This window comes from Anaerococcus rubeinfantis (genome assembly GCF_001487145.1).
GTDB lineage: Bacteria > Bacillota > Clostridia > Tissierellales > Peptoniphilaceae > Anaerococcus > Anaerococcus rubeinfantis.
The window spans coordinates 1395722-1453392 of record NZ_LN913016.1 but is presented as its reverse complement, the minus strand read 5'-3'; the positions used below and the strand labels follow the sequence as shown (position 1 = coordinate 1453392).

40 protein-coding genes, 1 tRNA gene, 2 riboswitches and 1 other annotated feature (1 of these 44 cut by a window edge) are annotated in these 57671 nt (G+C 31.3%); of the genes, 39 read left to right on the top strand and 2 right to left on the bottom strand.

Annotation, left to right across the window (positions count from 1 at the left end; translation table 11 throughout):
• The 3 genes from BN3265_RS07895 to BN3265_RS07885 form a co-directional block, all read left to right on the top strand.
• Nucleotides 1-1010 carry the 3' portion of a MalY/PatB family protein gene (locus BN3265_RS07895; RefSeq protein ID WP_058991033.1) on the top strand. Its footprint begins 199 nt before the window's first position, so the window shows 1010 of its 1209 coding nt (coding positions 200-1209); the start codon falls outside the window, past its left edge; it ends in the stop codon at nucleotides 1008-1010.
• A gap of 135 nt (nucleotides 1011-1145) precedes the next feature.
• Nucleotides 1146-1367, top strand: a complete 222-nt coding sequence (locus BN3265_RS07890; protein ID WP_058991032.1) for a hypothetical protein — start codon at nucleotides 1146-1148, stop codon at nucleotides 1365-1367.
• Nucleotides 1368-1420: 53 nt separating this feature from the next.
• The gene (locus BN3265_RS07885; RefSeq protein WP_058991031.1) at nucleotides 1421-2722 is read left to right on the top strand and encodes a pyrimidine-nucleoside phosphorylase; all 1302 of its coding nucleotides are present in this window, start codon (nucleotides 1421-1423) and stop codon (nucleotides 2720-2722) included.
• A 320-nt stretch (nucleotides 2723-3042) separates the two neighbouring features.
• Here BN3265_RS07885 and BN3265_RS07880 read toward each other — a convergent pair whose 3' ends face one another.
• Entirely contained in the window at nucleotides 3043-3831 is a 789-nt protein-coding gene (locus BN3265_RS07880; RefSeq protein WP_058991030.1) for a hypothetical protein, read from the bottom strand.
• A gap of 193 nt (nucleotides 3832-4024) precedes the next feature.
• A riboswitch (purine riboswitch) is annotated at nucleotides 4025-4122 on the top strand.
• Between the two features lie 59 nt (nucleotides 4123-4181).
• Between BN3265_RS07880 and BN3265_RS07875 the strand changes: the two genes are divergently transcribed.
• The 31 genes from BN3265_RS07875 (at nucleotide 4182) to thiE (ending at nucleotide 52647) form a co-directional block, all read left to right on the top strand.
• On the top strand, nucleotides 4182-5603 hold the full coding sequence (locus tag BN3265_RS07875) for an NCS2 family permease (protein WP_058991029.1): 1422 nt from the start codon (nucleotides 4182-4184) through the stop codon (nucleotides 5601-5603).
• An 8-nt stretch (nucleotides 5604-5611) separates the two neighbouring features.
• Nucleotides 5612-6886, top strand: a complete 1275-nt coding sequence (locus tag BN3265_RS07870) for an amidohydrolase family protein (RefSeq protein ID WP_058991028.1) — start codon at nucleotides 5612-5614, stop codon at nucleotides 6884-6886.
• 465 nt (nucleotides 6887-7351) lie between these two features.
• Nucleotides 7352-8995, top strand: a complete 1644-nt coding sequence (locus BN3265_RS07865) for a tryptophanase (RefSeq protein ID WP_058991027.1) — start codon at nucleotides 7352-7354, stop codon at nucleotides 8993-8995.
• Between the two features lie 59 nt (nucleotides 8996-9054).
• Entirely contained in the window at nucleotides 9055-10395 is a 1341-nt protein-coding gene (locus BN3265_RS07860; protein WP_058991026.1) for a sodium-dependent transporter, read from the top strand.
• Between the two features lie 494 nt (nucleotides 10396-10889).
• The gene (locus tag BN3265_RS07855) at nucleotides 10890-11594 is read left to right on the top strand and encodes an N-acetylmannosamine-6-phosphate 2-epimerase (RefSeq protein WP_058991025.1); all 705 of its coding nucleotides are present in this window, start codon (nucleotides 10890-10892) and stop codon (nucleotides 11592-11594) included.
• A 29-nt stretch (nucleotides 11595-11623) separates the two neighbouring features.
• Nucleotides 11624-12544, top strand: coding sequence for a dihydrodipicolinate synthase family protein (locus BN3265_RS07850; protein ID WP_058991024.1), 921 nt, complete (start codon nucleotides 11624-11626; stop codon nucleotides 12542-12544).
• A 10-nt stretch (nucleotides 12545-12554) separates the two neighbouring features.
• Nucleotides 12555-14066 (top strand): sodium:solute symporter family protein, encoded by a 1512-nt coding sequence (locus BN3265_RS07845; protein WP_058991023.1) that lies wholly within the window; start codon nucleotides 12555-12557, stop codon nucleotides 14064-14066.
• Nucleotides 14067-14074: 8 nt separating this feature from the next.
• A complete protein-coding gene (locus tag BN3265_RS07840; RefSeq protein ID WP_058991022.1) occupies nucleotides 14075-14524 on the top strand; it encodes a NanQ anomerase/TabA/YiaL family protein in 450 nt (149 codons plus the stop codon).
• 56 nt (nucleotides 14525-14580) lie between these two features.
• Complete coding sequence (locus tag BN3265_RS07835) at nucleotides 14581-15477, top strand: ROK family protein (RefSeq protein ID WP_058991021.1); 897 nt, start codon at nucleotides 14581-14583, stop codon at nucleotides 15475-15477.
• Between the two features lie 9 nt (nucleotides 15478-15486).
• Nucleotides 15487-16302 carry a MurR/RpiR family transcriptional regulator gene (locus BN3265_RS07830; RefSeq protein WP_058991020.1) on the top strand — a complete coding sequence of 272 codons (816 nt, stop codon included), beginning with the start codon at nucleotides 15487-15489 and terminating at the stop codon, nucleotides 16300-16302.
• A gap of 73 nt (nucleotides 16303-16375) precedes the next feature.
• The gene (locus BN3265_RS07825) at nucleotides 16376-17434 is read left to right on the top strand and encodes an enoyl-CoA hydratase/isomerase family protein (RefSeq protein WP_058991019.1); all 1059 of its coding nucleotides are present in this window, start codon (nucleotides 16376-16378) and stop codon (nucleotides 17432-17434) included.
• Nucleotides 17435-17679: 245 nt separating this feature from the next.
• Complete coding sequence (locus tag BN3265_RS07820; protein ID WP_058991018.1) at nucleotides 17680-18207, top strand: cysteine hydrolase family protein; 528 nt, start codon at nucleotides 17680-17682, stop codon at nucleotides 18205-18207.
• Between the two features lie 60 nt (nucleotides 18208-18267).
• Nucleotides 18268-19710: an ATP-binding protein gene (locus BN3265_RS07815; RefSeq protein WP_058991017.1), complete on the top strand. Its 1443-nt coding sequence runs from the start codon at nucleotides 18268-18270 to the stop codon at nucleotides 19708-19710.
• Nucleotides 19711-19993: 283 nt separating this feature from the next.
• Nucleotides 19994-20069, top strand: a tRNA-Ala gene (locus BN3265_RS07810).
• A gap of 758 nt (nucleotides 20070-20827) precedes the next feature.
• On the top strand, nucleotides 20828-21787 hold the full coding sequence (locus tag BN3265_RS07805; RefSeq protein ID WP_058991016.1) for an alpha/beta hydrolase: 960 nt from the start codon (nucleotides 20828-20830) through the stop codon (nucleotides 21785-21787).
• Nucleotides 21788-22099: 312 nt separating this feature from the next.
• Nucleotides 22100-35410, top strand: coding sequence for a SpaA isopeptide-forming pilin-related protein (locus BN3265_RS07800; protein WP_058991015.1), 13311 nt, complete (start codon nucleotides 22100-22102; stop codon nucleotides 35408-35410).
• 135 nt (nucleotides 35411-35545) lie between these two features.
• On the top strand, nucleotides 35546-36721 hold the full coding sequence (locus BN3265_RS07795; protein ID WP_058991014.1) for an iron-containing alcohol dehydrogenase: 1176 nt from the start codon (nucleotides 35546-35548) through the stop codon (nucleotides 36719-36721).
• Between the two features lie 55 nt (nucleotides 36722-36776).
• Nucleotides 36777-36999, top strand: a binding site (T-box leader).
• Nucleotides 37000-37108: 109 nt separating this feature from the next.
• A complete protein-coding gene (locus BN3265_RS07790; protein ID WP_058991013.1) occupies nucleotides 37109-38215 on the top strand; it encodes a 5-methyltetrahydropteroyltriglutamate--homocysteine S-methyltransferase in 1107 nt (368 codons plus the stop codon).
• 909 nt (nucleotides 38216-39124) lie between these two features.
• Nucleotides 39125-39919, top strand: a complete 795-nt coding sequence (proB, locus tag BN3265_RS07785; protein WP_058991012.1) for a glutamate 5-kinase — start codon at nucleotides 39125-39127, stop codon at nucleotides 39917-39919.
• On the top strand, nucleotides 39888-41150 hold the full coding sequence (locus BN3265_RS07780; protein ID WP_058991011.1) for a glutamate-5-semialdehyde dehydrogenase: 1263 nt from the start codon (nucleotides 39888-39890) through the stop codon (nucleotides 41148-41150). The genes proB and BN3265_RS07780 overlap by 32 nt, the downstream gene beginning before the upstream one ends.
• Before the next feature lie 567 nt (nucleotides 41151-41717).
• The gene (gene proC / locus BN3265_RS07775) at nucleotides 41718-42485 is read left to right on the top strand and encodes a pyrroline-5-carboxylate reductase (RefSeq protein WP_058991010.1); all 768 of its coding nucleotides are present in this window, start codon (nucleotides 41718-41720) and stop codon (nucleotides 42483-42485) included.
• 745 nt (nucleotides 42486-43230) lie between these two features.
• Complete coding sequence (locus BN3265_RS07770) at nucleotides 43231-45162, top strand: aconitate hydratase (RefSeq protein WP_058991009.1); 1932 nt, start codon at nucleotides 43231-43233, stop codon at nucleotides 45160-45162.
• Nucleotides 45163-45164: 2 nt separating this feature from the next.
• On the top strand, nucleotides 45165-46163 hold the full coding sequence (locus BN3265_RS07765) for an isocitrate/isopropylmalate dehydrogenase family protein (RefSeq protein ID WP_058991008.1): 999 nt from the start codon (nucleotides 45165-45167) through the stop codon (nucleotides 46161-46163).
• Between the two features lies 1 nt (nucleotide 46164).
• Complete coding sequence (locus tag BN3265_RS07760) at nucleotides 46165-47505, top strand: citrate synthase (protein ID WP_058991007.1); 1341 nt, start codon at nucleotides 46165-46167, stop codon at nucleotides 47503-47505.
• 41 nt (nucleotides 47506-47546) lie between these two features.
• Nucleotides 47547-47647, top strand: a riboswitch (TPP riboswitch).
• Nucleotides 47648-47971: 324 nt separating this feature from the next.
• Nucleotides 47972-48169 (top strand): sulfur carrier protein ThiS, encoded by a 198-nt coding sequence (gene thiS / locus BN3265_RS07755; RefSeq protein WP_058991006.1) that lies wholly within the window; start codon nucleotides 47972-47974, stop codon nucleotides 48167-48169.
• Between the two features lies 1 nt (nucleotide 48170).
• On the top strand, nucleotides 48171-48785 hold the full coding sequence (thiF, locus tag BN3265_RS07750; RefSeq protein ID WP_058991005.1) for a sulfur carrier protein ThiS adenylyltransferase ThiF: 615 nt from the start codon (nucleotides 48171-48173) through the stop codon (nucleotides 48783-48785).
• The gene (locus BN3265_RS07745; RefSeq protein ID WP_058991004.1) at nucleotides 48775-49539 is read left to right on the top strand and encodes a thiazole synthase; all 765 of its coding nucleotides are present in this window, start codon (nucleotides 48775-48777) and stop codon (nucleotides 49537-49539) included. The genes thiF and BN3265_RS07745 overlap by 11 nt, the downstream gene beginning before the upstream one ends.
• A 1-nt stretch (nucleotide 49540) precedes the next feature.
• Nucleotides 49541-50695: a 2-iminoacetate synthase ThiH gene (thiH, locus tag BN3265_RS07740; protein ID WP_058991003.1), complete on the top strand. Its 1155-nt coding sequence runs from the start codon at nucleotides 49541-49543 to the stop codon at nucleotides 50693-50695.
• Nucleotides 50696-50703: 8 nt separating this feature from the next.
• Nucleotides 50704-51243 (top strand): energy coupling factor transporter S component ThiW, encoded by a 540-nt coding sequence (thiW, locus tag BN3265_RS07735; protein WP_058991002.1) that lies wholly within the window; start codon nucleotides 50704-50706, stop codon nucleotides 51241-51243.
• Nucleotides 51218-52039, top strand: coding sequence for a hydroxyethylthiazole kinase (thiM, locus tag BN3265_RS07730; protein ID WP_058991001.1), 822 nt, complete (start codon nucleotides 51218-51220; stop codon nucleotides 52037-52039). The genes thiW and thiM overlap by 26 nt, the downstream gene beginning before the upstream one ends.
• Nucleotides 52036-52647 (top strand): thiamine phosphate synthase, encoded by a 612-nt coding sequence (thiE, locus tag BN3265_RS07725; RefSeq protein WP_058991000.1) that lies wholly within the window; start codon nucleotides 52036-52038, stop codon nucleotides 52645-52647. Before thiM ends, thiE begins: the two co-directional genes overlap by 4 nt.
• A gap of 586 nt (nucleotides 52648-53233) precedes the next feature.
• On the opposite strand, the gene BN3265_RS07720 is transcribed toward thiE, so the two are convergent.
• Nucleotides 53234-53740 carry a hypothetical protein gene (locus BN3265_RS07720; protein ID WP_058990999.1) on the bottom strand — a complete coding sequence of 169 codons (507 nt, stop codon included), beginning with the start codon at nucleotides 53738-53740 and terminating at the stop codon, nucleotides 53234-53236.
• Nucleotides 53741-53930: 190 nt separating this feature from the next.
• Here BN3265_RS07720 and BN3265_RS07715 point away from each other — a divergent pair, with 190 nt between their 5' ends.
• The 5 genes from BN3265_RS07715 to BN3265_RS09410 all read left to right on the top strand — a co-directional run bounded on the left by BN3265_RS07715 (nucleotide 53931) and on the right by BN3265_RS09410 (nucleotide 57340).
• A complete protein-coding gene (locus BN3265_RS07715) occupies nucleotides 53931-54677 on the top strand; it encodes an acyl-CoA dehydratase activase (protein ID WP_058990998.1) in 747 nt (248 codons plus the stop codon).
• The gene (locus BN3265_RS07710) at nucleotides 54674-55411 is read left to right on the top strand and encodes a hypothetical protein (RefSeq protein WP_058990997.1); all 738 of its coding nucleotides are present in this window, start codon (nucleotides 54674-54676) and stop codon (nucleotides 55409-55411) included. Before BN3265_RS07715 ends, BN3265_RS07710 begins: the two co-directional genes overlap by 4 nt.
• A gap of 1 nt (nucleotide 55412) precedes the next feature.
• Nucleotides 55413-56687, top strand: a complete 1275-nt coding sequence (locus BN3265_RS07705) for a double-cubane-cluster-containing anaerobic reductase (RefSeq protein WP_058990996.1) — start codon at nucleotides 55413-55415, stop codon at nucleotides 56685-56687.
• Nucleotides 56687-56941, top strand: a complete 255-nt coding sequence (locus tag BN3265_RS07700; RefSeq protein ID WP_058990995.1) for a putative Se/S carrier protein — start codon at nucleotides 56687-56689, stop codon at nucleotides 56939-56941. The genes BN3265_RS07705 and BN3265_RS07700 overlap by 1 nt, the downstream gene beginning before the upstream one ends.
• 75 nt (nucleotides 56942-57016) lie before the next feature.
• Nucleotides 57017-57340 (top strand): helix-turn-helix domain-containing protein, encoded by a 324-nt coding sequence (locus BN3265_RS09410; RefSeq protein ID WP_094777024.1) that lies wholly within the window; start codon nucleotides 57017-57019, stop codon nucleotides 57338-57340.
• The last annotated feature ends 331 nt before the right edge of the window (nucleotides 57341-57671 follow it).

The following is a 57671-nucleotide window of genomic DNA, read 5'->3' as shown; positions in this document are numbered from 1 at the left end:
CTTTTGGATATTTTGCTCCGACTGATGAATATTTTAATGCTATAATTAACTGGCACAAAGATAGAAAAAATGTAAATGATATTAAACCTTGCCATATTGGTTACGAAAATGGTGTTCTTGGTGGGGTGATTTCTGCTCTTAATGTATTTTGTTCAAAAGGGGACAAGGTATTAGTTCATTCTCCAACTTATATTGGTTTTACTATGTCACTTGTAAATAATGGTTATAATATTATTCACTCTGAATTAATCAAAGATAAAAACGGAAATTGGGTTATGGATTATGAAGATATGGAAAGAAAAATTGTCGATGAGAAAATTTCTGCAACAATTATGTGCAACCCTCACAATCCAACTGGAAGAGTTTGGACTAAAGAAGAGCTTAAAAAAGCTGTAGATATTTTTGAAAAACACAATGTAAAAATAGTTTCTGATGAAATTTGGTCAGATATTTTGCTAAACGGAAGCGTGCAAACTCCTACTCAACAAGTAAGTGAATATGCTCACGAAAATACAGTAGCCTTATATGCTCCAAGTAAAACTTTTAACCTTGCAGGTCTTGTTGGAAGCTATCATATAATCTACAACGAATATTTAAGAAATAGAATTATAAAAGAATCATCTCTTCCACACTACAATGATATGAATGTTTTATCAATGCACGCTTTAATAGGTGCTTACAGTAAAACTGGAAATGAGTGGACAGATGAATTAAAAGAAGTTATTTCTAAAAATGTAAATTATGCTTATGATTTTATAAAGGATAATTTTAAAGGAGTAAGTTTATCAAAACCAGAGGGAACTTATATGCTCTTTCTAGATTTCGAAGAATATTGTAAGGAAAAGAATGTTGATGTTGGAGAAATACTAAAAAAAGGCTGGGACGTTGGAGTAGCTTATCAAGATGGAAGACCTTTTAATGGAAAATATTCTATAAGAATGAATTTGGCACTTCCTTTTGAAAAAGTGAAAGAAGCCCTAGATAGGTTAAAAAAATATGTAATATTATAAAAAATTAATGATTACGATATAAAATTTCACCCAAACGGTTTTCTTGGAAAATTTTTATGATTTTTCAAGAAGACCGTTTTTATTTTATTTTAAAAATAAAATTGGGTAAAATCATTATATAGATTGGAGGAAAATATGGCGATTTTTGATAGGAAAAATGAAAAAGGATTTGAACAAATTGTTGATTATTATGAATTAAAAGATTTAAAAAAAGAGGATTTAGACCTTATTTTTAATAATTCATCTATGTTTGCTAGTGGTGGAATTAATGGATTATTTGCACAAAATTGGCTTATGATTAAACAGCTTGACAGGCTTAATAAAAATATAGAAAAATTATTGGAAAAAGATTTGTAAATATTTTCTAAAATCTCCTAGGTGGGTATTTATTTACTAAGTGGAGGAGAAAAATGAGATTTGTAGATATAATTGAAAAAAAGAAAAATAAAAAAGAATTAAGTGATGAGGAGATAAAATTTTGGATTGATGGGGTGACGGATGAATCAATTCCAGATTACCAAATATCAGCCCTTCTTATGGCTATAGTTTTAAATGGAATGAATGATCACGAAACTGCAAAACTTGCTGAGTGTATGATGAAAAGCGGCGATGTCTTGGATTTATCTGATATTGATGGAATAAAGGCTGACAAACATTCCACAGGTGGAGTTGGTGATAAAACCTCTCTTGCTCTTGGTCCGATTATTTCAGCTTGTGGCTTAAAACTTGCAAAAATGAGCGGACGTGGTTTGGGACACACTGGTGGAACGCTCGATAAATTAGAATCAATTGAAGGCTTTAATGTATTTTTAAAAGAAGAAGAATTTAAAAAACAAGTGAGCGATATAGGTTTTGCCATAATAGGTCAAACTGGTGAATTGGTTCCAGCCGACAAAAAATTATATGCCCTAAGAGATGTGACAGCAACTGTCGATTCAATTCCTCTTATTGCCTCATCTATAATGAGCAAAAAATTAGCCTCTGGCTCTGATACGATTTTACTTGATGTAAAATATGGCGAGGGTGCCTTTATGCACACAATCGAAGATGCCAAAAAACTTGCAAGGGCCATGATAAATATTGGGAAAAAACTTGGCAAAGATACAAGAGCCATGATTACAGATATGAACCAACCTTTGGGAAATACAATTGGAAATGCTCTTGAAGTAAAAGAGGCTATTGAAACTGTAAAAGGAAATGGTCCAAAAGATTTTACCGAATTGGTTTTAACAGCTGGAGAGATTATGCTTATTCAAGGAAAAGTTGCCAAAAATAAAAATGAGGCAAGAAAAATGCTTGAAGATGCAATAAATTCTGGCAAGGCCTTTGAAAAGTTAAAGAAAATGGTCGAATACCAAGGTGGAAATGTAGGGCAAATTGAAGATCCAAGTCTTCTTCCACAAGCTAAATTTAAAACAGAGATGAAATCAAAAAATGAAGGTTATATTGACCATATTCATTCAATGAATCTTGGAATTTTGTCAATGAAACTTGGAGGAGGACGCGAGAGAAAAGAAGATAAGATAAATTATGCAGTTGGCCTTGAAATGAAAGTAAAAAAAGGCGACATGGTAGAAAAGGGCGATACCCTTGCAATAGTTTATCACGACGAAAAACTCACCGACGAATGGATAGAAAGTTTTTACCAAACTTTTACCTATTCAAAAGAAAAAACAAATCCAATTCCAGTTGTAGAAGAAGTTTTGGAATAATTAATAAAATAAAAAATCTTAGTACAAACTAGGATTCAGATTGTTGACAAACTAAATTTTCACCCATTTCGAGCGAACGTAGTGAGTCGAGAAATCTCAAGAGATCTCTCCATGCGTTCGTTTCACTCACACTAAAACACGTTTGTTTTGCAAACTTCTTCGTGATTTCGCACTAAGTTTTAGGGATAATTGTGCCAAATCAAGGCACAATTATCTAGTCGAGATGGGCTGTATCGTATTTTTATTTTTAAATTAATAATTGATTACTAAACTGACTTTGTCAACAGTATGATCCTAGCAAAAAGCTAGGATTTTTAAATTTATTTTTCTTTCATAAATTTAAAAATATAAATTGCGACAAGGCTTGTTGTTATAAATAAAATAATAGCTCCAATAAATACAACATAATTAGAATTTTGAAAGCTTGATGTTGGTCTTTGTTTTTCTATTATTCCAATCAAAGAAAATAAAAATCCAATAATAAGTCCTGGATTTTTGTTTTCTTTAAATACAAATAAAACCATAGCACTTGCAAGTATTAATAAAACAAGACTTATAATTATTGCAAAAGTTGAATAAGGGTCTTTTTTATTTTCGAAAAGAACCATCATTATATTTGTAAAAACAAAAAAAATAATCCAGCCTGCGTGAATTCCTGTAGGAAGAGTAATAAGGTACTTGTATTTTTTAGAAAAATCCTTATTTTGGTCTATAGTTTTTACAAGATTTATCAAAATCAAAGCATAAGCCATTGCTCCTATAAGAGCTGGCATAAGATAATTATTGTTTACCATAACTATATGAATTCCGTTTGCCATATTCCAAAAAATAAAAAGTGGCATCAATTTTTCATAATATATTTCTTCATTTGTCATAGAAAGCTTTTTTATAAATGGCAAAAGCAAAAATAAAAGAGAAAAAATATAAATAAAAATCCAAATATAAAAAGTAGAAAGATCAGGGACAAGTGGATTTTCATACATTTCTAAAACATCCTTATATTTGTGTAAGAAAAATACCCCAATATAAGCCATATAAGAAAAAATCAATGTCAAAATGAACATTATTAATCCGATTAAATAATTTTTATTTTTTAATTTCTTTTTCATAAGTCCTCCTAAAAATCTCAATAGATATTTACCCATTTTCTAAAATAATTGGGTTTTAATTTTTATTTTCCAAAATTTTCAAAAAGTTTCAGAAAAATTTATCAAAATATTCCTTTATTTCACTAATTTGATATTGACAAAGAAATGTTGTATGTAGTATAATACAGAAAACGTTATCTTAATTGTCGACAAATGATAGGTTTTGACTAAAAGCGATATATTCTCATAATTTGGTTGAGAGTTTCTACCACTTACCGTAAATAAGTAGCTATGGCTTTTAAAGGTTGATAGTTAATCTTAAAATAACTATAACTATTAAAATTAGAAAAAAATTATGAAGGAGGATCCTTATGGACTCAAAAACAAATGGTTTTCTAAATAGGTTTTTTCATCTTGATGAAAATAATACTAATGTAAAAACTGAAATTATCGCTGGAATCACAACTTTTATCACTATTGCATATGTGTTGATAATTAACCCTCAAGTTCTATCAACTCCATTTGAAATTATGGGAGATAGCCAAATGGCTCAAAAAATTTCAAACGGTGTATTTATAGGAACTTGTCTCGGTGCCTTTATTGGTACAATTTTAGTTGCTTTTTATGCAAAACTTCCTTTTGCCCAAGCTCCCGGCATGGGCCTAAGTGCATTTTTTGCTTATACCACTATGCTTGGAATGGGATATTCTTATTCTCAAGCTCTTGTAATCGTTTTTATTTCAGGAATATTATTTATTGTAATAACAGCCCTTGGAATAAGGGAGGCAATAATTCGTGCAATTCCTGATTCTATAAAACTTGCAATGACGCCTGGAATTGGTTTGTTTATTACCATAATTGGTTTGAAAAACGCAGGACTTGTTGTAGGAAACGAGGCGACTTTGGTTGCTCTTGTTGATTTTGCAAAATGGAGAGGTCCTGATGCAAATGTAGAACTTGTTATGGGAGCACTTCTTTCACTTATAGGACTTTCCCTTATAGCAATTTTAACCCACAAAAAAGTAAAAGGGGCTATTTTAATTTCAATTTTGGCCTCAACACTTTTGGGAATACCAATGGGCTTAACCCATGTTTCAAATTTAAGTTTAAATTTAAGTTCACAAGTTAATGACTTTTTTGAAGTTTCATTTTTTAACCTAGATTTTGCAGGACTTTTTGCAGGAGAAAATCTGTGGTCATCAATCTTTACAGTGACCATGCTTGTTTTAAGTTTCTCCCTTGTAAATATGTTTGACTCTCTCGGAACCTTGCTTGCAGCAGCAAAACAATCCGGTCTTGTTGATGAAAATGGTGAAGTAATTAATTTGAAAAAGGCCCTAATGAGTGATGCTATTTCTACAGCTGCCGGCGCTTTGGTTGGAACAAGTACAGTTACAACAGTAGTAGAATCATCAGCAGGAATTGCAGAAGGCGGAAGAACAGGACTTACAAGTTTAACAACAGCAATATTATTTTTACTTTCAATAATATTTGTGCCAGTAATTTCAATAATACCAGCTCAAGCAACAGCACCAGCCCTAATTTTTGTAGGAGTATTGATGCTTTCTGGAGTAAAAGATATAGATTTTGAAGACGTGTCAAACGCCCTACCAGCATTTTGTACAATAGTTTTTATGCCATTTACATATTCAATAGCAAATGGTATTGCCCTAGGTTTAATCACCTATTGTGTGGTAAAATTTTTCACAGGACAAAAAGATCAAATCAAACCACTTACCCTTATCATTGCCCTAACTTTTGTCTTTAGGTATGCCTTTATAACTTTAGGATAGGTGGAAATATGACAAGAACTTTTGCCCTAAAAGGAAATATAATTTATAGTAAAAATCAAAACGAAATAAATTTTTGTGAAAATTCTTATTTGATTTGCCAAGATGGAAAATCAATGGGAGTTTTTGAAAAGTTAGATGAAAAATATAAGGACATAGAAGTAATAGATTTTGGAGATAAAATAATCTCTCCAGGACTTGTTGATCTTCACATCCACGCCCCTCAATATAACTTTAGGGGCATGGGTATGGATTTGGAATTGTTGGATTGGCTAAATACCTACACCTTTCCAAGTGAAGCAAAATTTAAAGACGAAAATTATGCAAAAAAATCCTACCAAAGATTTGTAGATTATTTAAAATATGGACCAAATACAAGACATGTGATTTTTTCAAGTCTTCACGTGAAATCCACAATAATTTTGATGGATTTGATGGAAAAATCAAAAATGGTTTCTTTTGTCGGAAAAGTGAATATGGACAGAAATGGTGGAGTAGATCTTGAAGAAAAGGATGCGAGGGAATCAGAAAAAGCCACTCTTGATTGGCTTGAATCCATTAAAGGAAAATACAAAAACACCTATCCGATTTTAACACCAAGATTTATCCCATCATGTAGTGATGAATTGCTTGAAAAATTGAGAAAAATAAAAGACCAGTACAATCTTCCTATCCAATCCCACTTATCAGAAAATTTGGGAGAGATAGAATGGGTCAAAGAATTAGTTCCTAAGGCTAAATTTTATGGAGATGCTTACAATATTTTTGATTTATTTGGCAAAAATAATAAGACGGTAATGGCTCATTGTGTATATTCAAATGAAGACGAACAAGATTTGATAAAAGAAAACGGAGTTTTCATAGCCCACTGCCCAGATTCAAACACCAACCTTACATCAGGAATTGCCCCAGCAGGAAAATACCTAAGAGAAGGACAAAAAATTGGACTTGGTTCAGATGTAGCAGGTGGAACTCACGCATCAATATTTAAGGCAATGGCAGATGCCATAAAAGTTTCAAAATTAAGATACAGATTATTAGACGAAAAAATAAAACCTTTAAGCCTTGAAGAAGCATTTTATATGGGAACTTTAGGCGGAGGAGAATTTTTTGGAAAAGTCGGATCATTTGAAAAAGGATACGAATTTGATGCAATAATAATCGACGATGAAAAATTATTAGAAGAAGACAAATTTAACTTAAAACAAAGACTTGAAAGGATAGTATATCTTTCAAAAGATGAGGATATAATTTCAAAATTTGTAAGAGGTGAAAAAATATTTTAATAGTAAAAATGGATTTTTTCATTAAAATATAAAAAGAAAATTTAAGAAAAGTGGATGCAAGAAAAAAATCAAGCATCCGCTTTTTTTATCTCAAATTTTACAAAATCATTAAAAAGATTACATACGTTTTCAAAGAAATTATTCTTCTATAAATATTTTTAATTGTTAAGGTAAGTATCTTGAGATAAATATAAGTCAAAACTTATTCTTGACAAAAATTAATAAGTAATGTAAACTATTTCATAGATAATTCTAGAATTTTTCGGAGTGCTGACCGCTCATCAATTTATTTTTGATATGTGGGAAATTTCAAAATTTAACCACTAATCTACAATCATTTTTGATAACCGGGGTTCTCAATTTGGATACTGTCCGCTAGTTAATTTTTTGGAATTAATGACCGGGGTTCCTCTGTACAGTTTAACTTATAACTATTAACGTAGCTAATTATATGGAGGCATTAAAATGAAAAAGTATCAATTGAATGTACCTACACCACATTCTTACACTTATGTAACAAAAAATATTCCAAACGTAACAATTGAACAAAGAGAAAGAGCATTAAAAGCAACTCACTACAACGAATTTGCATTCCCAGCAGGCATGCTTACAATCGACATGCTTTCAGATTCAGGTACAACTGCAATGACAGATGTTCAATGGTCTGCAATGTTTTTGGGAGACGAATCTTATGGTAGAAACAAGGGATATTATGTGCTTTTAGATGCATTTAGAGATGTATTTGAAAGAGGAAATGACCAAAAAAGAGTAATAGACCTTGTAAGAACTGATTGCGAAGACGTAGAAAAAATGATGGATGAAGTTTATTTATGTGAATATGAAGGCGGACTTTTCAATGGTGGATCTGCTCAAATGGAAAGACCAAACACATTTATCATCCAACAAGGTCGTGCAGCTGAATCAGTATTATTCGAACTTGTAAAAAATATATTAAATAGTAGAGAACCAGGAAAAACTTATACAATTCCATCAAACGGACACTTTGATACAACAGAAGGTAATATCAAACAAATGGGATCAATTCCAAGAAACCTTTACAATAAAGAATTATTGTGGGAAGTTCCAGAAGGTGGTAAATACGAAAAGAATCCTTTCAAAGGAAATATGGATACAGAAAAACTAGAAGAGTTAATTACAAAACTAGGACCAGAAAATGTACCATTAGTTTATACAACAATAACAAACAATACAGTTTGTGGACAACCAGTATCTATGGCAAACTTGAGAGAATGTTCAAGAATTGCTCATAAATACGATATTCCTTACATGTTTGATGCAGCTAGATGGGCAGAAAATGCTTATTTCATCAAAGTAAATGAAGAAGGATACGAAGATAAGTCTATAAACGAAATAGCTCAAGAAATGTTCTCATATTGTGATGGATTTACAGCATCTCTTAAAAAAGATGGCCACGCAAACATGGGTGGAGTTTTAGCATTTAGAGATAAGGGATTATTCTGGAAGAAATTCTCAGACTTTAATGAAGATGGATCAGTTAAAACTGACGTAGGTATCCTACTTAAAGTAAAACAAATTTCATCATATGGAAATGACTCATATGGTGGAATGAGTGGTAGAGATATTATGGCACTAGCTGCAGGTCTTTATGAAGCATCAAAATTTGAATATCTAGATGCACGTGTTAAACAATGTGAATATTTAGCTCAAGGATTCTATAAAGCAGGAATCAAGGGTGTAGTACTTCCAGCAGGTGGACACGGTGTTTATATTAACATGGATGAATTCTTTGATAACAAGAGAGCTCCAGAAACTTTTGCAGGCCAAGGTTTCTCAGTTGAATTAATCAGAAGATATGGAATAAGAACAGCTGAGCTTGGAAACTATTCAATGGAATACGATCTAAAAACACCAGAACAACAAAAAGAAGTAGCTAACGTAGTTAGATTTGCAGTTAATAGAAGTCAACTTAGCAAAGAACATATGGACTATGTAATAGCAGCAGTTAAAGCATTGTACGAAGATAGATCAACAATACCTAATATTAAAATTGTTAAAGGTCATAATCTACCAATGCGTCACTTCCACGCATTCCTAGAACCATATGAACCAAGTGAAGAAGAAAAATAAAATTTTTAGCAGAATCCCATTTGGGATTCTGCTAAATTCATAATATTAGGGAGTATGTTATGGAAAATAAAATATCAAACAGAGACGGTTTTCAGTCTAAGTGGGGTTTTATCCTTGCTTGTATAGGATCTGCAGTTGGAATGGGAAATATTTGGAGATTTCCTATCCTTGTTTCTCAATATGGTGGAATGACATTTTTGATTCCTTATTTTATATTTGTAGTTTTGATAGCTACAACAGGAGTAATAACAGAAATGGCTCTTGGACGTTCAACAGAATCTGGAACAGTAAGAGCTTTTGGTAAATGTACTGAATTAAAATATGGAAATAAAAAAATCGGAGAAGGACTAGGAGTAATACCTGTAGCTGGATCTCTTGCTCTTGCAATAGGTTATACTTGCGTAATGGCTTGGATATTTAAATATACTTTCATGGCTTTTTCAGGAGAACTTAGTGGAATGGGTCAAGATATGGACCTAATTGGAAAAACGTTTTCTGAAACAGCAACAGCAATGGGAGCAAATCTTTGGATTGTAGTTGCAATAGTAGTAAGCTGTGTAATTATGATACTTGGAGTTTCAAACGGAATTGAAAAATCAAATAAAATTATGATGCCAGCTCTATTTATTCTTTTTGTAGGTCTTGCAATTTATATTACAACAATACCAGGCTCAGAAAAAGGATATAAATATATATTTACAATTGATAATGAGTTAATAAAAAATCCAAAAGTTTGGATATATGCTTTTGGACAAGCATTTTTCTCACTTTCAGTAGCAGGATCAGGAACTGTAATTTATGGTTCTTATTTATCAAAAAAAGAAAACTTGATAACATCTGCAAGAAACGTAGCAGTTTTTGATACAATAGCAGCCTTGATGGCAGCATTTGTAATAATTCCAGCTATGGCTACAGCAAATACAGCCCTAGATACAGGCGGTCCTGGCTTAATGTTTATTTATTTAGTAAATGTATTAAACGGAATGCCTGGCGGCAGAATAGTAAGCATAATATTTTATGTTTGCGTATTATTTGCAGGAATAAGTTCAATAATAAATTTATATGAATCATCAGTAGCATATTTACAAGAAAAATTTAATTTTTCAAGAAAAAAATCAACCCTAATAATCCATATATTTGGCTGTGTTATTGCAATATTAATTCAACCAATAGTTTCACAATGGATGGATGTAATTTCAATTTATATCTGCCCACTTGGAGCAGCATTAGCAGCAATAATGCTTTTATGGGTTGCAGGAAAAGATTTCTCACTAAAAGCTGTAAACGAAGGTGCAAAAAAACCAATCGGATCTTGGTATTATCCACTTTCAAAATACGTTTACGTAGGAGCAGCAATAATAGCCTTAATCGCCGGAGCAGTTCTTGGAGGAATAGGCTGATAAAATAATAATAAGCTTATCGAATTATTAATTAATTTGATAAGCTTATTTTTTTATGAAAAAATATAAAAAATTTTAAAAGCAGTATTTATCCTGCTTCAGAGCGTAGACAAAGTCAGTTTAATAATTCATTAATAATTTAAAAATAAAATTACGATAAAACCCATCTCGACTAAGTGAGTGAAACGAACGCATGGAGAGATCCTATGAGATTTCTCCGCTCGTTGCACTCGGTCAAAATAGGTGAATTTTTATTTTGTTGGCAGTCTGAGCAGAATTTATCCTGCTTTTTTTATTTTCTAATTATTTTTCTAGTAATTAATTTTAAATAATAAAAAATTAATGAAAGTACTTTCTTATAAAGATTTAAATTTTTATTGGAAAACGGGAAAATGATTTTTTTATTTTATTTATCTGAAAGTAATTTCAAAATAAAGCAAATTCTTGAAAATAAATTTAAGATGGAATATACTTTAATCATCAAGGAGGTTTTTATGGCTGATAAAGTTAATGTAAGTGCTATTGAAAATAAATTAATAGTATCTTGTCAAGCTTTGCCTGATGAGCCTTTGCATTCATCTTTTATTATGGGAAGAATGGCAAAAGCTGCTAAAGAAGGTGGAGCAAAAGGTATTAGAGCTAATACCAGTGAAGATATTAAAGAAATACAAAAAGAAGTTGACTTACCTATTATAGGTATTGTGAAAAAAGATTTTGAGGATTCTAAAGTCTATATTACACCAACTATGGATGAGGTTGATGAACTTGTTTCTTGTGGGGCTGATATTATTGCCATGGATGCTACAAGTGATTTAAGACCTGGAAACATTACAATTGATGAATTTTTCAAAAAAGTTAAGGAAAAGTATCCAAATAAATTGTTTATGGCTGATTGTTCTACTATTGATGAAGCTATAAATGCAGATAGGCTTGGATTTGATTTTATTGGAACTACCTTGGTTGGATATACTGACCAATCTAAAAATGATAAAATCGATGAAAATGATTTCGAGATTCTTAGAAAAATTATAAAAAATGTAAAGAATAAAGTAATAGCTGAAGGAAATATTAATACACCTGAAAAAGCAAAAAGAGTTTTGGAACTTGGTGCTTATAGTGTTGTTGTTGGATCAATTATTACAAGACCACAAGTTATTACTAAAAATTTTGCTAGTAAAATTGATGAATTAGAAAAATAAAAAATATTTAATAAAAGAAAGGGAAAATTATGAGAAATTTAGACAAATATAAGGGAGTTATTCCAGCATTTTATGCATGCTATGATGAAAATGGAGAAATTAGTCCTGAAAGGGTAAGAGAACTTACAAAATACCATATTAGTAAAGGTGTTAAGGGTGTTTATGTTAATGGTTCTTCTGGAGAATGTATTTACCAAAGTGTTGAGGATAAAAAAATTGTTCTTGAAAATGTAATGAAGGAAGCTAAGGGTAAGCTTACTGTTATAGCTCACGTAGCTTGCAACAATACAAAAGATTCTATGGAACTTGCAGCTCATGCTGAAAGTTTGGGCGTTGATGCAATTGCAGCTATACCTCCAATATATTTTAGACTTCCAGAATATTCTATAGCATCTTATTGGAATGATATTTCTTCTGCTGCACCAAATACTGATTTTGTAATTTACAATATTCCACAACTTGCAGGGGTTGCTTTAACAGAGTCCTTATTTAGTGAAATGAGAAAAAATCCTAATGTAATTGGTGTTAAAAATTCTTCAATGCCAGTTCAAGATATTCAAATGTTTAGACAAAATGCCGGAGATGATTATATAATTTTCAACGGTCCAGATGAACAATTTATTTCTGGTAGACTTATTGGAGCTGAAGGAGCAATCGGTGGAACATATGGTGTAATGCCAGAATTAATTTTAAAAATGGATGAATGTCTAAAAAATAAAGATTTAGATAAGGCTCGCGAAATCCAATATGCTGTTGATGCAATAATTTATAAAATGTGCTCAGCTCACGGAAATATGTATGCAGTAATAAAAGAAATATTAAGAATTAATGAAGATTTAGATATTGGTGGAGTTAGAAAACCTCTTGAAAACTTGATTGATTCTGATATGGAAATTGTAAAAGAAGCTGCTAAGATGATAAATGATGCAAAAAATAAATATTTAGGTTAAGGTGAAAAAAATGCAAGGTTTTACAAAAATTGATTTAGCAATTTTAATTGTATATTTAGCAGCAGTATTATTTGCAGGCCTTCATTTCTCTAAAAAAGAAATGAAGGGCAAAGAATATTTTAAGGGTGATGGAACAGTACCTTGGTGGGTAACTTCAGTTTCTATTTTTGCAACACTTCTTAGTCCGATTTCATTTTTATCTCTTGCAGGAAATTCTTATGCAGGAACTTGGATTATGTGGTTTGCACAACTTGGAATGCTTGTAGCAATTCCTTTTACTATAAAATTTTTCCTACCAATTTATAGTAAACTTGATATAGATACAGCTTATCATTACCTAGAATTAAGATTTGACAGCAAGGGCCTAAGAATTCTTGGGGCAGTAATGTTTATAATTTACCAAGTTGGTAGAATGTCAATTATAATGTATCTTCCATGTATGGTTTTATCCAAACTTATGGGTATAAATGTAAATATTTTAATTATAATCATGGGAGTTATAGCAATTATTTATTCCTATACTGGTGGACTTAAATCAGTTTTGTGGACAGATTTTATCCAAGGTTCAGTTTTACTTATTGGTGTAACTTTTGGATTGTTTTATTTAATGGCAAATATTAATGGCGGATTTGGGGCAGTTGCAAGTGAACTTTTCACAAATCACAAATTTTTAGCAGTAAACGAACCAATATTTGATGCAAATATATTTAGGGATTCAATATTTTTACTAATAATTGGAGCAGGCTTAAATACAATAGGATCTTATGTTTCAAGTCAAGATATTGTACAAAGATTTACAACTACAACTGATACAAAAAAATTAAATAAAATGATGATAACAAACGGTTGTCTATCAATTTTTATTGCAACAGTATTTTATCTTATAGGAACAGGACTTTTCGTATTTTATAAAGTTCAAGGCAATCCTTTACCACCAGCAGCTCAACAAGACCAAATTTTCGCATCATGGATAGCTTTTGAGCTTCCAGTAGGATTTACAGGAATATTACTTGCAGCAATTTATGCAGCAAGTCAATCAACTCTTTCAACAGGATTAAATTCAGTTGCATCAAGTTGGGCTTTAGATATTCAATCAAGCTTGAAAAAAGATTTAAGCTTTGAAAAACAAACAAAAATTGGTCAAAGAGTTTCATTAGTAGTAGGAATTTTTGCAATAATTGTTTCAATGATTTTGGCAAATGGAGATATAAAATCTGCCTACGAATGGTTTAATGGATTTATGGGTCTTGTTTTGGGAATACTTGTAGGAACATTTATCCTTGGAGCATTTACAAAAACAGCAAATAAATTTGGAGCAACACTTGCCTTTATCGCTGCAAGTGGAGTTATGATTTATATAAAATATTTCGTAGATCCAGCAAAAATATCTTTCTGGTCATACTCAATTATATCAATATTAGTTTCTTTAGTAGTTGGACTTATTGGATCAGCAATTTACAATAAAGTTAAGGGTAAAGAAACTGTATTACCAAAAAACACAACAATTTATAATCAAAATTAGGGGTAAAGATGATATTTGGAAATATAAAAAATTTAGAAGAATTTGATTATTTAAGTGATCAAATAAAAGATTGTTTTGAGTTTTATAAAAACAATGATATGAAAAAAATGGAAAAGGGAAGTCATCCTATAAAGGGAGATGATCTTTTTGTAAATATAGTAGAATATGAAACTACAAATCCTGAAAATAGATTTTGGGAAGCTCACAAAGATTACCTTGACCTTCACCTTATGCTTGATGGAATTGAACAAATTGATTTAAACTTTATAGGTAATATGGACTTGGGCCCATATAAAAAAGAAGATGATTATCAAGCGATGGAAGGTGAAAAAAATTCATCAGTAATTTTAAATGAGGGAGATTTTCTAATTTGCTATCCAAATGATGGTCATATGACAGCCGTAAAAGTTAAAGATCCACAAAAAATTAAAAAAGCAATTTTTAAGATCAAATTATAGGATATAATAGAGGCAGTGTGATGAGCATTTGCCTCTTATTTTTTTAAGGAGATATTATGAAAAAATATATAAGCATAGATATAGGTGGAACTGCCATAAAATATGGACTTATCGATTGTGATGCAAATATTTTGGAAAAGAATGAAATCGATACAAATGCCCAAAAAGGCGGAGACCATATCTTAAATGAGGTTATAAAAATAGTTGGAAATTTTGTAAAAGAAAATCAAAATGACCAAATCATGGGAGTTTGTATTTCAACAGCAGGCGTGGTTGATACAAAAAAAGGATCAATTTATCATGCATCAGACCTTATTCCAAATTATATTGGAATTAATTTTAAAAATACCATTGAAGAAAAATTTTCCTTGCCTTGTCAGGTAGAAAATGATGTAAATTGTGCGGGTTTTGCTGAATATAAATCTGGAGCAGGAAAAGATAGTAAAGTTTGCCTTACTCTTACAATTGGAACAGGAATTGGTGGATGTGGAATAATTGATGGAAAAATAATCCATGGGGCAAATGGGTCAGCTTTTGAAGTAGGCTACATGAACATTAGAGATGATGAATTTGAAAAGCTTGGTTCTGCAAAAACTTTGGTAGAAAAGGTTGCAAGAGAAAAAAACCAAGATTTATCTTTGTGGAATGGAAAAAAAGTTTTTGAAAATGCAAAAAAAGGCGATGAAATTTGTATAAGAGCAATTGATGAGATGTGCGATGTTTTGGGTCTTGGTATAGCAAATTTATCCTATATGTTAAATCCTGATACTGTGGTTTTGGGAGGGGGAATAATGGCTCAAGAAGAATATTTGAAAGAAAAAATTGAAGAAAAATTATCCAAATATTTGCAAGAAAGATTTTACAAAAATATCAGCCTAAAATTTGCCAAACACAAAAATTCTGCAGGCATGCTTGGAGCCTACTATAATTTTAGGGAAATAGAAGAAAAGTAGGGGATTATTTTGGAGTATTACAATAAATCTGTTGTAGAAATAGTAGAATCAAATTATGAAAATTTTACAGAAGTAGAAAAAAATATAGCGGATTTTTTTATTTACAACAATAAAAGAGATGATTTTTCAAGCAAATCCATAGCAGAAAAACTATTTGTATCCCAAGCCTCCCTTTCAAGATTTGCACAAAAATGTGGATTTCGAGGATATAGAGAATTTGTCTACCAATATGGGCAAGATTTTGTAGAAAAAAAAGAAGATATAAATGGAAATGTTAGCCAAGTTTTAAACACTTACCAAGAACTTTTAAACAAAACTTATAGCCTTATAGATGAAAACCAAATAAAAAGAATAATAAATTATATAAACAAGGCCCACCGAGTTGTTGCTTGTGGGAAAGGCTCATCAGGACTTGCTGCAAATGAGATGGAATTAAGGTTTATGAGAATAGGAGTAAACATAGACTCCATTACAGATTCTGATCAAATGAAAATGAGAGGTGCCTTTCACGATGAAAATTCCTTGATTTTTGGTTTGAGTATAAGCGGAAATACAAGCGAAGTTTTGCTATTTTTATCCCAAGCCTACAACAAAAACGCAAAAACAATCCTAATTACTTCTCAAAATAGAGATTTGTACAAGGATTATTGCGACGAAGTAATACTTGTTCCATCCTTAAAACATTTAAACTACGGTAATGCCATAAGTCCACAATTTCCAATTTCAGTAATGGTTGATATTTTATATTCGTATTTTGTAAAAGAAGATAAAAACACCAAAGAAAAACTTCACGGCGACACCCTAAAAGCTTTAGGGACGGAATAATTTATAAAATATTTATCGGTCAAATTTCTTGACAATTTCTACTTTTAAAATATCCTAAATATAGGTGATTAAAATGATTAAAGAAAAAATAATAGAAAATATAGGAATAATTTATTTAGACAAAGAAGATGTTATAAATGCCTTAAATTTAGAAATGGTTAAAGATATAGAAAAAATCCTCAAAAAATGGGAAGATGATGACAAAATAAAGGCGGTTTTGTTTGATTCACTTTGCCAAAAAGGATTTTGTTCGGGCGGAGATTTAAAAGAAATTTATAATGATTATCTTTTAAACGAGTCTTGCCAAAATAAGGATGAGTTTTATGAAGAAGAATTTATCCTTGATAAATTCGTAAAAAATTACAAAAAACCAGTTCTTAGCCATTATTTTGGAATAGTTATGGGAGGAGGAATTGGTCTTAGCATAAATTCTGATTTTATAATTGCAGACGAAAGCGTAAATTGGGCCATGCCAGAAACAAGACTTGGCTTCGTTCCAGACGTTGGAGTATGCAAACACATTTCAAAACTACCCCAAGCTCTTAGTCAATACCTTGGACTTTGTGGAGAAAGCCTAGGATCAACTGATCTTATAAATTATGATTTGATAGACTTATATATAAAATCAGAAGACTACGATGAGCTTTTAAATATTTTATTTGACCTTTCAAAAAAATATGAGGGAGAAAAATTAATAAAAGAATTTAGAAAAGAAAGCGAAAAATTCAAAAATCCAAAAGAAAATTCTAAAATTTCTAAAAATTTAGGAAAAATTGAAAAATATTTTTCCAAATCCTCAATAGAAGAAATTTTTGAAACTCTTGAAAAAAACAAGGAAAAGGACGAATTTACAAAAAATACTTTGGAAAATTTGTATGAAAAATCTCCTTTCATGCTAAAAGTTCAATTTGAAAAATATTTTGTCTGCAAAAACTTAAGCCAAGATGAAGTCTTTGACCTTGATTTAAAAATTTTAAAATATTCAAGAAAAAAAGGCTTGATGGAAGAAGGGATAAGGTCTTTAATAATTGATAAAGAAGATGCAAATTGGAAGGAAAAATCCGTAGACCAAGTCCCAGATGAAAAGGTAAAAGAATTACTTGGAATTGAAAAAATGTACAGAGATAGATAATTTTAAATTATTCCAGACTGTTGACAAACTAAATTTTCACCCATTTCGAGCGAACGTAGTGAGTCGAGAAATCTCATGAGATCTCTCCATGCGTTCGTTTCACTCACTTAGTCGAGATGGGTTTTAGCATGATTTTATTTTTAAATTATTAATAAATTATTAAACTGACTTTGTCTACGCTCTGAGATAATTTTAAATTATCCTAATTTAATAAAATTCAATAAATTAAAAAAAGGGAGAAAAAAATGGACGTATTATTAGTAATTGACTTACAAAATGATTTTATTGACGGGGCCTTGGGAAACGATGGAAATGAAAAAATAGTTAAACCCATTGAAAAATTAGTTGAAAATTTCAATGGAGAGGTTATTTTTACCAGAGACACCCACGACAAATCCTATCTAAAAACACTAGAAGGAGAACACCTTCCAGTAGAACACTGCATAAAAAATTCCAAAGGCTGGCAAGTAAGAATTGATACAAAAAATCACAAAGTAATTGACAAACCATCTTTTGGTTCCTACGAACTTGTAGGATATTTAGAAAAATTAAATCAAAAAGAAAAAATCGAAAATATCTATATGGTAGGAATTTGCACCGATATTTGTGTCCTATCAAATGCAATTTTAATAAAAAATGCCCTTTTGGATACAGAAGTTTCAGTCATAGAAGATTTGTGCAAGGGAACAAACGAAAAAAATCACAAAACAGCCCTAGACGCTATGAAATCTTGTCAGGTGAATATTATTGATTCAAAAGAAAAACAAAATTAATAGAGATTTAATAAAGGCATGAAAATTTAAGAATTTTTATATTATTTATAGGTGGTAAATATGGAAACAAAAAATATTGATACAGTTGAATATTATTGCTTACAAAAAGAAAATCAATTTTTTGATAGGAAAAGTGCAAGAATTAAACCTATAGATATTTTGAGACACTTGGTGGCATTTGCTAATTCTGAAGGTGGAAAATTAGTTATAGGCATAGAGGATGATGGGAAGATTACAGGATTTAAGACTGGAGGAGCCCATTTAGTTGATGAATTTAGAAATATATGTATCACAGAATTAAGAGAAACACCAATTAATGTCAAATTTGAAGTTAAAGAGACTACTAATTTTAATGGTGAAGATTATGTTGTTCTAATTATTTCTGTAGATGTATCTACTCAAAGAGTAATTAAATCACATGATGGAAAAGTTTATTTAAGACAAAATGATAAATCTAAGGAATTAAATTTCGAACAAGTATTGCAACTTCAATATGATAGAGGTCAAAGATTTTTTGAAGATGAAGTTGTAGAATTCTCTAGTATTAAAGATATTGATTGTGATTTACTAAATGAATATAAAAAAATAATGAACATAACTAATCTATCCGATAAAGAAGTATTATCAGCTAGAAATTTTTTAATTAATGGAAAACTCACAAATGCAGGGATATTACTTTTTGGTATAAATCCCAGCAAATTTTTACCGCAAGCTAGACTTAGGGTAATAAGATATGATGGGATGTACCAGAATGTCGGCACTGAAATCAATATAATAAAAGAGAAAACTTTTGAAGGATCGATTCCGGATATAATAAAAAAATCGAGAGGATTTATAAATACTCAATTACGTGATTTTCAATATTTAGATGAGGATGGAAAGTTCAAAATAATGTCTGAATATCCTGAATTTGCTTGGTTTGAAGGAATAGTTAATGCTTTAACACATAGAAATTATTCTATAAGAGGAGAACATATTAAAGTTCTATTATTTGATGATAGAATGGAGATATTAAGTCCAGGCCTTTTACCTAATATTGTTACAATAGAAAATATTCTAAATCAAAGATATTCTAGAAATCCAAGAATTGCAAGGATTTTATGTGAATTTGGATGGGTTAAAGAAATGAATGAAGGTGTAAAAAGAATTTATTCAGAAATGGAAAAATTTTTCTTAAAAGCTCCAACATATATGGAGCCGAATAACAATGTTTTATTAGTGCTTGAAAATAATGTTCTTAACAGAAGTGTTAGAGTATCAGAAAATATTAAAAAATCAATATCAGAAGAGAAATTTAAAGATTTAAAAGATGAGGAAAAAATAATTCTTCACTATATGTATAATAGTGGTGAAGTAATGAATACAAAACAAGCTACAAAAGTGACTGGCAAAGGAAGAACTTTCTGTATAAATATGTTAAAAGAACTTGAATCTAAAGGAATCCTAACATGGCATGGAACATCAACTAGAGATAAAACTCAATATTACACACTAAATTTTTAATTTTAAATAAAATTATGCATAAGAATAAATATCAAATTTAATTATATGATAAGAAACGGTAAGAAAAAGCTTAGAATACTAAAATTATTAGATTCTTTGTCTTATAAAACATTGAAATTATAAGACTTAGCAAGAAACGGTAAGAAACGGTAAGAAACGGTAAGAAACGGTAAGAAAATTTGAATTTGATATTTCCTACCTTATATATAAACCTTATTAAATTTAATATGGTATAATTAAATAAATATTAGACTTTTTCTTTCCTCTTAAGAAAAAGTCACTTGGGGAATTAGCTCAGTTGGGAGAGCGCTTGACTGGCAGTCAAGAGGCCAGGGGTTCAAGTCCCCTATTCTCCACCAATTTTTAAAAACTTGAAAAAATAGGATTTTGTGATATACTTTAAGTAAGAGGAATTCTCTTATAATCCTTGATTTATTCAGGGAATATGGATGTGAAAAATGTGGTATCACCACAAAAAAAGACAGTAGGGCGAACTACTGTCTTTTCATTTACTTGTTTTCGGAATAATACTTTTTTATAAAAAATAGTATAAGTCCAACCAACAAGGGAAAAATAAAATTTTCCAATATGGATGTGATCAATGCATTCACCTCTTTTCACCTATTAAGTAATAGGCAAAATTATTATACCATTATTATAAAGAATATAAAAAAGTCAAATCTTGAAAAAATAGGCTTTTGTGATATAATTTAAGTAAGAGAAATACTCTTATAATCCTTGATTAATTCAAGGTATTATGGTGAACAAACATGGCAACCGCCAAAAAAAGACAGTAGGTGCGAACTACTGTCTTTTTCTTTACTTGTTTTCGGAATAATACTTTTTTATAAAAAATAGTATGACTCCAACCAACAAGGGAAAAATAAAATTTTCCAATATTATGGTGAACAAACTTCTCACCACCTTTCACCTATTAAGTAATAGGCAAAATTATTATATCACAGAAAAATATTTTAATTTCAATTCAAAAGTTAAATTTTTATTTAAATTTAATCCCAGCTGTAAAAGTCTGGGATTTTTTTGTGAAAAAATTTCTGGATTGAAGATTTTTTGCCCCTATTGTATAATAGAAACAATATTAAATTGAGGTGACTATATGATAAAAAATAAAATGAAATTAATGATAGGAGTCCTTAGCTTGGGACTTGTTTTTGCTGGATGTAGCAATAAAAATGATGAAAATAATTCTTCATCAGATCCAACAATCCCATATTCCAATAAGGCTTCAAATAAATCAAATGAAAAATCAGAAATTTCTAAAAAAGACCAAGGAAAAGTTGTTGAAGATTCAATAAATTCAGAAATTTTAAAACAAAATTGGAAGTACAAGGTATATCTTCCAAATGGCTATGATGAAAAAAGCGATGAAAAATATCCGGTTTTATATATGCTCCACGGATTTGGAGAAAATTCATCATCAATTCTTGAAAAATCCAATACAAAAGATGTCCTAGATAAAATCATGAAAGATAAAGAAAAGAAGATGATTGTGGTTTTTGTTGATGGATTTACTTCATTTTTTATAGATAGCGATTACGACAAAAATATGGAAAGTGCAATAAAAGATGAGTTAATCAAAGAAATTGATGAAAATTATAAGACGGATGCAAACAAAAATTCCAGAGCAATCGGTGGAATTTCTGTAGGAGGATATGGGGCAGCAGGCCTTTCTCTAAGAAATCCTGACCTATTTACAAAAGTACTTTTGATTTCTCCAACTCTTTGGGACAAACTTGATGAAGATAGCCTCATTAGAAGAAATTATCTGGCATTTTCAGACGGAATACAAAATTGGTCAGACGAAGTTTATAAGGAAAAATTCCCTACAAACTTTATAAACGCCCAGTCAAAAGATATAAATTTCTATATAAGATCAGCAGAAGGCGATACAAAAATAAAAATTGACGATATAGAAAAATTCAACAAAAAATTAGAAGAAGCCGAGGTAAACACAGAATTTAAAAAAGACGGCAAAGAATTTGATCACGATTATGATTACTGGAATAAAATAACAGAAGAATCATATTTGTGGGTTCTAGATGAATTTGAAAAATAAACCTATAAATTTCCCTTTAATTTTGAAAAAAATTAAGGGGATTTTTTTGTTAAAAATTTTTTTAGAAAAATATTTATATTTATAATTTATTTTAATAATATAACTAAAATCCGTTGACTAAAAATTTGTAAAGAGCTATAATTGTTATAAGTGAAAGTGTCTGAATTTCTAATAATTTAAGACAAAAAAAGAAAATTTATAAGCGAATGCTTTAATAAAATACACTAGAAAAATAAATTAAATATTTTCAAATATTTAATAAAAAAGAAAATAAAAATTAGAAATTTATCAATATTAAATAAAGGAGTTATTATGAAAAAATTAGCAAGAAAAATGATGTCACTATTGATGGCAGTTTTTATGGTATTACAAGTAATCTTGCCAGCCTTTGCGACAAGCTCGAAGGCAGAAGATGAAAATCCAAATTCCATAAAATCGGTCGACAAGCTCGAAGATGATCCCGACTTAGACCTATCAATCAAAAAATCACAGGAAATTTACGACAAAAAGAAAGTCGAAAAAGACCAAGACAAATTCACCATAGCCGTAAGTATTCCAGATACAAACTCCAAATTTAGGCTTGTAAAAAGAAATGACCTAAAATTATTTGATGATAATTATTTTGAAACAAATGAAAAGGCAAGCAAGGAATATTGGCGTGTTAAAGATATGCTAAATGACCAAGGACTTGACCTTGATTTAGAAATAATTGAAGATGAAAACGGCTTTAAATTAATAACAAAAGAAGAATTAGAAAAAGATACAGAAAATCAAACAGAAAATCCTTATGGAGAAAACTATTCATACATAGACTTTAAAATAATGGATGATTTTGATTTCAACGAAAAAGGAAATCAAAAATTATTAGACGAAGATAAGCTAATATTTAACCTAGAATTCCTTCAATACGAATCACTAGATCCAGAATACAATCTTTATGAAAAAGACCAAGAAGGAAATTTGAAAATCAAAAACCAAGGGGATATCTTTGCCCTAATAGTTGATGATAAAAAATCTTTGTATGATACAAAAAAACTAGAAGAAGATTATAACAATTTAAAATTATATAAGGAAGAAAAATTACAAAAAGAAGCTGACCAAAAGGCACAAAAAGAGGCAGAAGAAAAGGATAAAAAAGAGACGGAAGAAAAACAAAAAGAAGAAGAGGCGAAAAAAGCCCAAGAAGAAAAAGCCAAAGCAGAAAAATCTTCATCAAACAAAGAAGAACAATCAGAAAACTCCAAAGAAGAATCAAATAAAGAAAAAGAAAGCAAAACAGAAATAAAAGTAGAATCAAACGAAACTTCAAATGAAACTTCAAATAAAGAAAAAGAAGAAAAAACGGACTCAAACAAAGAAGAAAAAGATTCTACAAAAGAAGAAACAAAAACACAAGAGAAAAAAGAAGATACAAATAAACAAGAAAACAAAAAAGAAACTGAAACACAAACAAATAAAACAAAAGAAAATTCTCAAGCTAAAACACAAGAAAAGTCAGAAGAGAAAAAAGAAGAAAAACAAGGCTTGATGCCAAAATTAAGAATGCTATTTTTGGGTCAACCAGAACCAGCAAAAGCTTTAAAATCAGCTCCAACAAATAGCACACTTAATCTTGATGGAAAGAAATTTACAATAAATACTCGTTTTGATACATCAACTGCAGTTGGACCAATAAAAGCTGGTCAATACTTTATAATTCATTTAGATGAAAAACTTACAGTAAATGATGAAAATTCACTTGAACCTATCAAATATAATGGAAAAATTATAGCTACACCAAAATACAATAATGACAATACAATTACCTATACTATAAAAGAAGATATTAACGAAAATATTAACGTCCCATTAAGTATTCCAGTAGACTATAATACAGAAAAAATAAAGCTTGATAAGGACGGAACGTTCACAGTAACTAACAAAGTATCAGGACTTGGAGTAAAAGCACCAAAAGATTTAGTTCCACAAAAAATCGATAAAAATGGTAATCCAGCAGGATCAATCATAGAACCAGGAAGGAAAGATATAACCCAAATAGTTGACTCAAGTAAAAACTATAGATTGGATATTGACTCAGTGGGTAATCCAGTCATAGAAAACGGGGAAATGGTTGGAATAAACTGGGTAGTAAAAATTGAATCTGACAAAGATTTGAAAAATGACCTAGGTATGAAGATGAACTTCACTCTAGTAGAAGGTTCAGGACTTAAGGAAATCGAAAGCATTACTTCCAGTGATGCTACTGAAGATATCCAAAATAATGATGCCATAAAAGGCAAAACAGGAATAGTTGATTCAAAACACTCTACAATAAATCAATCAACAAAATCCTATATGTATACTATCTATACACCTATAAGCAATAGACAAGCTGACTATGTGTTAGATATTTCTACTATTCTTACTAAAGATTTGACTAATGGTCAGCCATATGTCGGCGCAGTTAGAAGTGTAATGGATAAGGGATATCCAAAGGACAAAGTAGAACAAGACACACCTACAAGAGTAGGTATAAACAATCGTACTACTATAGAAGGTAAATTTTTATCAAACACAAAGGCTCAATGGACTATAACAGATGGAGTGTGTACATTAGATAAAAATAATGGCCTACCTTTAGAAACTAGAACTCTTAAAGGAGCAAATATAAACTCCGGTAAGAGAGTAGTTTATGGTGTAGATACAGCTACTGGTATGATGGTAGTAAAAGAACAAGAAAAAGGCTTAACTTCTATTCCAGATAAGGAAACTGATCCTGATACTTCCCAAGCTGTAGGTAACATTGGCGTATATCAATTTACACACGACGTAGATGAATCAACAACTCCAAATTCTTATACTATGGCAGGAGTTAAAATATCAAAATTCCAAGACCTATATATAGACCAAGAATGGAACTTGCCAGTAGAAGGCATGACAATGCCAGCTCAAACATTTATCGCAAAAGATGACGCTGGAAAGCAAATAGCTGAGAAACACGTAGATGCAGGTGCAGAGGGAGAAAACCAAAGACTTGTTGTAGTGCCTAACGCTAGATATTGGAATATCGCAGATGATGGAACAGCCAATAAAGTTGGTCATAAAATAAGTCAAAAATTTGATAGTCCACCAGTAACACAAGGTGGTAAAACATATAAGTACAACGAAAATGCCAACTACTATCAAATCGATACAAAGAGACAATATATTCACAACTCTGCTATCGATACAACAAAACCAAAACCTGTTACATTTACAGTAGTAAAAGTTGATAGTAAAGACCCAAGTAAAAAGCTTGCTGGAGCAAGATTTAAATTACTAGGTGATAATCAACTATCTATAGTTACTGATGACCAAGGTAAGGCAACATTTAATAATGTACTTCCTAGAACTTACACTCTTATAGAAGAAAAAGCTCCAGACGGATATAAGCTTGACCAATCACAAAAGACAATCACCGTAGCAGAAGATGGAACAATCAGTGTAGATGGTGGCAATATCCAGCTATCAGGTGGCAAGAATGTGACAAAACTTGTCCAACACGACAGTGCACCTAACTGGCCAGACTATATGAATGCTATGCATTATGGCAAGATTAATGATAATGGCGAAGTTGAGTTCTACCTATACCTAAAACCAGAAAGCAATAATGGGGGAGATGGTACAAATAGGGATACAAGACTTAACATTTCTATTCCAGGTGTAGACATTACGGATGTAACAGCATATGATGTATCTCCAGGCTATAGAAATACCGTTAAATACAGCATGGAACAACAAAATATCGATGGATACATTCCTTTACTTGGAGATAATGTAATAGATGCTGCAAATAATAACAAAATTACAGGAACTTCTAATAAAACTGATCCATACACAGGAAAAACTGGTTACCAAATCTACTTCCCACAAAAAAGATTTGAAAATGATTGGGGATTCTTAGTAAAAGTAAAAGCTAATATTGGAGATAAACAATCTGTAAGCTTAGACTATGATTGGTTGACAGATAAAGATACAGCTGGACAAACAAAACTTACTCAAAATGTTATTATTAACAAAGCAAGTGGAGAAGCTGGAGAAAATCAAATTTTAGTAACAAACGAAGAATTCACAAAAAGTCCAATTTCTATTACAAAATTTGGAGACGAATTTGATAATGACGGAAATAGAAACAAACTTAAAGGAGCAGAATTTGTTCTAAAAGATAGCAAAGGAAATGTAATTGCCAATAAATTTACTGACAAAAATGGTACAGCAGACTTTGGTAAGTATCCACCAGGAACATATAGACTAGAAGAAGCTCAAGCTCCAGATGGCTACCAAAAAAATGGTGTATACTTTGAAGTTGTAGTTGATGACCAAGGTCAAGTAACTTATACCGCAAGATTTGAAGATGGGATTGGTACACCAGAAGTAGGTCATGATTACTATATAGAAAAAGGTGAAGAGACAGATACTTCAAAGAAGGCAAAAGTAACAAATGTTAACCAAAGACTTGAATACCTAGAAAACGAACCAGGAGATATTGGTGTAAAAACAGGAGTATGGGAAGCCTACAAATTTGAATCTTTAAAATACCACGCTGACATTACTTTGTCAGATTCAGCTCCAGGTACAAGATTTGAAATTCAATTCGATAGAAACCTTGACTTTACCCAATACTTTTCTGATTTTCCTAAAATTGTTATAGATGGAGTAGAAGTTGCAGATCCATATTTCGATTATGACACCAACCTATTGACCTACGTATTTAATGATAAATCAAAAGGAGGACCTGCTACAGCATCAATAAACCTTAGAGGTATAATTCCAGATAAGTATTATGCTACAGAATCAAAGACATATCCATTTACTATAAAAGTAGCACCTGGAGTAGATGGAGTTGGTGGAAATCCTGTATTAACTGAAAAGATAAATGCGGATTATGGACCATACGACTCAGGAACAAGGAACTCTAACCAATTCTACTACTTTAGAGATGTATACCAAAAAGAAGATGGAGAATGGTATGTAACAGTCATGGCTTATCTAAATCCTATGGGATTTAATTATGGTTCTAAGACATCAAGCTTTAACTGGATAACAACTGACTTCCAAAGCGATCAACAAATTGCTAGATGGTCTGGTAAGGGTTATGATCCTCTCTATACTTTGCAAGATGTAAAGGTATATGGAACTGATTTTGCAGCATATAGAGAAAATGAAGTTTGGAAAAACCCTTATATGCCACCATCCTTTGGTGTAAGACCAGAACAAGACCCTAATATTTATCACTTGCTGGCACACCAAAGAATAAATCCAACTCAAAAACTATATATAAGAGAAAATGATGTAACAATAAATTATGATCCTAAAGAAATTAAAACAAGTGGAAGAATTGATTTAAATCATCCTTTAAAGATAACGACACCATCTCCAAGAGATAAAGGTGGTTATATAATAGAACAAACCTATAAGATTACTGATATAGATCAGTTTAACAAAAAATGGAGAGCATTCCATATGACTGATGGTAATCTCGAATCTGCCTTTGCATCTAAAGCGAATGTCAACACGGCCATAGGTGATCAAGCTGGCGGAGAAATTCCAAAATATTACAAGGAAATAATTGGTTTAATAAACAATAAATACACTCCAGGAAGCTTCAAACTTACAAAATATGATGAAACAAATCAAGAAAAGAAACTTCCTAATGCAACTTTTGCATTGACAGATGAAAATGGAAAAGTAATCTACAGAACATCTAATTCTAAAGGTGAAGTTGATTTTACTAATATCGCCCCAGGTAGATACTCATTAGAAGAAACTAAAGCGCCGGATGGTTATAGGCTTACTAACAAAAAATGGCAAGTTACAGTCTTAAGTGATGGTAGCGTTAGGATAAGAGAAACATCTATAACAGGCGAAAGTAAGTTGTACACTGGAAATGAAATTAAGATTCCAGTTGCCAATAAACCAGTTGGACAAAAGTTCAGGGTTTACAAGAAAGACGGAAAAGGCCAACCACTTCCTGGAGCGAAATTCAAAATTACAGATCCAGATGATTCAACTTTCTCAGCTGAAGCAACATCAAGACCAGATGGTATTGTTGAATTCGATGCTACTCTAGTAGAAGGCAAGAATTATATACTTCAAGAAGTTACCCCACCAACTGGATACAATCCACTTAATAAAAAATGGGTTCTAAGAGTAGAAGATGGCAAGACAAAAGTCTACAATTATTCAGAAAACACAGAAATCGGAGAAGTAGAAAAGTCACTTATTGGAGAAGAAGGTACAGAATGGGTTGATGTTAAAAATAGAAACACATCAGGCTGGTCAGACTATGACAATAGATGGACTGGTTGGGCAGCTAATAGCAAAGATGCCAAACACTTGGGTACTAGGATTATTGCTATAAATAAGAAAGAAAAATATGTAGTTCAAAGATATATAATAAACCCAGAAGCAAAACAGACTGTAGGAGTAGATGGTATAACAGCAGCCACAATCCACAGAGAAAAACCAGAATATCCAAATATGGATTGGTACAAGGGTGATGAAGATATAAAAATATTCACCCTAGAAGCCAAAGAAGGTGGCAATACTGATGGCAAGGTTACTGGTCTAATATCTGACTTAAGACTTGCAGCTTATGAAGTAACTGAAATTACTGATACAGTAAAGAAAACTACCGACAATTCTCATCATGGAGAAACTAGACTAAAACTAGACCTACCAGCTACAAATAAGCCAATAGTAGTTGACGTCAAAGTACCTTACAAAGACGAAAACGGTGGAGTTGGTACTGGTATGGACTGGAGAGAAGGTAACACAACCTACTGGAAGTCCGACTACTACGAAAGAGTATCCGACATCAAAACCGCAGGCCTTGTAAGTAGTACAGGCGGAACTATAGTTGGTTCATATGTAGCAGAAGGCTCACTCGATGTAACAAATAATCTAAAAACTTATGGCTTTAAGATTAAAAAAGTTAAGGAAGATAAAACTACACCAATTCCAGGAGCAGTCTTCAAGTTAAAAGGCCCAGGTGAAAGTCCAGACGAAAGATTTATGACAACCGACAAAGACGGAATGATTTCTTTCAACGATCTAAAACCAGGCACCTACACCCTAGTAGAAGAAAAACCAGCCCCAGGTTATGAAAAGAAAACCACTACTTGGACAATAAGAGTTGCACAAGATGGAAAAGTATATATAAAAGACAATAGCAAAACTGCTAATGCAAACAATGCAAGTTTTGAAGTCTCCACAACAGAAAAATCAGCCACAAATAATCTAATGAGAAGATTAAAAATGGCAGGAGCGAATACAGAGCTTGAAATCAGTGGAAATCTAGTAGATGTACTAAATCCATTAAGGGCTGAAAGTGATTGGGAAGTTGTAGATCCAGCTAGGTCAAATCAGCCTGATAATAGAAGTGATTCTTCTAATGTTAAGACAAAAATCACTCAAATAAACAAGGTAGATGGAAAGTATAGACAAATATTCCTTGTTAATTTAGATAATAGGGATATGACTTATTCTAAATTTGACTTCCACGCACAACCTCCACAAAGTAGTATCATTGGTGTGGGTGCAACGAAAGCTCCTAACGAGTCATATAACTTCAGGATTGTAAGTATAAAGTCAGTAACTGAGGACTCTACAATTGATAATATTAAATATGATGGTGAACGCTTTGGCTTCAAAGAAGCTAAAAATACCAAGTCTGATTCATATAAAAGATTTAGTGTTAAGCTAGATACTGGATATACTAAAAAAACTTTGGCAGTTGAAGTAGAATACACTTATCCAAAATCAGGCCCTATAGGTGTAGGTATGGATTACTATGCTTATAACGGCGCACCAAAACAATGGGCTGCTGAAAAGTATAACGGTGCAGGAGATATTAATTACACACAACTAATAAAAAATTATAATTTGAATATCCTTCCTTCGCAAAATGGTTCGGTAAAATCAGAAAAAACAAGTGATATTGAAGAAAAGGAAAGTATTACACTAGAAGTAAAACCAATTGATGGATATGAACTAGAACAATTAAAAGTTGATAGAAAAGATGTCACTAAAGATGTAAACAATAATCAATACACTTTCGAAATGCCAAACCACGATGTGGATGTTCAAGCAAGTTTTAAAGGAAAAACTTATAGTGTAACTTACAATGTTCAAAATAATGGAACAGTTACAGCAAATCCTAAAGATAATATAAAAGCTGGAGATACTGTAACTCTTACACTAAATCCAATTGATGGATATATTTTAAAGTCATTAGAGGTTAATAGCGGGGCAGGACCTGTTGCAACTACAAAAGTAAATGACACAACTTACACATTTAAAATGCCAGCATCTGATGTTGGAATCAATGTAAGTTATGAAAAACCACAAGCTTCAACTTATAATATTAATGTTGATGAAAATATACAAAACGGTGCAATAAGTCCAAGTGTTAATTCAGCAACAGTTGGTACACAAATCAACTTGACTGTTACACCAAGTGAAGGTTATGAAATCGAAAGTGTAACAAAGGATGGAAGTCCAATTACAGCTGATGCTAATGGACAGTATAAATTCACAATGCCAGCAAGTAACGTGACTGTATCTGCAACATTTAAGAAAACAGAAACGCCAGACCAACCAGGACAAGGTGAAGTTGAAATAAAACCTGGCGAATTTGCTCAAATTACCAACAAGCAAACTGGTCTTGATCTTAAGATTTACAAGAAAGACAGATACGACAGGAAGCTTGAGGGTGCTATATTTACTATCAGAAAAACTGATGAAAATTATGAAAATATAGACAAAGACTTTGGAGTAAAAACAGGAACATCAAATGCAGAAGGTCTTGTAGAATTCAAAGATGACAAAGAAAACATTATTAAACTACCAAAGGGATATTATGTAATTGAAGAAACAGCAGCCCCATTAGGCTATAGAAAAGCAAATGCTCCTTGGAAAGTAAAAGTTGTAGAAGAAAATGGACAACTAGTTGCAAAATACAAAGGACCAAAAGAAACACCACAAAGCTTTATTGAAAAAAATGAAAATCTTGGCATAAAAGAAGCAAATGGTGTAAAATACTCAACAAAAATCACTCATATTGATACAGAGTCAAGAACATTTATCCAAAGAGTATATATTGATACAAGAGGAAAACAAGGAACTGTCAATGTTCAAATTAAACCAAAACATAAGAGAGAAGAAATCGACAGAGCAGGACTTCCTCCAGTAACTATTACAGAGGGTGTAAAGACAGCTTACAGGTCAACTTATAAGATAACTGGATTAGACGGAGATCCGAACGAAGCTCAAATGATCAAAATCTTAAATGATTATGACATTTCTAACCCAGATGTAACAGTTGTTAACACAGCAAGATGGAGACCATTTGACTGGGGCTTTGACGAAGACCAACTAAATCTTGAACCTGGAGTTTACTATATCGATATTGAAGGCTTCTATGATACTTCTATTATTGATAGAAATGTTACTAATGAAGTAGCTATAGATAAAAACTACAACTTTACTCAAAAAGATGGAGTTACTCCAAGTGATGAACCAGTACTAAAAGATTCTTACAAACTAACAGCAGAACAAATGCCAGATGAAGATTTAGGTAAAATTGATATTGACATACAATTCTTTGATGGTGCAAGAGAATTCCAACAATTAAAAAATTCAAATGGAAAAATAGTTTACGGTGTTGTCAAAGATGAAAATGGTAAAGATGAAGCATCTTACCAAGATGGTGTAGTTACATTAAGACAATGGTTAGAAGATAATTATGGTAAAAATTATGCTGACAATTGGTTTAAAACTAAGCTACCTGGTCAAAAATATGTAAATCAACTAAGTAAAATAGTTAAGATTGGAAAAAAAGACGTTTATCAATCAGGTAGAATAATACCACCTGTTACACCAGGACAACAAGGTTACAAAGCACCATTTAGTAAAATAAGTACTAGCATGGACATCAGCTCTTTATACTCTTCAAATGCAACAAATACAGTTCCTCAAGAAGGATTAAGTATTGAAAATGATGCAGAAAGATACAACATCACATTCTCTAAACACGGTAAGGATACTGACAAAGATAGTGTAGAAGAAATCACTAAGAGAAGACTTGAAGGTGCGGTATTTAAACTTGAAAAGAGAGTAAGAGAAGGAATCTATGAAGAAGTAGAAGGATCTTACGTATCATCAGCCTTTAACGGTTACTTTGGTTTCAGAGGACTTGAACCAGGTCGTTATAGGCTAATAGAAGTCCAAGCTCCAAAGGGATACAAGCCAATTGATGGACCACTTCTACATTTCTCAGTTGAAACAGTAAGTATAGTTTCACAAAGGATAACTGACCCAAGAACTGGTGAAAACATTAATGTTAAACAAGTTAGCTTCTATTTCCCAGGAAATGATAAAGCTTACAAGTTTGAAGACTTAGAAATGCGCGATCCGACAGATAATACTAAGATTATTAAATTTAAAGATGCTAAGAATGCTGATTTGGAAACAACTAAGATAATAGATCCTACAGATTCTACAAAGAAAACAGAAGTTTCCTTAAGAGAATTGAGCATCAAGTTCCCTGGAGAAATAAAAGATAAAGATGGAGAAGTTATAAAGGATACTTATAAAATAAGTGAAATCCAAATCACACCAACTTCTAACGGCTATATTTCCCTAGAATACGATAAGGCAAATGGTGTATACCAATATATTCCAGAAAAATCATCTACTGAAAAAGATGGATTGTTGGTAGACTATGTAACAAGCGCTACTGCCAAGAACATGGGTAAAATCGTAAACGAAAAACCAGGCGAAGGTGAAATCACAGTTAGGAAAATTGACCAAAATGGTAATGAAATAAAAGCTACAGGTCAATTAGCAGGTGCAAAATTCTTGTTAACTAACAAATCAACTGGAAAAACAGAAGAAAAAACAGTTGGCGAAGATGGTACTATTAAATTTACAGGCTTAAAAATTGGTCAATACAGGCTTGAAGAAGTAAAATCGCCTGATGGATATATCAACAACAAGCAAGTTTGGAACTTCACAGTAGGTGGAGAGGGACTTGACCCATATTCAGGGGATGCACCAGAAAAAACAAGAGATGTATCAAGTAGCATAAAATTATCTGAATCTAAACTAAGTGTGTTAAATCCAGATAGTAAAAATGATGGTTTACTATCTGATACTCAAAAAGAAATGCACCCTCACCTTGGAGAGGTATTTGAATTTGACAATAAGTATACTATTGATTCTAACCTAAAAATTAATCCTGGAGATTATTTTGTACTAAAATTAAGTGAAAACATCGACCTCCACGGAATAATGGAAACAGATATTTCTAACCTTGATATAATTGCAGATGGAGTAGGTACAATTGCTAAGGCAGATTATAATAGAGAAAAAGGTACAATAACTTATACTTTCACAAGGTTTGCTGAAACTTATAACCTAGTAGAATTTTCTAATAAGCTAAAAGCCTATATCAACTTAAACAAAGTCCCAAAAGAAGGATTACAAAGCATTGAACGTGGAGTTGTTGGACATGAAATGAAGACTGATAATATAAATGTCGTATATGATTCAATGACTGCAAGAGAAAAATATCAAGCTACTGACGGGAATATGTATGAAATGACCCAAAATCACCTAAATCTTGGATCAAAGATTATTAAATATAATCCTGATACAGGTGAGTTTGTTCATTACTACTATGTAAATAGGGATAGAAGCTATACTCCAAGATCAACATTCTATTACTCATCTGACAAAAATATTGAAAACATGAATATCGAATACTACAAACTTGATGGTAGTGCAAACCTTGATGAGCTGATGCCGTTATCATTTGGTGTAAACGAAAATGACCCTAGACTTCCTGCACCTGTACAAATAAGATCTAGATCATATCTCGGTGCTGGTGAAAAAGAAAGCATTAGCTTTACCAATGGTTTAAATTCAAATTCATCATATATCTTCAAAGTTACAGGAAGGGTAATGGGAGAAGATAAATCGTCCTATGTTGCCAATGGAAAGCTTCAAATGATAGATTATCCTGGACGTTATGTAACAAGATGGGATAAACAATACTTCTTTGCAAATGAAGCTGATGCAAAAGCAGACCTAGAAATCCAAGCTGTAAACCCTGCTAATAAGATTAAGTTCAAGAAGATAAATGATAGAAATGAAGCACTAGAAAATGCAGAGTTTATAATTCAAAGTAAAGATAGTGAAGGAGAATGGAACAATTATGGTCAACCAGCAATATCAGATGAGGATGGACTCTTTGAATTTACTAAACTTCCAAAAGGTGAATATAGACTATTAGAAACAGAAGCACCAGAAGGTTATGAAAAACCTACAGAAGCTTTAGTAGAATTTAAGGTAGATGACAAAGGAGTAATCTACAGACTAATACCAATAAGAGATGAAAATGGTAAGATCAAAAAAGATGAAAATGGCAAGGCCATTACAACAGAAGTTGAAGAGCCAGGTATTATCCCAATTGACATTGTAAATACTATTACAAAGGAAATTGAATTTAAGAAAGTCGACGGAGAAGATAATTCAAAAGTTCTAGCTGGAGCAGAATTCGAAGTCTGGTTTAAGAAAGCTAAAGATGAAAAATACTCTAAGGATATTTTAAAACTTTATGAGAAGACTAATTCAGATAAAACTACCGAAAGACTTGTTCTAAAAGCCGAGGAAACTCCACCTGAAGGATTTACTGAAGTTACTAAATTTGTAACTGGAGAAGATGGAAAAATTAAATTCAAGTTCAAAGAACCAGGATACTACGCACTTAAAGAAGTTAAGGCACCAGCAGGATATATTAAACCAAGAGGTATTGTAAAAGAATTTGCTCTATTAGATGGCAAGGTTCAAACTGAACAATACAAGACAGAAATGGATGTTAAAAAGACTACTGACTTTAGCATGGCTAATGATGTATTCAAAAAATCATACACGACTAACATGACTTTGAGATTTAATCCAAATCATGAGGAAATAACTTATGTGAAAGATAAATCTACAATAAAATTGTCAGATCTACCACTTAAGTCTGAAATTTGGGATAATAGCTATAACCGTAAGCAACCTATTAGCATAACAGCTTATCTAGTAGATGGTGATAATAAAGAAACTACTACAAAGACTTATAATTTAGATTTAACAAAAGACTATAATTCTGGCACTAAAGCTTCAAAGACTATTAATCTTTACTCCTTAGTAAAAGAGTTAGAAAAACAAACTACTGATGGAGATATTAAATCTAACAAGACTATAGTATTAAAAATGAGCACATCTCTTTACCTGACATCTGAATTAGATATCAAATCTAATATAGTTATAGGTGATAAGATAAATGAAGACAGAACATTCCACATTGGAACTAAGGGTGATGATTATGTTGACCACTCTTATAAGTTCACAACATCGGAAGAAATTTCTAAAGATAAAGGAACCAATGCTTATACTCCTATCCAAATAGAAAACAAAAAACTAAGCCTACCAATGACAAGTGGTTTGAGGGCTTGGATTGGATTTACTATTATTGGACTTATCCTAATGCTTCTTGCAGCTTATTATTACAATAAGAAAAAGAACAAGGGATTGGATCTTGAAAAAAATAGTTAATCTTTAAAATTTATCTTAAATTTTGACTGACTCTTAATTTGATTTATTTCAAATTTGGGGTCAGTTTTTTTGTGAAAATTTATTTTTATTTGAAAATTTTGGGTAAGTAATTACTAGAGAAAAAAAGGAGGATTTATGTTAGATTTTACTTATGATATTCCAACAAAAATACATTTTGGGAAAGACGCTCTTGATTTTGTGGGCGAGGAAGTTAAAAAATATGCTGATAAGGTGCTTATAACTTATGGTGGTGGATCTATCAAGAAAAATGGGGTTTATGATAAGGTAGTAAGCGAGCTTAAAAATTCTGGAGTTGAAATTTTTGAGCTTTCTGGAATTGAACCAAATCCTAGGATTGATTCTGTAAGAGAAGGGGTCAAAATAATCAAGGAAAATAATATCGGTGCAATTCTTGCTGTTGGTGGTGGATCTACAATTGATGCATCCAAATTTATGGCAGCTGGGGCTTGTGCAGATTTTGATCCTTGGGAATTTATTTCCAAAGGAAAGCCAATGAGCCCTGCAATTCCACTTTTATCAGTTCTTACTATGGCTGCAACTGGTTCTGAAATGGATAATGGCGGGGTTATTACAAATCCTGAAACAAAAGAAAAACTTTCATCAGGCCATCCTGACACTAGACCAAAAGTTTCATTTTTAAATCCAGAAATCACATATTCTGTAAATGAATTCCAAACAGCTTGTGGTTCTAGTGACATTTTATCTCACATTTTTGAATCTTATTTTAATGTTGATGATTCAATGTTTATGCTTGATAGAATTATGGAATCTTTGATGAAAACTGTAATAAAATACGGTCCAATTGCCATGAAAGATCCAGAAAATTATGAGGCAAGGGCAAATCTTATGTGGGCATCTTCTTGGGCAATCAATGATTTTATTGCAAACTCTGCAAAGGCTGCTTGGACAGTTCACCCAATCGAACACGAACTTTCAGCCTTTTATGATATAACCCATGGTCTTGGTCTTGCGATTTTGACACCAAGATGGATGGAATATGTTTTGAGTGAGAAAACTGTTCACAAATTCTATGATTTGGGAGTAAATGTTTTTGGTATTGACAAAAATCTTGACCAAATGGAAGTTGCAAAAAAAGCTATAGCAAAAACAAAAGAATTTTTCTTTGAAACCCTAGGACTTGATTCAAATCTTAAAGAAATCGGTATAGATGAAGAATATTTTGACCAAATGAGCAAGAAGGCTTGTGGCAAAAATGGAAAAATAAATGGTTTTGTTGAACTTCACCCTGAAGATGTGAAAAAAATTTACCAAATGTGCCTTGAGGATTAAAAAATTTGACAAAAGGAAAAATCCTTGCTAGAATAAAAAACAAGTTAGAAGATTAATAAACCATAAAACGAGAAAAGTAATTTAGCAGAGTTTTCAAAGAGAGTTCCGTAAGCTGAGATGGAATAAAACAAAGCAAAAATGAAAATGGCCTCCGATGGGCTTGTTCGATATTTAGGACAAGACGGTTTCTCCCGTTACAGAGATAGGATATGAATGTATCTGAAGCGGCATAAGATATATGCAATTAAGGTGGTAACGCGGAAAATTTCGTCCTTATTATAATCATTTGATTATAGTAAGGACTTTTTTATTAGAAATTTTTAAAATTCCAATTACAAAACCAATTTTAACTTAGGCCTAAAAATTTATATTTTTAAGGAGAAAAAAATGACAATAAGAGCACCACACAAATACGATATCGTAGGATCTTTTTTAAGACCAGAAAGAATTAAAAAAGCGAGAGAAGATTTTTCTAATGGAAAAATTAATGAAATTGACCTTAAAAAAATTGAGGATGAAGAAATCGAAAAACTTATTAAAAAAGAAAAAGAGGCTGATCTTAAATTTATTACAGACGGTGAATTTAGGAGAAGTTGGTGGCACTATGACTTTTTCTGGGGCCTAAATGGAATTGAAAAATATACCTTGGCTGAAAATGAGAGAATAAAATTTCACGGAGAAGTTTTAAGACCTGATTCAGTAAAAATTGTAGGAAAAATTTCCGGTACAAATCATCCGTTTTTAAAACATTTTAAATATGTGCAAAAATTTGAAGAAGACGATGTAAAGGCAAAACAAACAATACCTGCTCCTGCCCAATTATTGAGGACAGTTTATAGGCAAATTGGAGAGGGAGAGATCTATGAAAATGAAGATGATTTTATAGAAGATGTAGCAAAGGCTTATGGGGAATTTTTCCAAGAAATTTATGATCTTGGTTGTAGGACTTTACAAATTGACGATTGCACATGGGGAGCCTTGGTTGATGAAGATGCAATAAAAGAATACGAAAATGATGGAAAAGATGTTGAAAAATTAAAGAAAACTTATTTGAAAATAAATAACAAGGCAATAGACAAGGCGCCAGAAGGATTAAATGTTTTGACCCATATTTGTAGGGGAAATTATAAATCATCTTTCCATTTTAAGGGTGGATATGATAATATTGCCGATTATTTATTAAAAGATGAGCATGTAAATGGATTTTTCCTAGAATATGACGATGAAAGATCAGGATCTTTTGAAGCTTTAAAAAAAGTTCCAAAAGGAAAAAAAGTAGTCTTAGGAATAGTTACAAGCAAAAATGGAGAGCTTGAAAAGAAAGAAGATTTGATAAAAAGAATAAATGAAGCCAAAAAATACCTAGACAAAGACCAAATTGCAATATCCCCACAATGCGGGTTCTCCTCCACAGAAGAAGGAAATAAACTTACAGAAGAAGACCAATGGAAAAAAATTAAACTATTAAAAGAAGTAGCGGAGGAGGTTTTGTAGGAAGAAGTTGGTAGTAGGAAATTGGATTTTTGGATTGAGGTAATTCAAGGGAAGGGAGAATTAAGAGCAAAAGCTAATAAAGAGATCTCTCGACTACGCTCGAGATGGGTTATACATTCGCTTTTTATTATTTAAATATATGGTTAATTAAGTAAAAATAATTAATTTATAAGGAAATTATATAAAAACCTTTAGCTATTAAAGACATACCATAATCCCCCATCTCGACCTGATAAATATGCCTTGATTTGGCATATTTATCCTTAAAACTAGTGCGAAATCAAGGGAAAATTTGCAAAGCAAATTGGTTTTAGTGTGGAGAGATCTCATATAAAATTATGCGTATAATTAAATTTGAATTTTAGCAATTAAAACCCTTTAACAATAACCTATAATCTTTCCGTTGTTTAGACGTCAGTGTAAGAGTGAATTTACAAGATAAATTTAATGCAAGAGATCTCTCGGCTACGCTCGAGATGGGTTATATCTTCGTTTTATATTATTTTAATATAAGGTTAATGAAGTAAAAAATAAAAATTTAAACTTTAGCAATTAAAAGAATCCTACCATTACCCATCTTGACCTTGTGGAGAGATCTCATATAAAATTATGCGTGTAATTAAACTTGAACTTTAGCAATTAAAACCCTCTAACAATCACCCATCTCGACCTGATAAATATGCCTTGATTTGGCATATTTATCCCTAAAACTAGTGCGAAATCAAGGGAAAATTTGCAAAGCAAATTGGTTTTAGTGTGGAGAGATCTCTTATAAAATTATGCTTACAATTAAATTTAAACTTTAGAATCAAAAACTCCTAAAATCTCCTCCCAACACCTAACCAAAATGGGTGTTTTAAATTGCTTATTTTTGTGTTTTCTTATAAAATATAATATGGTGAAAAAAATATGAGAGAATTTAGTAATGAATTAAAAAAAATAGTTATAAAAGTCGGATCTTCTTCTGTAAGCCATGAAAATGGTGGAGTTGATATTGAAAGAATTGAGGATTTGGCGAAAGAGATTGTAAATTTGGAAAACAAGGGCATTAAGGTGATTTTGGTTTCATCTGGTGCGATTGCAACTGGGGCAAACAGGCTTTCTATTAAAAGACCTAGAAATGATATTAGCAAAAAACAAGCTACAGCTGCCGTTGGTCAGGTTACTTTGATGAATACTTTCCTCAAAGCTTTTGCGGAATATGGGTATTCTATCGGGCAAATTCTTCTTACAAGAATGGTTGAAACCAACAATGTTATGAATTTTAATGCCAAAAATACTATAAATGATTTGTTGGAAATGGATGTTATTCCAATTGTAAATGAAAACGACACGATTTCTACTTACGAAATTGATTTTGGGGACAATGATACCCTATCATCTGTGGTAGCAAAATTAGTTGATGCTGATTTGCTTATGCTTTTGTCAGATATTGACGGGCTTTATACGGATGATCCAAGAATTAATAAGGATGCGAAATTAATCAAAGAAGTTAATGTGATTGATGAAAAATTAAGGTCAATGGGCAAGGATTCTTATTCAAAACTTGGAACAGGTGGGATGGCTACAAAAATTAATGCAGCTAACCTTTGTATGGAAAAGGGAATTGATACGGTAATTGCAAATTCAAAAGATTTGAAAAATATTAGAAGAATAGTGAAAGGTGAAGAAATTGGGACAATCTTTAAAAGAAAAATTGACTAAAATGGGAGAGCTTTCCAAAAAAGCTAAAAAAGATTTTGTAAAGCTTTCAACAAAAGATAAAAATAAAATTTTGGAAAATATAAAAATTTCCATGGAAAAAAACAGGGAAAATATTCTTGATGCTAACAAAAAAGACTATGACAAGGGACTTTCCAATAATATGGCAGAAGGTCTTCTTGATAGGCTTAAACTTGATGATGAGAGAATTGATTCAATGATTTCATCAATTGATCAAATGATAAAACTTCCTGATCCAATTGGAAAAATGACAGATGTGAGAACTCTTGAAAATGGACTTTTGATTGGGAAAAAATCTGTTGCAATTGGAGTTTTGGCAATGATTTATGAGGCAAGACCAAATGTAACCTTGGATGCATCAATTCTTGCAATCAAATCATCAAATTCCATAATTTTAAGAAGTGGAAAAGAAGCTATAAATTCTTCTCTTGCCATTGCAAATGCAATCAGAGAAGGAATAAAAAATACAGGTTTTGATGAAAATATTGTCCAAATAATTGATGATACTACGAGAGATTCATCAACTGAACTTATGAAATTAAATGGCTATGTAGACTTGTTAATCCCAAGAGGTTCAGCATCTTTGATAAATGCAGTTGTAAAAAATGCAAGCGTCCCAACTCTTGAAACTGGAGTGGGAAATTGCCATTTGTATGTTGATAAGTATGCAGATATTGAAAAAGCCTTAAAAATTTTTGAAAACGGCAAAACCCAAAGAATAGGCGTGTGCAATGCCCTTGAAAGTTTAGTCGTTCACAAAGACATCGACCAAAGTTTTTATGATGGGCTAAATAAAATTGTAGAAAAATATAAGTTAAAAGTCCACGCTTGTGAAAATTCTATAGGAAAAATAAAGGGAGCAATCCCTGCAAGTGATGAAGATTATGGGAAAGAATATTTGGACTACGAATTTTCAGTAAAAGAAGTTGAAAGTATAGATGATGCGATTGACCATATTTACAAATATTCCACAGGCCATTCCGATGCAATAATTACAGAAAAAATAGAAGCAGCAAACAAATTTGTAGAAGAAGTAGACTCAGCTTGCGTTTATGTAAACGCATCAACAAGATTTACAGACGGTTCAGAATTCGGCTTTGGAGCAGAAATAGGAATCTCAACCCAAAGACTCCACGCCAGAGGACCAGTAGGATTAAATGAGCTTACAACTTATAAATATGTGATTTTGGGGCAAGGGCAAATTAGGGAATAATCTTTTTTAAGATTATTTTAGAAATTTGGATTTTATAATAAATTATTATATAAAAATAATTCTTCGTAATGTTAGGGCGGAGGAAATGGGGGAGTTTCGATTCTCCCCCTTTTTCCTCCCCCTAACGACCCCCACTTTTTTGCCCCCCTGCAACCGACCATTGCATGGAGCTAGTTTTGTAAGAAGCTTACGCTTCTTTCAAGTTTTTAAAGGCTGAGTATTGTTTAAAAATAATTATAAATTCAAGTTCATTATTAGAGAAAAAATTGTTTGAACGTTAGTGAGTTATTTTTTCTCTTTTAATGAACTTAGAATTTATTTATTTTGGGTACTTATCTTTATTAAATTTGGATAATCAAATTAAAAAACGAAAGAAACGCAAGTTTCTTTCTAATTTTGCTCCCTGCAAGGGCCGGTTAAGGGGTTATAAAGATGGGGGTCCTTAGGGGGAAGGAAAAAGGGGACAATCGGAAGTCCCCTGTTCCTTCCGCCCTAAGTTTACGAAGTATAAATTTAATAAATGATTAATTTTAAGATAAATAATATATTTTTCTATAAGGAGGAAATATGAAAATTGGTATTATCGGCATTGGCAACATGGGTTCTGCTATTTCTAAAGGACTTTTGGGTCAAAATGAACTTTTTTTATCTAATAGGGGATCAAATTTAGAATTTTTTAAGGATAAAGAAGTTTCTATAATGGAAAATAGGAAAGTCGTAGAAAATTCTGATTATATAATTTTGGCTGTAAAACCAAATTATTATAAAGAAGTGATTGATGAAATAAAAGATTTGTTAGAAAATAAAGTCTTTGTTTCAATTGCTGCAGGTTTTACTCTTGAAAAACTTGAAAATTTATTGGGATCTGACAAAAAAATTGTCATGACCATGCCAAATACTCCTGCATCTGTTGGGGAAGGGATGTCAATTCTTTGCCCAAATTCAAATGTGAGTGATGGTGAATTTTCAAATGTTTTGGAAATTTTTTCATCATTTGGAAAGGCTATAAAAATTGACGAAAATCAATTTGATGCAGCAAGTATTGTAAATGGTTGTCTGCCTGCTTTTGTAGATTTATTTATAGAAGGCTTGTCCGATGGGGCTGTTTTGTGTGGACTTAAAAGAGATATTTCTTATAAATTAATCGCCCAAACCATAATAGGATCTGCAAAATTAATGGAAGAATCAGGAGATCATCCGGGATATTTAAAAGATAAGGTAACAAGTCCAAAAGGAACAACAATCGAGGGCGTAAAGGCCTTGGAAGAAAATAATTTTAGGGTAGGATTAATAAAGGCGGTTGAGGCTTCTTTTAATAAGGCTAGGAATATGTAAGTTAAATTCATGGGAATTTTTTAGAATAAAATTTTCCATGAATTTATTTTTTTACCAGCAAAAATAATTCAGAGATCTCTCGACTAGGCTCGAGATGGGTTAATTTTTTATGGATTTAATCACTGAAGTATAAAATAATATTTTTTAAAATTTTAATTTAAAAATTTTTCAAATTATAGATTAATGAATTTTAAAATATTGATAATTCAATTATAAAACCTTTAGCAATTAATAAAATCAAACAATAACCCATCTCGACCGACTGGAGGGAGTGGAGAGATCTCTAAAAAATAATAAGTATAATTAAATTTAACCTTTAGCAAATAAAACATCAAAACATTACAATTTCGACCATGCGGAGAAATCTCAAGGAACAAGTAAAATTATAAATCAAAGTTTAACTTATGAGATCTCTCGACTGTCGCTCGAGATGGGTTTTTCTTCGGTTTGTATTATTATAGGATTTAGATAATTAAGAAAATAATAAAATAAAAATCAAATTAAAAACTTAAGTAATTAGAAATATCAAATAATTCCCCATCTCGACCTTGTGGAGAGATCTCTTTTATTGACTTTAATTTTGATTTATTTTTTCTTCGAATTATCATTAATAGATATTTTAATTTTTAACTTTTTACAATTTGAAATTCTAATCTTATCTCACAATTTGTGGGATATTTTTTTGGAAATTATTTTACTTCAGTGTATAATTATTACAATAATATAGTAAAGTAAGGAGTATTAAATGAAAAAATCATTAGCTATAAAAATTTTAGAAAATCATCTTTTACAAGGTGAAATAAAAACTGGAAATGAAATTGCTATTAAAATTGACCAAACTTTAACTCAAGATTCTACGGGAACCATGGCTTATTTACAACTTGAAGCTATGGACATTGAGGATGTAAAAACTGAAAAATCTCTCGCCTACATAGACCACAATATTTTACAAGAGGGATTTGAAAATGCTGACGACCATGAGTTTATAAAATCTGCTGCTAATAAATTTGGCATAACTTTTTCAAAAGCTGGCTGTGGAATTTGCCACCAAGTTCATTTGGAACAATTTGGAAAGCCTGGAAAAACTTTGTTGGGTTCTGATTCTCACACTCCAACGGGCTGTGCCTTGGGTCAAATTGCAATCGGAGCAGGTGGTCTTGATGTTGCAGTTGCTATGGCAAAGGGATTTTATTTTGTAAAGGTTCCAAAAATTTATAATATTAGTCTTAAAAATTCTTTGAAAGATTATGTAAATGCCAAGGATTTAATTTTATATATTTTGGGGAAATTATCTGTAAAAGGCGGAACTGGATATATAATGGAATATTCTGGAGAAGGTGTAAAATCTTTGTCAGTAACAGACAGGGCGACAATTTGTAATATGGGAGCAGAACTTGGGGCGACGACTTCAATTTTTCCATCTGATGAAAACACTTTAAAATATTTAAAAAGTCAAAATAGAAAAGAAGATTATAAAAAATTAGAAGCAGACGAGGATGCTTTTTATGATGAAATCATGGAAATTGATTTGGAAAAAATCGAACCTGCTGTGGCAAGGCCTCATTTTCCAGACCAATACCAAAAAATTTCTGAAATGGAGAAAGTAAAAATCGACCAAGTTGCAATCGGATCTTGTACCAATTCATCTTATATGGATATGATGAAAGTTGCTTCAATTCTTGACGGAAAAAAAGTTCATCCTGATGTTTCTCTTGTAATTAGTCCTGGATCTGCCACAATTTTGGAAAAATTATCAGAAAACGGGGCCCTTGCAAAAATGATTAAGGCTGGAGCGAGGATTTTGGAATCGGGTTGTGGGCCTTGTATCGGCATGGGCCAAGCTCCAAAAGCTGGCGGAATTTCTCTAAGGTCTTTTAATAGAAATTTTAAGGGAAGATCTGGGACAATTGATGCTAAAATTTATTTGGCAAGTCCAGAAACTTGTGCGATTTCTGCCATAAATGGCTACATATCAAATCCTAAAGATGCTCGTTTTAAAAAAGATTTTGAAGAAAATATTATTTTTGACCACACTGATGCTTATTTTATAAAAAGGGAAGAAGATTTATCAAAAAGAATTAAAGAAACTGTAAAAGGGAAAAATATTAAGCCATTTCCAAAGGCAAGTTCAGTTTCTGAAATAAATTCAAAAATAATTTATAAGGCAGGCGATGGAATTACGACTGATGATATTTGCCCATCAAATGCTAGACTTTTGCCATTTAGGTCAAATATAGAATACTTATCAGAATTTGCCTTTACAACAAAAATCGATGATTTCAAAAAAAGAGCAGAGGAAAATTCTGGTGGAGTAATTGTTGCGGGTGTAAATTATGGTCAAGGCTCATCAAGAGAACACGCTGCCCTTATTCCTTTGTATTTGAATATAAAGGCGGTTATTGCCAAATCTTTTGCAAGAATCCACAGGTCAAATTTGATTAACAATGCAATCTTGCCACTAGAATTTGAAAATGAAAAAGATTATGAAAAATTGTCTGAATTTGATAATATTCAAATAAAAAATATAGATAAGTCTTTGGAAAGTGGAAAATTTATTTTAAAAGATTTGGATAAGGATATAGAAATAAAAGTTAAAGGCGAATTTTCAAAAAGAGAAATTGAAATTTTAAAAATGGGCGGATATATAAATTATGCCAAAAATTTAGAATTGGAGTAAGTATGAAAGTAACTTTAATAAAAGGAGATGGAATCGGTCCAGAAATTTGCGATTCTATGAAAAAAGTTTTAAAGGCCTTGGGTTCAAAGGTTGAATTTGAAGAAGTAAATGCTGGAGCGAGCGTTTTTGAAAAAGAAAATACCTTTATACCAGATGATGTTTTTAAATCAATTGAAAAAAATAAAATTGCCATTAAAGGCCCAATCACAACCCCAATTGGCCATGGTTTTAGGTCAATTAATGTTGAACTTAGGAAAAAATACGATCTTTTTGCAAATATTAGGCCAATAAAATCAATCAAAAATATTAAAACAAAATATGAAAATGTTGATATGGTAATTTTCAGAGAAAATACTGAAGATTTGTATATGGGGCTTGAAGAAAAAATTTCTGATGATGAATTTCATTCAATAAAGGTCATAACACGAAAAAAATCTGAAAGAATTATAAAAGCTGCCTTTGAGTACGCCCAAAAATTTAATAGGAAAAAAGTAACCATAGTTACCAAGGCAAATATAATGAAATTTACTGACGGTTTGTTTTTAAATGTTGGGCGAGAAACTTCCAATTCTTTCCCAAATATAGAATTTGAAGAACTTTTGGTTGATAATACTGCCATGCAAATGGTTCAAAATCCTAATAAATTTGACGTCCTTGTTACTGAAAATTTATATGGGGATATTTTGTCAGATTTGGGGGCAGGCCTTGTTGGGGGACTTGGTTTAGTTCCTGGAGTAAATAAGGGAGAGGATATTTCAATTTATGAATCTGTTCATGGTTCTGCTCCTGATATTGCTGGGAAAAATTTGGCAAATCCTATTGCAATTTTACTTACAGCATCTCTTATGCTTGATGATATTGGGGAAGGAAATTTGTCCAAAAAATTAAGAAAATCTATTGAAAAGACAATGGAAGATAAGAAAAACCATACAAAAGATTTGGGAGGAGATGCAAGTTTGGAAAAAATCACCCAAGAAATAATTAAAAATTTGGAGGCCTAAGATGGATAAAAAGAAATTAAAATCCCTTTCAAAAGAAATAAAAAAGGAAAATACAATCGAAAAGGAGATTTACGATAAATTTTCCATAAAAAGAGGGCTTAGAAATAAAAATGGAACCGGAGTCTTGGTTGGAGTGACCAAGGTCGGGGATGTTTTTGGTTATAAAATTGAAAATGGAGAAAAAATTCCAAAAGATGGGGAACTTTTTTATAGAGGATTTCCTTTAACCAGCATGGTCGCTGATTTTAATAAGACAAAAAGGCTTGGATTTGAAGAAGTAATCTATCTTTTATTATTTAATAAACTTCCAAATAAAAAAGAAATTGAGGATTTTAAAAATATCCTTGTTGAAGAAAGAAAGCTTCTAAACAAATTTTTTGAAGATACAATCTTAAATCTTCCGGGAAATAATATCATGAACATAATGATGAGATCAGTTCTTGCCCTTTATTCTTACGATAATAATCCAGATGATACTGATACTTTAAATGTTTTGGCCCAATCACTTTCTTTAATTTCAAAAATGCCCATAATTGCAATTTATTCCTACCAAGCAAAAATCCACAATTTTGATGGAAAATCTTTGATAATTCATAACCAAGATGAAAATAAGTCAATTGCTGAAAATATTCTTTCAATGTTAAGGGCAGACCAAAAATATAAAAAAGAAGAGGCTGAAATTTTGGATTTATTATTAATAATTCATGCAGAACACGGAGGAGGAAACAATTCAGCCTTTGCAACCCACGTAGTTTCATCATCAGGAACTGATACATATTCTGCAATTTCTACAGGACTTGGTTCCCTCAAAGGCCCAAGGCACGGGGGAGCAAATTTAAAAGTAAGCCTAATGCTTGAAAATATTAGGGGAAATTTACAAAATATAGAAGATGAAAAAGAAATAAAAGAATATTTGGAGAAAATTTTGGACAAAAAGGCCTTTGATAAAAAGGGTTTGATTTATGGTTTGGGCCATGCAGTTTATACCCTTTCAGATCCAAGGGCAGTTTTGTTGAAAGATAAGGCAAGAGAGCTTTCAAAAATTAAAAATCGAGAAAAAGATTTTGAATTTATAGAAAAAATTGAAAAAATTGGGGGAGAAATTTTGATGGAAAGACTCAATAAGTCTTATCCAATTTGTGCAAATGTAGATTTGTATTCAGGATTTTGCTATGAAATGTTAGATATTCCAAAAGATTTATATATTCCAATTTTTGCCATAGCAAGAACAGTCGGTTGGTCAGCTCACAGGCTTGAACAAATTGAAGATTCAAAAATAATAAGACCAGCCTATAAGTCCTTGAGCCAAACAAAAAAATATTTATCAATGGATGAAAGGTGATTTTAAAAAATTTTGCAAATTAAATAAATTTGTCCTATAATAAAAATAGCTAGGGGTGCTTTTGGCTGAGAGATGGATTTTCCATTAACCCTTTAAACTTGAAAAGGTTAAAACCTGCGTAAGAAAGCGATGATTTTATAAAAGAAGTTTAAAGACCCTAGTGAAGGGTCTTTTAATTTAGACAAAGTCAATTTTGTAATTTATTATTTATTTTAAAATAAAATTACGCTACGACCCATCTCGACTAAGTGAGTGAAACGAACGCATGGAGAGATCTCATGAGATTTCTCGACTCATTACATTCGCTCGAAATGGGCTAGGAATTTGGTTTGTAAACAATTTGAGAACCTAGTGAAGGGTCTTTTTTTGATCCTGCAAATGTCTATTTATCTATGTGTCGAACACAAATGGGGCATACCACCTCGGGTATGGTTTCTATTTGTGTTCTTTTTTTTAGGAGGTGAATATGGTTTTAATAAATGGCAAGGAAGTAAAAATAAAAAATAAAATTTCCTTGTATGAATTTTTAAAAGAAAATAAATTTGATCCTCACTTTGTGGCTGTCGAAGTCAACGAAGAGCTTGTAAAAAGAGAAAATTTTAAAAATTTTCTTGTAAAAGATGGCTATAAGGTTGAAGTTTTTTCCTTTGTTGGAGGGGGTTGATTTGGATTTAAGAGATAAAATTTTAAAAAGACAAAAAAATGATGATAACCAAATATTTAAAAATTCTAAAGTTTCAATTTTGGGTTGTGGGGGACTTGGCTCAAATGTTGCCATGATTTTGGCAAGAGCAGGTATTGGAGAAATTTATTTGTATGATTTTGACAAGGTTGAATATTCAAATTTAAACAGGCAAAATTATAAAATTTCTGATATAGGCAAAGAAAAAGTCCTAGCAACAAAAAAAATAATCGAAGAAACCATTCCCTATACAAAAGTTCATGCAAAAAATATGTATTTGGATGAAAAAAATATGGATGAAATTGTTGGAAAAACAGATTATTTTATTGAAGCTTTTGACAAGAAAGAATCCAAGGTTATGGCCTTTGATTATTTTTCAAAAAAAGAAAATAAATTTCTTTTTACAGCATCGGGCATGGCAGGACTTGGGGATATTTCAGATATTAAGGTAAAAAAAATAAATAATATCACTATGGTTGGTGATTTTAAATCAGACGCAAAAAAGGATGGCCTTTATCTTGCCTACGTTTCAATTATGGCAAGCCTTGAGGCGCTTGAGTGTTTGAAAAAAATAAGGAAGGATTTTTATGGAAGATAAATTTATATTAGGTGGCAAGGAATTTAAGTCAAGATTTATTCTTGGAAGTGGAAAATATTCTGTTGAACTAATTGATGCTGCTGTAAAAAATGCAGAATGTGAAATGATTACAGTTGCCCTAAGACGCGCAAATACAAAGGATGTGGCAAATATTTTAAATTATATACCAAAACACGTTACAATTATTCCAAATACTTCTGGAGCAAGAAATGCCGATGAAGCAATTAGAATTGCAAGACTTGCAAGAGAAATGGGTTGTGGAAATTTTGTAAAAATTGAAATTATGAGAGATAGCAAATATCTTTTGCCAGATAACGATCAAACTTTGAGGGCTACAAAAGTTTTGGCTGATGAAGGCTTTGTTGTTCTTCCTTATATGTATCCTGATTTAAATTATGCAAGAGATTTAAGAGATGCGGGAGCCGCTGCAATAATGCCACTTGCTGCTCCAATTGGATCTAACAAGGGACTTGTTACAAAAGAATTTATAAAAATAATTATTGAAGAAGTTGACCTTCCAGTTATTGTTGATGCAGGAATTGGCCTTCCAAGTCAAGCCGCGGAGGCAATGGAAATGGGAGCTGCTGCAATTATGGCAAATACAGGAATTGCTAGTGCTTCTGATATTACAATGATGGCAAGAGCTTTTAAACTTGGAATTGAAGCAGGACGTCTTGCTCGTCTTTCAAAACCAGGCAGAGTTTTAGAAAAAGGTGCTGATCCATCATCACCATTGAGGGATTTTTTCGATTAAGATGAATATTAAAAAAGTTACTGATTATTTTCCAGAAATGGATATAATCGATTCAAATATAAAAACCGAAGTTTTAGATAATTACAAAAAAATAAAAAATAAAAATGTAAGTGATGCCGATATTCTAAGAAGTTTAGAAAAAGAAAGACTTGATGAAGAAGATTTTTACAATCTTTTATCAGACAAGGCGCTTTCTTATTTAGAAAAAATGGGAGAGCTTGCAAAGGATAAAAGAGTAAGATATTTTGGAAATAATGTTTGTCTTTTCTCACCAATTTATATAGCAAATTATTGTGAAAATTCTTGTAGGTATTGTGGATTTAGGGCAAAATCTGATATAAAAAGGGCAAAATTAAATTTTGATGAAATTGAAGAAGAAATGAAGGCCCTAGCTGAAACAGGCATAGAAGATGTTTTAATTTTAACAGGGGAAAGTCAAAAATTTTCATCAGTTGAATATATAGCAAAAGCTTGTGAAATTGCAAAAAAATATTTTAAAACAATAGGAATAGAAGTTTACCCTGCAAATGTTTCTGATTATGAAAAATTAAAAGAAGCAGGAGCAGATTTTGTTACAGTTTTCCAAGAATCTTACAATCCAAAAACTTATGATTTTTACCATCCATACGGCCACAAAAGATCTTGGGTTTATAGGATTGATACTCAAGAAAGAGCAATGATGGCAGGATTTAGGGGAGTGGGATTTGGAACACTTTTTGGACTAAATGATCCAATAGAAGAAGCTTTTAAATTGGGCCTTCACGCTCAAAAAATTCAAAAAAAATATCCTCATGCAGAAATTGCAATTTCTCTTCCAAGAATTAGACCAACTCACGGGGCAGATAAGCTTAAATTTTTTGAAGTAAATGATAAGAAATTTTTCCAAATCATGCTTGCTCTTAGGATATTTTTACCATTTGCATCAATAACTCTTTCAACAAGAGAAGACCGTGAATTTAGAAATTTGGCAGTAAAATATGCAGCAACAAAAATTTCTGCATCAGTAGATACATCAATCGGCCACAGGTCCAAAAAATCCCAAGACGAGGGGGACGAACAATTTGAAATTGCAGACAATAGGTCATGTGATGATGCCATAAAAGATTTAAAATCAATAGGCATGACTCCAGTTTTCACAGATTATATAAATGTTTAGGAGAATTTATGAGAAAAAATAATTCCCTTCTTGTTTTATTAACCTTATCAATGTTTGTTACAATTGGAGTTGTAATTTCACCAATTTTAAGATTTGAAGGTTTTGCTCCAACGGCTCACTTTGTAAATATTGTTTGCTCAGTATTTTTGGGTCCTTGGTATTCGCTTTTAAATGGAATAATAACGGCATTTTTAAGGATGAGTCTTCTTGCAATTCCTCCCCTTGCAATAACAGGGCAAGTTTTTGGGGCGATTTTGTCTGGAATTTTTTACAGAAAATCAAAAGGAAGTATATTAGCTGCTGTAATCGGAGAAATTTTGGGAACAGGAGTGATTGGAGCCCTTGTTTCCTATCCGGTTATGAAATTATTTTATGGTACTGGAAAAATAACCTGGTATTTTTATCTTCCTTCCTTTATAATAGCAACAATTATTGGAGGAAGCCTTGCCTATATTTTCCTAAAAACTTTGCAAAAATCTAAAGTTTTATATCAAATTCAAAAAAAACTTGGAGTAAATGTATATGATAAATCTAAAAAATATTCTTAAAAATAGAGATTTGGTAAAAGAAAAATCCCCATTGATCCATGCAATTACAAATCCAATTGCTATAAATATGGTTGCAAATGCGATTTTATTTCAAGGGGCAAAGGCGATTTGTGCAGAACATCCAAAAGAAATGGAAGATATAGTAAGAATTTCTGACTCTCTATCAGTAAATCTTGGAAATATTACAGATTCAAGAATAAAATCAATAGAGCTTGCCGTAAAATTGGCAAATCAAAAGAATATTCCTGTAATAATTGACCTAGTTGGAATTGGTGCAAGCAAATTAAGATTTGATTTTTCTAAAAAACTTTTAGAAAACTATAAATTTTCAATAATAAAGGGAAACGGATCAGAAATTTTGGCTTTAAGTGAAAACAAGTCAAACGCCAAGGGAGTTGATGTTGGAGATAAGGATAAGCTAGAAGGCGAAAATATTAAAAAATTCATTGAAATTTCAAAAGATCTTTCAAAAAAATACCAAACTACAGTTTTAATCACAGGAAAAACGGATATTTTAGTAGATGAAAAAGAATATTTTTTGATAGAAAATGGGTGCGAAAATCTATCAAAAATCACAGCTACAGGTTGTATGCTCACAAGTTTGATTTCTACCTTCCTATCAGTTACAAATCCAATTGAGGCTTCAATTTTGGGACTTTTGATTTTGGAAATATCTGGAGAAATTTCTGATACAAATAGGCCCTACAGCTTTTTTGTAAATTTGATGGATAATATTTCTGAAATAAAAAATGATGAAATTATAAAAAGAGCAAAAATAAGAGAGGGAAAATTTTGAAAAAATTATATTTGGTAACAAATTCAGATAAATATACAGAAGAAGAATTTTTAAAAAGAATTGAAGATGCCCTAAAAGGCGGAGTTGATATTCTCCAATTAAGAGAAAAAGAAAAAACAGACCTTGAAATTTTAAATTTAGGAAAAAAAGTTAAAAAAATCTGCGATGAATATAAGGTTCCTTTGCTAATTGATGATAAGCCTCACCTTGCCTGGGCGCTTGGATGTGGGGTTCATGTGGGGGCAGATGATTTTCCAATTTCACTTTGTAGAAAACTTTTGGGAGAAAAGGCATTAATAGGAGCTACTGCAAAATCAGTAGAAGCCGCAAAAAAAGCCCAAGAAGATGGGGCTAATTATTTGGGAGTTGGGGCAATTTTTGAAACAAAAACCCATGTAAAAACCAAAAGAACATCAGTCGAAACTTTTAAGAAAATAAAAGAGACTGTAGATATTGACGTTTATGCAATAGGCGGTTTAAATATAGAAAATGTAGATATATTAAAAAATTCAAAAGCCGACGGGATTTGCGTAGTAAGAGCAATAATGGACGCAGATGATGTTTACCAAACAAGCTCCAGTTTAAAAGAAAAAATTCAAGAATTATAAAAAAATAAACCCATATCGAGTGATAAATAGTTAGAGATCTCAAAGAATTGGTAAAATGAAAAGATAAACAAAACCAAGAGATCTCTCGACTGCGCTCGAGATGGGCTGTTTCTTTGTTTGATTTAATGAATTAATAAATTTTTATGATGTAAAATCTTGAATTCAAATCTTCTTTAGCAATTAAGAATGTATGACAATTACCCATCTCAACTAGGCTAGAGATGGGTGAATGTTTGCTTTATTTTTGAGCTAAAGTTTAAATTATAATTTTTAAAAATGAAAACAAAAATAAAATTTGAAATCTTAAAGTCGACATTTAAATTAAATACTAAGCTAGACCAATAATATTATGCAAATTTCAAATAGTAAATAATTTACAATACTCAAAAACTTTAGCAGTAAAAAAAATCAACCCATCTCGACCTGATAAATATGCCTTGATTTGGCATATTTATCCCTAAAACTAGTGTGAAATCAAGGGAAAATTTGCAAAGCAAATTGGTTTTAGTGTGGAGAGATCTCTTTTATTAAATAAATCAAAAAATTGAATTTATTCGAAGAAATTCAATAAAATTATATTCCAAACCTATTTTTTATTAACAAAATTAAGCAAAATATTATCTATTGATTCTATTTCTATATATTTTATTTCCTTTATATCAACTTCAAACTCATCGTAAATTTCACCAGAGTTTTGGTCTACTGCATCAATTGTGGCAAAATCATCATCTATATCTTTTACATAGCCACAAATTAATTCGTAATAATCCAAATTTTTTCCCAAATTTATTATTTTTTCATTGTCCTTGGCATATTTTACTATATTATAAAAACCAGGTTCATTTTTAAAAACTTCGCTGTCAGATTTTCCTATGCTTATTGACTTCCAATAATCATTATAGATTTTTAATTTTTTTAAAAAATCTGATTTTTCTTTTATTTCAACCAAATCTTTTGAAATCAAAGTATATCCATCAAATCTTCCTTGGTCATCAAGATTATTTATTAAAATTTTTTCTTCATCTTCATATAATAAAAAGCCATAAGCAAAGGATGAATTTTCATTTAAAAGTTCAACTAATTTATTTTCCATAATTCCCCCTTTTTTTCTTTTATTATACTAATTTTGACCAAAATAAAAAGCAGAAAAAATTCTGATTTAGAACTCTGATAAGATAAATTTTATAACTTATCAAAAATTTAAAATCACTTGTGAAAAAATAAATTAAAAATTTTGAAACTGTTTTCATGTTGTGTTATCATGTAACATAAGAGAGGTTAATATGTATTATATTGGTATAGATATTGGATCGACAGCTAGTAAATTTGTTGTCTTAAATAATGAAAAAAATGAAATACTTTACAAAGAAGTTATAAGCAGTGGATGGAATAGCAAGGAAACTGGTAGAAAAATAATCGAAAAATTGGAAAGTTTGGGTTATTCTAAAAATCAAAGTCATATTACTGCTACAGGTTATGGAAGAATTGCTGTAGATTTTGCCGACAAGGTTATTACAGAAATTACCGCCCATGGCAAGGGAGCACATTTTTTAGGATCAAAAGATAGGACTGTAATCGACATTGGAGGACAAGATACAAAAGTAATTGTTCAAAATGAAGACAGGGTTATTGATTTTTTGATGAATGATAAGTGTTCGGCTGGGACTGGTAAATTTTTGGAAGTTATGGCAAACAGGCTTGGTCTTGATTTAGATGAATTTTTCCAAATGGCAAAAAAGGGCAAGGACATTGAACTTTCTTCAACTTGTACGGTTTTTGCAGAATCTGAAGTTGTTTCTTTGATGGGAAAGGGAACAAAAAGAGAAGATATAGCAAGTGGGGTTATAAATTCTATAGTTTCAAAAGTTTCAAAACTTGCTCAAAAAAAATCTGATGACGGATATTTTCTCACAGGCGGTTTTTCTAATAATGAATATATAATGAAATCTTTGGAAGAAAAACTTGATGGGGATGTTCAAAGTCATCCTGATGGAAGATTTGCTGGAGCGATTGGAGCTGCTATTTTATGAAAACCAAACTAGAAGATTTCAGAAGAGATGCCTATGTGGATGCAATTTATGCAAAAATGGAAAAGGACAACGTAGTTGGAGTTTTTTCCGATAAAGTTGAGGCACTTTTGATCTCTTATGGTTTTGTTGTCTATCCAATCCTTGGACTAGACAGCTACATATTTGATTATTTTAATTTGGATAATATTTGTGATCCAATAAATTCTACAATAGCCTATCTAAAAACAAAAAAATGCCCCCTTATATATGCTTCAAAATTTTTTGTAGTCGATTCTTATTGCGAGAAATTTAATAAATTTTTGAAAGAAAATACTGATAAAAATGTGGTTTATAAAAATGACCTTAAATCATATCTTGAAAATCTTGATGGAATAAAATTTGATGAAAAAATTTATGAGGAAAGTCAGAAAAAACTTAAAAAAATCAAAAATTTATTGAAAGATTTAGAAGAAAGTACTATAAGTGGATCATTGCTTTATAAATTAGAATTTTACATAAGATTTATCAAAGATTTGGATGAAAGAATTTCTTTTATTGAAAAAATTAGTTCCAAATACGATAAGAAAAAAACTAAGAGAAAAATTATAAAAGCAACTTGTCCTTATGGAGCTTGTGAGATTATCGACAAAGAAATTTCCGGAGACTATAAAATTGTAAGGTCAAAAAATCCTGACTTTACTTTTGAAAAATGTATATATAAGGCGGAAGAAATTTTAACATATAAGGAGAAATAAGATGGATAAAAATCATAAAATGTGGGACGATTTGAGTATGGACCTTGATAAACACGATTTATTGTGCGAGGCTTTGCCACAAGCTTTTGGGGATGTTTTTTTATCACAAGAAAACAGACCAGAAAAAATGGATTATTTTAATGCAGTTGCTGCAGATATTCATGGGGCTAGACCATCAGAACTTATTGAAGCTCAAAAAAATGGACAAAAAGTTATAGGAAGTTTTTGTATCCACGTTCCTGAAGAAGTTGTATGGGCAGCAAACGGAATTTCTACAGGACTTTGCTCAGGATCACAATTTTGGGTTCCAGGTGGAGAGAAAAAATTACCAACAGCAACTTGTCCTTTAATAAAAGCATCACTTGGTGCAAGATTTGACAGAACTTGTCCATTTTTTAGAATAGCTGATTTATTTGTTGGAGAAACAACTTGTGATGGCAAGAAAAAAGCTTGGGAAATTTTGGCAGAAGATGCTCCAATGTATATAATGGACATCCCACAAATGAAAAGAGATGAAGATTTCAAAAAATGGGAAAAAGAAATCAAATTATATATAGATAGGATTGAAGAATTAACAGGAAATAAAATCACAGAAGAAAGCCTACACGATGCAATTGTCATGATAAATAACAAAAGACGTGCTATGCAAAGACTTTACGATTTTAGAAAACTTGACAATGTTCCAATTTCAGGAAGAGATACCCTTCTTATCACACAAATTTCATTTTTTGATGATCCAGTAAGATTTACCCAAAAAGTAAACGAACTTTGCGATGAACTTGACCAAAGAGTTAAGGAAAATGTACATATGTTTGAAAAAGGAACAAAAAGAATTCTTCTTACAGGAACACCACTTTCAATTCCAAACTGGAAATTACACCAAATAATTGAAACAAACGGTGGAGCAGTTGTTGGCGAAGAATTGTGTACAGGAATTAGATATATAGAAAATCCAGTAGACGAAACCAAGGGAGATTTGGATACAGAAGTTAAAAATCTTGCACAAAGATATTTAGGAAGCATAAATTGTGCTTGCTTTACACCAAACACATCAAGAATTGACGATATAATAAGACTTTATCACGAATACAATGCCGATGGAGTTATAGATATCAACCTTAAATTCTGTAATATTTACGATACAGAAGGATATTTTGTAGAAAAAAGATTAAAAGAAGAAAATATTCCATGCATTGGAATAGAAACAGACTACACAGACGAAGATGCAGAACAATTAAAAACAAGAATTGGTGCATTTATAGAAATGCTTGATTAATGAAATATTTTATCCTAGTAGAAAATGCAAGCATAGCCACAAATTTATTAGAAATCTTGAGAAAAGAAAAAATAAAAGCAACCCTTGCCCCAACACCAAGAGAGGCGAGCCATGCTTGTGGCGTTTCAGTTTATGTATATAATAAGGAAGATATTAAAAAAATTGAGCCCTTGGCAAAAGAAAATAAGATAAAAATTGATGAAATTTATAAATCAGAATTAGATTTTAATACAAAAAGAAATAAATTTCTATAAAAAAGTGGTGAGGGAAAAATGAACTGACCCCCAAAAGTTAGACCTAAAAACTAACTAAAGGAGGTCAGTTTTTTAATGGCAAAATATAGCACAGAATTTAAAATGAAAGTAGTAAAGGAATATTTAGAAACAAATATCTCATATAAATCTTTATCAGAAAAATATAAACTTTCTCATCAGGAAATAGTAAAAAGATGGGTAAATGCATACAAATCACAAGGTTATGAAGGGCTAAAAGTAAAGAGAGAAAATACAAAATACACTTTGGAATTTAAGTTAAATGTAGTAAACTTGTATTTAACAGGAGAAATGTCCTATCAAAGCCTAGCAAATGAATTAAAAATAAACAATCCGTCAATAATAACAAGGTGGGTAATAGACTTTAGAGAAAAAGCATAGAAGACCTGAAATCTAAAAAGAGGGGAAGACCTTCAAACATGCAAAACTTACCGAAGTAAATCGAAAGACACTAAAATAGAATCAACAACAAACATAAGCAATTCAGAAAACCAATCATTAACAGAAGCACAATTAAAAGAAAAAATAAAGAAATTAGAAGAAAAAAACTATTGGCTTCAACTAGAAAATGATGCAATAAAAAAAAAGATAGAATTGTCTCAAATGACAGATGCAGAAATAAGACAATTGCTGAAACAATTGAAGTCTTAAGAAACAAATACAAACTAAAAGACTTGTTAAAATACTTTAATATTGCCAAATCAACATACAT

Excerpts from the sequence above, each read along its gene's own strand:
- BN3265_RS07800 (WP_058991015.1), top strand. The coding sequence starts at position 22,100 with ATGAAAAAATTAGCAAGAAAAATGATGTCACTATTGATGGCAGTTTTT.
- thiM (WP_058991001.1), top strand. The coding sequence starts at position 51,218 with ATGATAAATCTAAAAAATATTCTTAAAAATAGAGATTTGGTAAAAGAA.
- BN3265_RS07805 (WP_058991016.1), top strand. The coding sequence starts at position 20,828 with ATGATAAAAAATAAAATGAAATTAATGATAGGAGTCCTTAGCTTGGGA.
- BN3265_RS07845 (WP_058991023.1), top strand. The coding sequence starts at position 12,555 with ATGCAAGGTTTTACAAAAATTGATTTAGCAATTTTAATTGTATATTTA.
- BN3265_RS07855 (WP_058991025.1), top strand. The coding sequence starts at position 10,890 with ATGGCTGATAAAGTTAATGTAAGTGCTATTGAAAATAAATTAATAGTA.
- BN3265_RS07825 (WP_058991019.1), top strand. The coding sequence starts at position 16,376 with ATGATTAAAGAAAAAATAATAGAAAATATAGGAATAATTTATTTAGAC.
- BN3265_RS07700 (WP_058990995.1), top strand. The coding sequence starts at position 56,687 with ATGAAATATTTTATCCTAGTAGAAAATGCAAGCATAGCCACAAATTTA.
- BN3265_RS07890 (WP_058991032.1), top strand. The coding sequence starts at position 1,146 with ATGGCGATTTTTGATAGGAAAAATGAAAAAGGATTTGAACAAATTGTT.
- BN3265_RS07715 (WP_058990998.1), top strand. The coding sequence starts at position 53,931 with ATGTATTATATTGGTATAGATATTGGATCGACAGCTAGTAAATTTGTT.
- BN3265_RS07840 (WP_058991022.1), top strand. The coding sequence starts at position 14,075 with ATGATATTTGGAAATATAAAAAATTTAGAAGAATTTGATTATTTAAGT.
- BN3265_RS07880 (WP_058991030.1), bottom strand. The coding sequence starts at position 3,831 with ATGAAAAAGAAATTAAAAAATAAAAATTATTTAATCGGATTAATAATG.
- BN3265_RS09410 (WP_094777024.1), top strand. The coding sequence starts at position 57,017 with ATGGCAAAATATAGCACAGAATTTAAAATGAAAGTAGTAAAGGAATAT.
- proC (WP_058991010.1), top strand. The coding sequence starts at position 41,718 with ATGAAAATTGGTATTATCGGCATTGGCAACATGGGTTCTGCTATTTCT.
- BN3265_RS07875 (WP_058991029.1), top strand. The coding sequence starts at position 4,182 with ATGGACTCAAAAACAAATGGTTTTCTAAATAGGTTTTTTCATCTTGAT.
- BN3265_RS07865 (WP_058991027.1), top strand. The coding sequence starts at position 7,352 with ATGAAAAAGTATCAATTGAATGTACCTACACCACATTCTTACACTTAT.
- thiW (WP_058991002.1), top strand. The coding sequence starts at position 50,704 with ATGAGAAAAAATAATTCCCTTCTTGTTTTATTAACCTTATCAATGTTT.
- proB (WP_058991012.1), top strand. The coding sequence starts at position 39,125 with ATGAGAGAATTTAGTAATGAATTAAAAAAAATAGTTATAAAAGTCGGA.
- BN3265_RS07870 (WP_058991028.1), top strand. The coding sequence starts at position 5,612 with ATGACAAGAACTTTTGCCCTAAAAGGAAATATAATTTATAGTAAAAAT.
- BN3265_RS07710 (WP_058990997.1), top strand. The coding sequence starts at position 54,674 with ATGAAAACCAAACTAGAAGATTTCAGAAGAGATGCCTATGTGGATGCA.
- BN3265_RS07760 (WP_058991007.1), top strand. The coding sequence starts at position 46,165 with ATGGATAAAAAGAAATTAAAATCCCTTTCAAAAGAAATAAAAAAGGAA.
- BN3265_RS07885 (WP_058991031.1), top strand. The coding sequence starts at position 1,421 with ATGAGATTTGTAGATATAATTGAAAAAAAGAAAAATAAAAAAGAATTA.
- BN3265_RS07720 (WP_058990999.1), bottom strand. The coding sequence starts at position 53,740 with ATGGAAAATAAATTAGTTGAACTTTTAAATGAAAATTCATCCTTTGCT.
- BN3265_RS07815 (WP_058991017.1), top strand. The coding sequence starts at position 18,268 with ATGGAAACAAAAAATATTGATACAGTTGAATATTATTGCTTACAAAAA.
- BN3265_RS07820 (WP_058991018.1), top strand. The coding sequence starts at position 17,680 with ATGGACGTATTATTAGTAATTGACTTACAAAATGATTTTATTGACGGG.
- BN3265_RS07835 (WP_058991021.1), top strand. The coding sequence starts at position 14,581 with ATGAAAAAATATATAAGCATAGATATAGGTGGAACTGCCATAAAATAT.
- BN3265_RS07765 (WP_058991008.1), top strand. The coding sequence starts at position 45,165 with ATGAAAGTAACTTTAATAAAAGGAGATGGAATCGGTCCAGAAATTTGC.
- BN3265_RS07795 (WP_058991014.1), top strand. The coding sequence starts at position 35,546 with ATGTTAGATTTTACTTATGATATTCCAACAAAAATACATTTTGGGAAA.
- BN3265_RS07770 (WP_058991009.1), top strand. The coding sequence starts at position 43,231 with ATGAAAAAATCATTAGCTATAAAAATTTTAGAAAATCATCTTTTACAA.
- BN3265_RS07860 (WP_058991026.1), top strand. The coding sequence starts at position 9,055 with ATGGAAAATAAAATATCAAACAGAGACGGTTTTCAGTCTAAGTGGGGT.
- BN3265_RS07790 (WP_058991013.1), top strand. The coding sequence starts at position 37,109 with ATGACAATAAGAGCACCACACAAATACGATATCGTAGGATCTTTTTTA.
- BN3265_RS07745 (WP_058991004.1), top strand. The coding sequence starts at position 48,775 with ATGGAAGATAAATTTATATTAGGTGGCAAGGAATTTAAGTCAAGATTT.
- thiH (WP_058991003.1), top strand. The coding sequence starts at position 49,541 with ATGAATATTAAAAAAGTTACTGATTATTTTCCAGAAATGGATATAATC.
- BN3265_RS07705 (WP_058990996.1), top strand. The coding sequence starts at position 55,413 with ATGGATAAAAATCATAAAATGTGGGACGATTTGAGTATGGACCTTGAT.
- BN3265_RS07850 (WP_058991024.1), top strand. The coding sequence starts at position 11,624 with ATGAGAAATTTAGACAAATATAAGGGAGTTATTCCAGCATTTTATGCA.
- thiS (WP_058991006.1), top strand. The coding sequence starts at position 47,972 with ATGGTTTTAATAAATGGCAAGGAAGTAAAAATAAAAAATAAAATTTCC.